Annotated in this window: 47 protein-coding genes (1 of these 47 running past the window's edge); 32 read left to right on the forward strand and 15 right to left on the reverse strand. The window is 52.3% G+C overall.

All coding sequences use genetic code 11. The features are described 5' to 3' along the window. On the reverse strand, positions 1-158 hold the 5' end (the start) of the coding sequence (locus FHS90_RS08115) for a hypothetical protein (protein ID WP_182512657.1). It extends 1240 nt beyond the left edge of the window; 158 of the gene's 1398 nt are visible here — the first part of the coding sequence; its start codon is at positions 156-158; the stop codon falls past the left edge of the window. A 521-nt stretch (positions 159-679) separates the two neighbouring features. Here FHS90_RS08115 and FHS90_RS08120 point away from each other — a divergent pair. From FHS90_RS08120 to FHS90_RS08135, 4 genes are all read left to right on the forward strand, one after another. Further along, positions 680-2413, forward strand: coding sequence for a CotH kinase family protein (locus FHS90_RS08120; protein WP_182512658.1), 1734 nt, complete (start codon positions 680-682; stop codon positions 2411-2413). A 230-nt stretch (positions 2414-2643) separates the two neighbouring features. Next, on the forward strand, positions 2644-3306 hold the full coding sequence (locus FHS90_RS08125) for a DUF4956 domain-containing protein (protein ID WP_220483018.1): 663 nt from the start codon (positions 2644-2646) through the stop codon (positions 3304-3306). Between the two features lie 10 nt (positions 3307-3316). Next, positions 3317-4018, forward strand: a complete 702-nt coding sequence (locus tag FHS90_RS08130; RefSeq protein WP_182512660.1) for a polyphosphate polymerase domain-containing protein — start codon at positions 3317-3319, stop codon at positions 4016-4018. Positions 4019-4125: 107 nt separating this feature from the next. Beyond that, on the forward strand, positions 4126-5211 hold the full coding sequence (locus FHS90_RS08135) for a glycosyltransferase (protein ID WP_182512661.1): 1086 nt from the start codon (positions 4126-4128) through the stop codon (positions 5209-5211). Between the two features lie 98 nt (positions 5212-5309). On the opposite strand, the gene FHS90_RS08140 is transcribed toward FHS90_RS08135, so the two are convergent. The 3 genes from FHS90_RS08140 to FHS90_RS08150 are packed head-to-tail and all read right to left on the reverse strand — an operon-like array spanning position 5310 to position 8471. Continuing rightward, a complete protein-coding gene (locus tag FHS90_RS08140) occupies positions 5310-6230 on the reverse strand; it encodes a hypothetical protein (RefSeq protein ID WP_182512662.1) in 921 nt (306 codons plus the stop codon). Next, a complete protein-coding gene (locus FHS90_RS08145; RefSeq protein WP_182512663.1) occupies positions 6230-7132 on the reverse strand; it encodes a GNAT family N-acetyltransferase in 903 nt (300 codons plus the stop codon). The genes FHS90_RS08140 and FHS90_RS08145 overlap by 1 nt, the downstream gene beginning before the upstream one ends. A 55-nt stretch (positions 7133-7187) precedes the next feature. Then, positions 7188-8471, reverse strand: a complete 1284-nt coding sequence (locus tag FHS90_RS08150; RefSeq protein ID WP_182512664.1) for a tetratricopeptide repeat protein — start codon at positions 8469-8471, stop codon at positions 7188-7190. 212 nt (positions 8472-8683) lie between these two features. Here FHS90_RS08150 and FHS90_RS08155 point away from each other — a divergent pair, with 212 nt between their 5' ends. The 10 genes from FHS90_RS08155 (at position 8684) to FHS90_RS08200 (ending at position 22071) form a co-directional block, all read left to right on the forward strand. Then, positions 8684-9598, forward strand: coding sequence for a M20/M25/M40 family metallo-hydrolase (locus tag FHS90_RS08155; RefSeq protein ID WP_182512665.1), 915 nt, complete (start codon positions 8684-8686; stop codon positions 9596-9598). A 322-nt stretch (positions 9599-9920) separates the two neighbouring features. Then, on the forward strand, positions 9921-12164 hold the full coding sequence (locus FHS90_RS08160) for a sodium-translocating pyrophosphatase (RefSeq protein ID WP_182512666.1): 2244 nt from the start codon (positions 9921-9923) through the stop codon (positions 12162-12164). Between the two features lie 457 nt (positions 12165-12621). After that, positions 12622-13161: a hypoxanthine phosphoribosyltransferase gene (hpt, locus tag FHS90_RS08165; protein ID WP_066834374.1), complete on the forward strand. Its 540-nt coding sequence runs from the start codon at positions 12622-12624 to the stop codon at positions 13159-13161. A gap of 129 nt (positions 13162-13290) precedes the next feature. Beyond that, on the forward strand, positions 13291-13872 hold the full coding sequence (locus tag FHS90_RS08170) for an adenylate kinase (protein WP_066834376.1): 582 nt from the start codon (positions 13291-13293) through the stop codon (positions 13870-13872). Between the two features lie 597 nt (positions 13873-14469). Then, positions 14470-15465 carry a GTPase ObgE gene (obgE, locus tag FHS90_RS08175; RefSeq protein WP_182512667.1) on the forward strand — a complete coding sequence of 332 codons (996 nt, stop codon included), beginning with the start codon at positions 14470-14472 and terminating at the stop codon, positions 15463-15465. A gap of 812 nt (positions 15466-16277) precedes the next feature. Further along, positions 16278-16868: a nucleotide exchange factor GrpE gene (locus FHS90_RS08180; protein ID WP_066834380.1), complete on the forward strand. Its 591-nt coding sequence runs from the start codon at positions 16278-16280 to the stop codon at positions 16866-16868. Between the two features lie 4 nt (positions 16869-16872). Then, the gene (dnaJ, locus tag FHS90_RS08185; RefSeq protein WP_182512668.1) at positions 16873-18027 is read left to right on the forward strand and encodes a molecular chaperone DnaJ; all 1155 of its coding nucleotides are present in this window, start codon (positions 16873-16875) and stop codon (positions 18025-18027) included. 632 nt (positions 18028-18659) lie between these two features. After that, a complete protein-coding gene (locus tag FHS90_RS08190; RefSeq protein ID WP_182512669.1) occupies positions 18660-19574 on the forward strand; it encodes an ABC transporter ATP-binding protein in 915 nt (304 codons plus the stop codon). Then, positions 19567-20877 carry an ABC transporter permease gene (locus tag FHS90_RS08195; RefSeq protein ID WP_182512670.1) on the forward strand — a complete coding sequence of 437 codons (1311 nt, stop codon included), beginning with the start codon at positions 19567-19569 and terminating at the stop codon, positions 20875-20877. The genes FHS90_RS08190 and FHS90_RS08195 overlap by 8 nt, the downstream gene beginning before the upstream one ends. A 315-nt stretch (positions 20878-21192) precedes the next feature. Next, positions 21193-22071, forward strand: coding sequence for a ChaN family lipoprotein (locus FHS90_RS08200; protein WP_182512671.1), 879 nt, complete (start codon positions 21193-21195; stop codon positions 22069-22071). A 984-nt stretch (positions 22072-23055) separates the two neighbouring features. On the opposite strand, the gene FHS90_RS08205 is transcribed toward FHS90_RS08200, so the two are convergent. Next, on the reverse strand, positions 23056-23406 hold the full coding sequence (locus FHS90_RS08205; RefSeq protein ID WP_182512672.1) for a HesB/IscA family protein: 351 nt from the start codon (positions 23404-23406) through the stop codon (positions 23056-23058). A gap of 190 nt (positions 23407-23596) precedes the next feature. On the opposite strand from FHS90_RS08205, the gene FHS90_RS08210 reads away from it, so the two are divergent. Continuing rightward, positions 23597-24139, forward strand: coding sequence for a DUF7935 family protein (locus tag FHS90_RS08210; protein ID WP_246386764.1), 543 nt, complete (start codon positions 23597-23599; stop codon positions 24137-24139). Positions 24140-24214: 75 nt separating this feature from the next. On the opposite strand, the gene FHS90_RS08215 is transcribed toward FHS90_RS08210, so the two are convergent. Together FHS90_RS08215 and dinB are read right to left on the reverse strand one after the other, a co-directional pair. Continuing rightward, a complete protein-coding gene (locus FHS90_RS08215; RefSeq protein WP_066834398.1) occupies positions 24215-24523 on the reverse strand; it encodes a hypothetical protein in 309 nt (102 codons plus the stop codon). Positions 24524-24568: 45 nt separating this feature from the next. Beyond that, the gene (dinB, locus tag FHS90_RS08220; protein WP_182512673.1) at positions 24569-25630 is read right to left on the reverse strand and encodes a DNA polymerase IV; all 1062 of its coding nucleotides are present in this window, start codon (positions 25628-25630) and stop codon (positions 24569-24571) included. Between the two features lie 229 nt (positions 25631-25859). On the opposite strand from dinB, the gene FHS90_RS08225 reads away from it, so the two are divergent. After that, complete coding sequence (locus FHS90_RS08225; RefSeq protein WP_182512674.1) at positions 25860-26426, forward strand: hypothetical protein; 567 nt, start codon at positions 25860-25862, stop codon at positions 26424-26426. Between the two features lie 98 nt (positions 26427-26524). Here FHS90_RS08225 and FHS90_RS08230 read toward each other — a convergent pair whose 3' ends face one another. Continuing rightward, positions 26525-26710, reverse strand: a complete 186-nt coding sequence (locus FHS90_RS08230) for a hypothetical protein (RefSeq protein ID WP_066834408.1) — start codon at positions 26708-26710, stop codon at positions 26525-26527. Positions 26711-27206: 496 nt separating this feature from the next. Next, complete coding sequence (locus FHS90_RS08235) at positions 27207-27602, reverse strand: DUF4890 domain-containing protein (RefSeq protein ID WP_182512675.1); 396 nt, start codon at positions 27600-27602, stop codon at positions 27207-27209. A 249-nt stretch (positions 27603-27851) separates the two neighbouring features. Between FHS90_RS08235 and FHS90_RS08240 the strand changes: the two genes are divergently transcribed. The 15 genes from FHS90_RS08240 to FHS90_RS08310 all read left to right on the forward strand — a co-directional run bounded on the left by FHS90_RS08240 (position 27852) and on the right by FHS90_RS08310 (position 42429). Continuing rightward, positions 27852-30116 (forward strand): Tex family protein, encoded by a 2265-nt coding sequence (locus FHS90_RS08240; RefSeq protein WP_182512676.1) that lies wholly within the window; start codon positions 27852-27854, stop codon positions 30114-30116. A 425-nt stretch (positions 30117-30541) separates the two neighbouring features. Then, complete coding sequence (locus FHS90_RS08245; protein WP_066834417.1) at positions 30542-32104, forward strand: hypothetical protein; 1563 nt, start codon at positions 30542-30544, stop codon at positions 32102-32104. A gap of 520 nt (positions 32105-32624) precedes the next feature. Further along, positions 32625-33044 (forward strand): hypothetical protein, encoded by a 420-nt coding sequence (locus tag FHS90_RS08250; protein WP_182512677.1) that lies wholly within the window; start codon positions 32625-32627, stop codon positions 33042-33044. A gap of 27 nt (positions 33045-33071) precedes the next feature. After that, positions 33072-33263, forward strand: a complete 192-nt coding sequence (locus tag FHS90_RS08255; RefSeq protein WP_066834423.1) for a hypothetical protein — start codon at positions 33072-33074, stop codon at positions 33261-33263. A gap of 15 nt (positions 33264-33278) precedes the next feature. Next, the gene (locus FHS90_RS08260) at positions 33279-33539 is read left to right on the forward strand and encodes a hypothetical protein (RefSeq protein ID WP_066834425.1); all 261 of its coding nucleotides are present in this window, start codon (positions 33279-33281) and stop codon (positions 33537-33539) included. A 244-nt stretch (positions 33540-33783) separates the two neighbouring features. After that, positions 33784-34461 (forward strand): response regulator transcription factor, encoded by a 678-nt coding sequence (locus tag FHS90_RS08265; RefSeq protein ID WP_066834427.1) that lies wholly within the window; start codon positions 33784-33786, stop codon positions 34459-34461. Next, complete coding sequence (locus FHS90_RS08270; RefSeq protein WP_182512678.1) at positions 34458-35717, forward strand: sensor histidine kinase; 1260 nt, start codon at positions 34458-34460, stop codon at positions 35715-35717. Before FHS90_RS08265 ends, FHS90_RS08270 begins: the two co-directional genes overlap by 4 nt. A gap of 318 nt (positions 35718-36035) precedes the next feature. Further along, the gene (locus FHS90_RS08275; protein ID WP_066834432.1) at positions 36036-36476 is read left to right on the forward strand and encodes a PepSY-like domain-containing protein; all 441 of its coding nucleotides are present in this window, start codon (positions 36036-36038) and stop codon (positions 36474-36476) included. A gap of 144 nt (positions 36477-36620) precedes the next feature. Then, on the forward strand, positions 36621-37532 hold the full coding sequence (locus FHS90_RS08280; protein WP_182512679.1) for an SdiA-regulated domain-containing protein: 912 nt from the start codon (positions 36621-36623) through the stop codon (positions 37530-37532). A 195-nt stretch (positions 37533-37727) separates the two neighbouring features. Next, a complete protein-coding gene (locus FHS90_RS08285; protein WP_182512680.1) occupies positions 37728-38579 on the forward strand; it encodes an SPFH domain-containing protein in 852 nt (283 codons plus the stop codon). A 3-nt stretch (positions 38580-38582) separates the two neighbouring features. Then, entirely contained in the window at positions 38583-38768 is a 186-nt protein-coding gene (locus FHS90_RS08290) for a type II toxin-antitoxin system antitoxin (RefSeq protein WP_066834442.1), read from the forward strand. A 654-nt stretch (positions 38769-39422) separates the two neighbouring features. Continuing rightward, the gene (locus FHS90_RS08295; RefSeq protein ID WP_182512681.1) at positions 39423-40748 is read left to right on the forward strand and encodes an inositol-3-phosphate synthase; all 1326 of its coding nucleotides are present in this window, start codon (positions 39423-39425) and stop codon (positions 40746-40748) included. 26 nt (positions 40749-40774) lie between these two features. Then, a complete protein-coding gene (locus FHS90_RS08300; RefSeq protein WP_182512682.1) occupies positions 40775-41233 on the forward strand; it encodes a phosphatidylglycerophosphatase A family protein in 459 nt (152 codons plus the stop codon). Further along, entirely contained in the window at positions 41234-41665 is a 432-nt protein-coding gene (locus tag FHS90_RS08305; RefSeq protein ID WP_066839504.1) for a GtrA family protein, read from the forward strand. Next, complete coding sequence (locus FHS90_RS08310; RefSeq protein WP_182512683.1) at positions 41644-42429, forward strand: CDP-alcohol phosphatidyltransferase family protein; 786 nt, start codon at positions 41644-41646, stop codon at positions 42427-42429. Before FHS90_RS08305 ends, FHS90_RS08310 begins: the two co-directional genes overlap by 22 nt. Positions 42430-42925: 496 nt before the next feature. On the opposite strand, the gene FHS90_RS08315 is transcribed toward FHS90_RS08310, so the two are convergent. The 6 genes from FHS90_RS08315 to FHS90_RS08340 all read right to left on the reverse strand — a co-directional run bounded on the left by FHS90_RS08315 (position 42926) and on the right by FHS90_RS08340 (position 50530). After that, entirely contained in the window at positions 42926-43888 is a 963-nt protein-coding gene (locus tag FHS90_RS08315; RefSeq protein WP_182512684.1) for a sulfatase-like hydrolase/transferase, read from the reverse strand. A gap of 27 nt (positions 43889-43915) precedes the next feature. Next, positions 43916-45232: an exo-beta-N-acetylmuramidase NamZ family protein gene (locus FHS90_RS08320; RefSeq protein WP_066839506.1), complete on the reverse strand. Its 1317-nt coding sequence runs from the start codon at positions 45230-45232 to the stop codon at positions 43916-43918. Between the two features lie 259 nt (positions 45233-45491). After that, on the reverse strand, positions 45492-47303 hold the full coding sequence (locus tag FHS90_RS08325) for a glycoside hydrolase family 3 protein (protein WP_182512685.1): 1812 nt from the start codon (positions 47301-47303) through the stop codon (positions 45492-45494). A gap of 345 nt (positions 47304-47648) precedes the next feature. Continuing rightward, positions 47649-48455: a dienelactone hydrolase family protein gene (locus FHS90_RS08330; RefSeq protein ID WP_182512686.1), complete on the reverse strand. Its 807-nt coding sequence runs from the start codon at positions 48453-48455 to the stop codon at positions 47649-47651. Between the two features lie 556 nt (positions 48456-49011). Further along, the gene (locus FHS90_RS08335; RefSeq protein ID WP_182512687.1) at positions 49012-49848 is read right to left on the reverse strand and encodes a phosphatase PAP2 family protein; all 837 of its coding nucleotides are present in this window, start codon (positions 49846-49848) and stop codon (positions 49012-49014) included. Between the two features lie 217 nt (positions 49849-50065). Further along, positions 50066-50530: a DUF2059 domain-containing protein gene (locus tag FHS90_RS08340; protein ID WP_182512688.1), complete on the reverse strand. Its 465-nt coding sequence runs from the start codon at positions 50528-50530 to the stop codon at positions 50066-50068. 160 nt (positions 50531-50690) lie between these two features. On the opposite strand from FHS90_RS08340, the gene FHS90_RS08345 reads away from it, so the two are divergent. Next, on the forward strand, positions 50691-51224 hold the full coding sequence (locus FHS90_RS08345; protein WP_182512689.1) for an NUDIX domain-containing protein: 534 nt from the start codon (positions 50691-50693) through the stop codon (positions 51222-51224). Positions 51225-51722 lie beyond the last annotated feature (498 nt).

Consider the following 51722-nt stretch of genomic DNA (forward strand, 5'->3'; position numbering starts at 1 on the left):
ATCAAACCCATTCCAATTGCTCCTATGATCTTCAGCGTGAGGGCAGGAATAAAGTATTTCTTTGTCTGTTTATCCTTGAGTCGGCCTTTTATCTGAAAAGCAATAGAATAAATGATGATCAAGAAAATGGGGGTGATAAAAAGATCTTTTGCTTCCATATCTTATTTAGCCTGATGCTCAAGGTTCTTGTTCCCTGGCCCGAAACATGGGAACCTTGACACAGCTGAACCTCCTTTAGTAGGTGTATGCCAAAATTACTGAATTGAACAGAGATTATAAGAAGCTGATTGAAGCTCTATCCCTATAGGAAGGCAATATTACTGGTAAAGGGAGAGTATTTCGTGTTTTTTCACTGAACAACAGTAAACAGAGAAGAAAAAGTTCTTATATGCGCCGCATTAAACAGTAAAGTGAGCTTCTGCAAAGAAATCAGCGCACCCATCACTCAATTAATTTATGGCTGTGGCTGCAAGTGTTTTCTGGTTTTCGCTTCATTTAGAAAAAATAAGCCAAAAACGGGGACCAGGGAGAATCGCATTGATTGTTATTTTATTCTTTTGAGGCTTCTTGCCTTAAAATCGTAACTTTGTGGTTGGCCGTTTTCTGGTCTGTATAATTGTCTTGATATATGAAGCCTATTGCGGAGAGGAGAAAGAAACACTCAAATCTTTTTGTCTTAGTGCCTGCTCTTTTAATTATTGTGGCAACCGTAGTGCTGGCGCTGGTGGGGATGAGCTATAAACCTGAGAAGGTGATTCTAGTGAAAACTAATGATAAGGTACCGGCACCAAACTTCTCCCAAGCGTCAGGATTTTATGAGAAGGAATTTAAGCTTACTCTTACAACCACCCTCCCAAACGCCAGGGTTTTCTATACTACTGATGGTTCTAGGCCAACTTTTGATTCTGAAGTATATACTGGCCCCATTCTAATTCAGGATAAGACAGAGGAACCCAACAAGCTATCTGAGATCAAAACCGCGCCAGTGTTCAACTACCCTTTGTATAACGTCTTTAAGGGAACCATTGTAAGAGCCGTCACTGCCGTTAATGACTCTGTTATAAGTGAAGAGGCCAGAGCCTCGTTCTTTGTACACCCAAAGGGGAGAGGGCGTTACACTTTGCCTGTAGTTTCGCTGGTCACAGATGCAGACAGCCTCTTTGGCTATAAGGCAGGAATATATGTGAGTGGCGCCACGGCAGATGACAAAGATTTTTATATTAGGAACTCCATCAAGATTGATGATACCCGCAGAGGGTTTCCGGCCAACTACAAGAGAAGAGGGCAGCAGTGGTACCGGCCTGTGACATTAAGCTTTTTTGACGAAGGGAGCAATAACGGCTTTACTGTGAAAGCTAAAGTAGGCATACACGGGAATGCTTCCAGAGAGCAGCAGCATAAGTCTCTTAAGGTGATACTAGAGAGCAACGGGCAACTCAAAGATTTGATATACCCAGTGTTCTCCTCTATAAAGCCAGACACCTTGTCCAGTTTTGTGCTGAGAAGCAGTAGCCAAGACCGCCACTCTACCATGTTCAGAGATGCCTTGCTGCAGAGCCTTGTCAAAGGGTTTGCCCCACTGGATATTCAAGAGTACCGTCCTTCCATCATGTTCATCAACGGCGAGTATTGGGGCATCAATAACATCAGGAACAGGTATGATGAATTTTACTTCCAACATAAATATAAAATACCGCAGGATAGTATTGCCATTGTGGGGGTGAAAAGCAACTTGGGGGGGACTGAGCTTACCGTTGATCAGCGGTTGGGTAGAGTCATCTTGGGGGTAGAGGGAGATCAAAAGCCGTATCATGCGCTTTTGGCCTATATCAAGAGCCATGATCTTTCTAACCCCGTCTATTACCAATACGTCACCAGGCAGATAGACGTGGATAATTTCATTGATTACCTCCTGGCAGAGCTGTACTATGCCAATCAAGACTGGCCCAACAGTAATTTACAGATGTGGCGGTACAAAGTGCCAGCGGGCACCTCAGAAAAAGTATTTCACAAAGATGGCCGCTGGCGGTGGATGCTCATGGACATAGACAATGGTTTTCTGAAAGGGAAGCATTCATACAACATGATGAACCGGGTCTTGAAGAGTGAGCAACTGGGGCCGCTTTTCTCTGCGCTTCTAAAGAGCCCAGCCTTTAGAAAGAGGTTTTTTGAAAAAGCTGACTACCACCTTACCCTTACCTTTGAAGCCAATAGAGTCATTGCTGAGATCAATAAGAAACAGCAGCGTATTTCACCAGAGATAAAGGAACACCTGGAAAGATGGAGAACGCCCGCCTCTGTTAAGGCCTGGGAAGGAGAGGTGGAATCTTTAAGGGAGTTTGCCCGTAAGCGTCCCGAATACTTGAGAAAAGAGCTGGAAAAGCTTCGGCAGCAGTATGGTTCAGGAAGCTGAATACGCCGTGATATAGGTAAGAATGCTCTGTTTTTGGCCTCTTTTATGAAAACTAGACTGAAAACGGCTTAGGTGCTCTAACACAGTAACCGTAACTTGTACATATGCCAGGCCTTGAAATGGTTTTGCCGGATGGTGGAATTGAATAAGAGGGGCTTTTACTTTAACTTTGTAATTATTCGTTCTATAATATTTTCTAAATGGATATTGCTCAACTTCTACGTGGGTTTGTGATTGATAACTTGGCAGGGTTCTCCTACAGAAACCTGCCCAACTTCATCTTCAGTTTTTTAGTTTGCGCCTCTCTGGCCTATATCCTGGGCAAGCTCTATGAAAAGTTTGGGCACTCCCTTTCTAACAGAAAAGTATTCGCCAGGAATTTTGTGGTATTAGCCTTGACCACCATGTTCATCATCTCTGTGGTGAAAAGTTCATTGGCGCTTTCCCTTGGTCTGGTAGGGGCACTTTCTATTGTACGTTTTAGATCTGCCATCAAAGAGCCAGAGGAACTGACGTACATCTTCTTAACCATTGCAATTGGCTTGGGTTGTGGTGCGGGATTAAGCATTTTAACAGTGATTGCCTTTATAGGCTTTACCATTGTGATCTGGTTTAAGAACCGTGCCCAAAAGCCGCTAGATTACCAGAACCTTTACCTCACCATTTCTAATAATGATGATCAGGTGCCAGACCTGAACCAAGTGGTGCAAATATTAAGATCCAGCCTGTCTGGCGTGAAGCTAAAACGCACAGATGAAACCAGTACTTCTTTGGAAGCCTCCTTTGTGGTGGAGGTTGATGATTATGACCAACTGGAGAAGATGCGCAATACATTGAAGGGCACGTATCCTAACCTGAACGTAACCTTCATGGACACTAGTAGGGACTTTTAAAGAAGTTGTTTTGGCAAAAAAGGTTGACAAGAACGCGTACAGGTTTGAGCGCAAGTACCTGATCAGGAATGTTTCCTTGAATGAGGTGAAACAGGCCGCTCTGTTTCACCCCAAGGGGTTTGTCCCTATTTTCCATCCCAGAACCATCAATAACATCTATTTTGATACACTAGGTCTGAGAGATTACTTTGATAATGTGGAGGGAGACCAACACAGGGCTAAAGTGCGTATTAGATGGTATGGGGAGCTGTATGGATTTAAGAAGAAGCCTGTGCTGGAGTTCAAGGTGAAGAATGGGCTCATGGGGTACAAAGATTCCTACAGATTAGCTCCATTTACGTTAGATGAAAACTTCAGCAAAGAGATTTTTCTGGAAGTGCTCAGAAACTCAAACTTGCCTCAATATGTCTTAGATGCTGTATCTTGCCTGCACCCCATGCTGCTGAACCGTTATGACAGAATTTATTATCTTTCTTTAGATAAGAAGTTCAGGATTACCATAGACAGCAATTTGACATTTCATAAGATCAGTTTTCTGCGTCCAATCTCTTTGGAGAAAAACCTGGAAAGAGACTCTGTGATCATGGAGATGAAATACAACAGAGAAGAGGATGTAGAGGCAAGAAATATTTCCACCCATTTCCCTTTTCTGTTGACCAAGAGCTCAAAATATGTGAGAGGGGTAGATAGCCTCTATTTCAGAACCGATTGAGAAAAAGAGGAACACCTCAGAAATAGGATTCTAGCTCCACCTCTTGCTTGCCCATCCTGGTATGAATCAAAGCCATAACCGTAGTGGTTCCAGATGAGTCTTTAACTATGCCCAAGAAGAAAAAAGTACTTTTTTGGATTCCTTATCCGCCAGGTGAAGCACCGTCACAGCGGTTCAGGTTTGAGCAATATTTTCTTGCCTTAGACCAACACCATATTGATTATAAACTCGCACCTTTTCTAGACGACCACACATGGCGTATCCTTTATCACCCAGGTAAAGTGGTTGCAAAAGCATGGGGGATCTTGAAAGGGTTTTTGAAGCGCCTGTGGCAGGTTTTGGCGGTGGTGCCCCAGTACGATTTCGTATTTGTTCACCGGGAAGCCGCTCCCTTGGGGCCTCCTGTTTTTGAATGGATGGCTGCCAAAATTTGGCGTAAGAAGCTAATCTATGATTTTGATGACGCCATCTGGCTGGCCAATACCTCTGAGCAGAATAAGATAGCGGCAGGGCTTAAGTGGCATCAAAAAGTGGGCAGCATTTGTCAATGGGCCTGGAAAGTAAGTTGTGGGAACCGGTATCTATGCCAGTATGCCGCACAGTTTAACAAACAGGTGGTGCATAATCCTACCACCATTGATACCGTACACTTGCACAACCCTTATTTATATCCCCAGCAACAGAAGCAGAAGATAGTCATAGGGTGGACTGGTACACATTCTACTATGCCTTACCTACTGCCGCTTGTACCTGTCTTACAACGGTTGGAGGAGCAGTTTGACTTTGAGTTCTGTGTGATATCCAATCAAAATCCAGAGTTGCCCCTGAAATCCTTTTCTTTCAGGAAATGGTCTAAGGAAACGGAGATTGCCGATTTGAGGTATTTTGACATAGGGGTAATGCCCCTCACTGATGATAAGTGGGCCAAAGGGAAATGCGGGTTCAAAGCGCTTCAATACATGTCTCTGGAGGTGCCTACTCTGGTATCTCCTGTGGGAGTGAACACAGAAATAATTGAACATGGCGTAAATGGCTATATCTGCTCCAGCCAAGAGGAGTGGGAAACCTATTTAAGGCAATTGTTAGAAGGAAGTACTAATTCTAAGACTTTAGGGATGGTGGCCCGTGAAACTGTGGAGGCAAGGTATTCTGTGAATTCCAATACCAGAACGTTTTTGTCTCTCTTTGACTAAGGCCGCGTAAATATATTTTAAACCAAGAATCCCGTTTTGGGGCTGTTTTCACGAAAATAGCCCCAAAACGGGATACTTGGTTTAAAGGTAAAATGTAGTTATGTTAGAGAAGGGCCTTCAAATAGGGTAGAGGAGAGGGAGACAGGTTTATAACTCAGGTTAAGGCGCTTGTCAAGTAATTGGTTTGCGTCAAAGAAAGAGACATTAGATAGCTTCTCCAGATTCCTGAATAACAGTAATGTGTTCTTCAGGTCAAGGTCATAATCATGGGAGTTGATTACGCCTGTTACTCTAGGCTGGCTAGGGTCTAAAATATGAAGTAGGTTTCTGGTGAAGTCCTGAAAATGAGGGGTAGAGGGGGAGCCAGTCAAATTCTGAATCTCTTTGATACTGCCTTGCCCGGGAATGGTTATTTCAAATGGCTCCCCGGCTCTTAGTTCATTTTCCAGCATGAGCTTGTGAGAGAATTGGTTTCTGAAGTGGATATGCTTAGAAAAGCTGAAATCATAGGCAAACCCCGCCTCAATGAGCATGGCCAGCAGGTGCTGGTTCATAAACCACCAACCTGCCGCATATAAACCGTTATGGGGTAGGTTGTGGGAGGAGAACCATTCCAAGTCACGGGTGAATTGTTCCTTCAGGTTCTGTTTGGAGAAATTGTTGCTTCTAATCTCGGCTTCCTTGCGTTTGAATAGTGCAGGGTTAAGGTAAAAATGGCCGTGGTAACCTAAAGTGGCAAAACCGCCTAATTCATGATATCTGTCTGCCAACTTTTTGTCCTCACATTTGTGTTGGCGCATACCGTCAGCCACTTTAGGGCTTACACCAGACATAACAGTGCAAATAGGCTGTGTTCCGGTAATGGCTTTGAATTCACTGCAGAAATGGAGCAGGTCTTTGAACATCTTGTCATTGAACACCATCTCTGTATGAAAAATATACCCCAGCTGTAGATTGTAGGAAGAGGGAATAGGGTAAGACTTAAACTGGTAAAGAGCCTTTTTTAGTAATGTCTTCATTAAAAGTTGTTTTTGATGCCCGGCATGAAGTTGAAAGAGGCTTTTTCAGGTAATTTTGCCTTTAGGTCATACACTACAAAAGGTTCAACAAATGCGGCATCAACAGGCTTGTTGAAGAGGTTTTTGAAAATTGAAGTATTGTGAAAAATAAACTGCACAAACTGTACAGAGTGCTTCTTGAAAAGCTTTTTCACCGTCTGTTTAAAAAAGTGTGGTTTGTTGACTATCATTCCGCCCACGCTGAAATAGGAAACCCTCACAGGGCCCATTTTCTTATGCAGAACCTTGCCCCAAAGCACGTTTCCAAAATCTTCTACCACAATAATGGCATCTCCTTCTTCTTTCCTTTTTGAATCAATAAGTTGAAAATCATTCTGGAAATAAGAATCAGACGAGTAAAGTATATCATTTTCGGTCCATGGTTTAAACGCCGATTCAAAAAGAAAAGGAATATTAAACACATTTACCTTCTGGAATGGACCAAAGAACTTGTAATTCAGTTTTTTGAACACAGGGCCTGAGTTATGGTTCGGGATACCGTAGACAAATCCGCCACCTAAACGTAAAATCTCGGCTTTACCAAACTCTAATATTTTAGGAAATATTCCCTTGCCTCTGTATTCATTGGATGTACAGACTACGCAATGGTGAAAACAATTAACTACTTCTCCATTATATAGAAAATCATGCGACTTATAAGCAGTAAAACCTATAAGCTTATCTCTGTCAAAGGCCCCAACATAAAAGCTAGGGGGCGATCCTGCAATGGAGTTATCATAATAGGTATTCAGCTTGATCTCCTGCCAGGTTAGGTTATGGTTGAAGGTGGTATTGATCAATGAGGCAACTTGATCTCCTACTCCAGGAGCCTCTAAGTCAATGATTTTTACTTCATAATCCATAGCGGGTTATCTGAATTTTTGTGATTCTATATCTATTTTCAGGAAGCAAAGTTATTTACTTCACTTTCCTATTCTTCCTCAAATACGCCCTCGCCTCTTTCTCTGAAGCAGACTTACTATCAGACAACTTGACCACGGTCTCATAGTACTGTTTCGCCTGCTTCACATTCTTCTCCTTGTCACTGATCCGGGCCAGGTTCACAAAGGAGGAGATGTAATACCCAGATTCTTTCTCCCCACTCTGCTCAGCAAAGCTAATACATTGTTGGTAATAAGCCTTGGCTTTAGCTAAATCCCGGGTGCGGTGCTGGTGGATATAGCCTAAAAAGAAGCTGGCGTAGCGGCCACTGATGGCTTCGTACCCAAATACCTTCTGGTTGATCTTCTCCAGAATTTGCAAGGATAGCTGCTCTGCCACCCCAAAGTTGCCTTCAGAAAACGCCATGCGGGCGTAAAACCGCTGAAAGTAGGGGTTATCTGGGTAGGTGCTGGCCAGGTATTGGGACAAGGCCATGGCCGCCGACCCGTTTCTGGAGTCATTGGCGTAAATCTTCATCAGGAAAAACTTGGCCTCTGTGCCGGTGTAAAACCCGTTAAAGGCCACTTGCTGCAGCTGCTGCAGGCCTAATTTCTTATTGCCTTTGGGGAAGAAGAAGAGAACCGGCCGCAGCAGCGGATAATGCTCATGAATCCAGACGGCGTAGTAGTTGAAAAGTGCCTCGCCAAAAAGAAACTCATCACTCAGGCCGTTGGCTTTGCGGCTTTTCTGCAGGTATTCCAGGGCTTCTTTGCTCATGATGGCGGCCTTGCGCCAGTTCTTGCGCTCAGAGTGCAGGCGGGCGCCAAAGCCGTTGGCCGCCGACAAAAAGAAAGCGGCCTCTAAATTCTTGTTGTCTTTGTCATAAAGGTCTTCGGCCAGGGTAATGGTGGTGTCCATGTACGCCAGAAAGACCTCGTCAAAGCGGGTGTCATTGATGTTAGAGGGCACCATTTTCCACCAGTTGCTCAGCCCCAGCAGAAAGTACGGCATGGGGTGGCTGGGGTAGCGTCTGCGCAATGATTTGAACTGCCGCTCCGCCTTCTCAAACTTGAAGTTGTACATGTTGTCCACCGCGCCGCTCAGCTCATCCATGATGGTTTCATTGAGCAGAAGCCAGCCTTTTATGTTCAGCGCCTGCGGAACAATCTCAACCGAGTCCAGCAGAATACTGGCCTGCAAAGAGTCCAGAAGTTTCTGGTCAATCTGTTTGGTAGAATCCTGTCTGGTGGAGTCAGGCACCTGGGCTTTCGCATGAAAGAAACCTAAGAGCAGGAGGAGCAGGAAAAGGGTCTTTTTCATTAACTTCATTAAAACTGCCTGAGCCGCGTTATCTGGTTGTAAGTATGGGTGAACGCGCGGCCGGTGGTCGCCCACACAACAAGCGTTGCCCAAAGTAGGTTTCAATTTACGTACTAATACGTATGCCGTTTTCGGCCTGTTTTTACAAAAGTAGCCCCAAAACGCACAGTTCTTCCCAAAAGAAATCCCTTACTTTGAAAAAACGAACAACTATGGAATTATTGCACCAGCTCTGCCAGATACATGCGCCGTCAGGCAATGAGGTGAAGATGAAAGAGTTTCTGCTCCACCATGTGCAGGAGCAGCAGGCGCGCTGGAAAGCCCGGCCCCAAATCCTTCACGGCAAAGGGTTTCAGGACTGTCTGCTCCTGGTCTTCGGGGAGCCCCGCACGGTCATCTTTGCCCACATGGACTCCATTGGCTTTATGGTACGGTACGGCAAACAACTGATAAAGATTGGCGGCCCCGTGGCCGAAGCCGGGTATACGCTGGTGGGCGAAGACAGCCAGGGCAAGATTGAGTGCACACTGGAGGTAGACGAAGAAGAGCACGAGCTGCGCTACCACTTTGAGCGGGAGATTGAGCGGGGCACCGAGCTGGTTTTTAAATGTGATTTCCGGGAGACTGAAGACACCGTACAAAGCTGTTACCTGGACAACCGCTTGGGCGTCTGGAGCGCCCTGCAGGTGGCCCAGACACTGGAAAACGGCATTATCGCCTTCGGGTGCTGGGAAGAGACGGGCGGCGGCTCAGTGGGCTATCTGGCCAAATACATTTATGAGACGTACGGCGTCACACAGGCGCTCGTCTCTGATATCACGTGGGTGACCGAAGGGGTGCGTGCCGGCGAAGGCGTGGCCATCTCGCTGCGCGATTCTTTGATTCCGCGCCGGAGTTTTGTACAGAAGATCATCCAATTGGCCAGAGAGGCGAACATCCCGCACCAGATAGAGGTGGAGAGTTCTGGCGGGTCAGACGGCAAGGAGCTGCACTACGGCCCAATTCCCTGGGACTGGTGCTTTATTGGCGCGCCCGAAGACCATGTGCATTCCCCAGACGAGCTGGTGCACAAAAAAGACATATACGCCATGGTAGACCTCTATAAACACCTGATGCAGAAACTGTAGAAGAAGCCGTATAGAATATAAAACCTATTTGTTTTTTAGCGGAGAAACCTTAGCTTGCACAACAGACCTAGGTAAGGTCTAAGAGTTAAATTCAGTTTTATTCCTGCTAATGATTTGATTTTTATTTTGATCTAAGGCAGCCTTAAGGCCACCCGTTTTTGGCCTGTTTTCTGAAAAACAGGCCAAAAACACACAGCAGAGATTATACATCTGTGTAACGGCAACCGGGCGAAAGAGAAGTAGAGGGTTAGGCCATTGGCAGGGCAGAAGTAGCTTACGAGTACGCTTACAACCGTTCAACTAACAAACAAACCGTTACTCTATGCAGACAATTCTCTACGCCATTCCCGCTTTTGGACTGGTAGCCTTGTTGTACACCGCCATCAAATCAGCGTGGGTCACCAAACAAGATGCCGGTGATGAAAAAATGAGCACCATTGCCCGGTACATTGCGGAGGGGGCCATGGCCTTCCTGAAGGCAGAATACAAGGTGCTCACCTACTTTGCCATCATCGCCTCCATTTTCCTTTTCTATTTAGGGTACGTAGGGGAGAAGTCCTCACCTATAATTGTCGGCGCTTTCCTGATTGGTTGTATCTTTTCGGCCCTGGCCGGGTTCATAGGCATGCGCATTGCCACCAAAGCCAACGTGCGCACCGCCCAAGCCGCTAAAACCAGCTTGTCCAGAGCCTTGAATGTGTCGTTTACCGGCGGCGCGGTCATGGGCATGGGCGTGGCGGGTTTGGCCGTGCTGGGCCTTGGCTCCCTGTTCATTGCCTTCTACTACTGGTTTGTGCAGCGCTCAGGCGCCAGCGCCAGCAGTGAAGAGATGGAAATTGCGCTGGAAGTGCTCACCGGTTTCTCGCTGGGCGCGGAAAGCATTGCCCTCTTCGCCCGGGTGGGCGGCGGGATCTACACCAAAGCCGCCGACGTGGGCGCTGACCTGGTGGGGAAAGTAGAAGCCGGTATCCCCGAAGACGATCCCCGCAACCCCGCCACCATCGCTGACAACGTAGGTGACAACGTGGGCGACGTGGCCGGGATGGGCGCTGACTTGTTCGGCTCGTACGTGGCTACCATCTTAGCCACCATGGTGCTGGGCCGTGAAATCACCGTGACAGACAACTTTGGCGGCTTGTCGCCCATCATTTTGCCCATGCTCATTGCGGGTCTAGGCATTATCTTCTCCATGATAGGCACGCTGTTCGTGCGCGTGAGCGAAGGCGGAAACGTGCAGGCGGCCCTGAACATGGGCAACTGGTCTTCAGTGGCTTTGACGGCCATTGCCTCTTACTTTGTGATTGACTGGCTCATGCCCGAGACCCTGAACCTGCGCGGCTATGAATTCACGTCTATGGGCATTTTCTGGGCGGTCATTATTGGTCTCATTGTAGGTACGCTCATCTCCATCATCACTGAGTACTACACCGCCATGGGCAAGAAGCCAGTGATGTCCATTGTGCAGCAATCCTCTACGGGGGCGGCTACCAACATCATCTCTGGCTTAAGCGTGGGCATGATGAGCACGGCCCTACCCATTATTGTTTTGGCGGCCGGAATTGTGTTCTCGTATTCGGTGGCGGGGCTTTACGGGGTGGCCATTGCCGCCGCCGGTATGATGGCTACCACCGCCATGCAGCTGGCCATTGACGCCTTTGGGCCCATAGCCGACAACGCCGGGGGTATCGCTGAAATGAGCGAACTGCCCAAAGAAGTACGCGAGCGCACTGACATTCTGGATGCCGTAGGCAACACCACCGCCGCAACGGGCAAAGGCTTTGCCATCGCCTCGGCGGCCTTGACGTCGCTGGCCTTGTTTGCTGCGTTTGTGGGTATCTCGGGCATTAGTACCATTGACCTGTACAAAGCGCCCGTGTTGGCAGGTTTGTTCATTGGCGGCATGATTCCGTTCGTGTTTTCGGCCTTGGCCATTAGTGCGGTGGGCCGGGCGGCCATGGCCATGGTGCAAGAAGTACGCCGACAGTTCAGGGAGATTCCGGGCATCATGGAAGGTACGGGCAAGCCCGAATATGACAAATGCGTGGCCATCTCTACCAAAGCCGCCATCAGGGAAATGATGCTGCCGGGCGCGATTGCGTTAATTGTACCGTTGTTGGTGGGCTTCGGGCTGAAAGGTGTGTTTGAGGAGGTGTCCAGCGCCGAGATTTTGGGCGGTGTATTGGCCGGGGTAACGGTGGCCGGGGTGCTCATGGCCATTTTCCAGTCAAACGCCGGCGGGGCCTGGGACAACGCCAAGAAGTCTTTTGAGAAAGGCGTGATGATCAACGGCGTGATGGAGTACAAAGGCTCAGAGCCGCATAAAGCTTCGGTAACCGGAGACACCGTGGGTGACCCCTTCAAAGATACCTCCGGCCCGTCTATGAACATCTTGATTAAACTGATGTCTATTGTGTCACTGGTGATTGCCCCGCACATTGCGGTACGCGAAACGCCGCCACCGGCCCCTGAAACCCGTCCTGATTTGGAAGGTGCTATTCAGCGGGTGGAGAAAGCTGCGCCAGCGGCCACTGCCCAGTACCCGGTCCCTGCTAAGCAGGTGAATTAGTAGCTTTTACCAGCAGCACGTTCCGTTTTCGGCCTGTTTTTCCAAAAACAGACTGAAAACGGAACGTGCTTTTTTGTACAAATCAATTTAAGCAATCTCTTTCATGGCGCAAGCGTCCGCTTGTGCCCGTACGCATTGCCTTAACTCAAACCTGTAAGACTTCCAAAACCTCACAGGTTTTCCGTTTCTGGGCTATTTTTCCCAAAACAGGCTGAAAACAGATTTCCGGAAAATTAGGAGTTATTCCAATAAGTAAATCTTGATGAAGTTAATAAAGAAATGCGTGGACACAAGCGGACGCTTGCGCCATGAATCTGAGAAAAGAAAATAGTTAAGCTTATGGCAAAAAGCCAGCCAAACCGCCGGCCTTTTTGGACCTGCCACGGCAGAAAAGGCCTTTTTACTTTTATTTTCCCCCTCTATTCCCCAAATTTGATGCTCCCTACTTAAACAACCCATGCACCACCCACCGGTAACCATTCACGACAAGCAGTTCAGTATCTATCTTCCAGAGCGTAAAATCCTGCACAGCGTAGAGATTGTGGCCGCCCGCCTCAGCCATGACTACCGCGGCAAGCGGCCGTTGTTCCTGGCGGTGCTGAACGGCTCGTTCATGTTTGCCGCAGACTTGATGAAAGAGATGAGCACGCCCTGTGAGATTTCGTTCATCAGGCTGGCCTCTTACACAGACATGCAGAGCACCGGCAGCGTGAAAGAAATCATGGGCCTGAACGAAGACATCAAAGACCGGCACGTGGTGGTGTTGGAAGACATTGTAGACACCGGCCATACCGTGGCGGCGCTGCTGCCGCAGCTGCGCCAGCAAGGTCCGGCCTCGCTGGAGGTGGCCACCCTGCTGATCAAACCAGAGAGCCTGCAGCACAACCTCGTGATCAAGTACCCGGCCATGTCTATTGCCAATGACTTTGTGGTGGGGTACGGTCTGGACTACAACGGCCTGGGCCGAAACCTGCGGGATATCTACAAGGTGATGTAGTTTCTGTTTTGGAGCTGTTTTCTGGAAACCAGCCCCAAAACAGGAGTAGACGGCCCAACCTTGTGCCCTGAAAAACTGGGGTTTCCAAGATTTTCTTCTTACTTTTGTCATCTCACAATTCAAATACCCATGCTGAATATCGTACTCTTCGGTCCTCCGGGCGCAGGCAAAGGCACGCAAAGCCAGAAACTGATACAGAAATACGGACTCATTCACCTCTCTACCGGTGATTTGTTACGCTCTGAGATTGCCCAGGGAACCGAGTTAGGACTCAAGGCGAAAGGTCTTATGGATGCTGGTTTGCTGGTACCCGATGAGGTGGTGATTGGCATGATTGAGTCTAAGCTGGCCCAGAACCCCAACGCCGCCGGTTTCATTTTTGACGGCTTCCCGCGCACCGTGCCCCAGGCCGAGGCGCTGGACCAACTGCTCCAAAAGTACGACCAGGGCATTAGCTGCATGGTAGCCCTTGAGGTGCCAGAAGAAGAATTGGTGAAACGCCTCTTGCTGCGCGGCCAGACCTCCGGTAGACCAGATGACGCCGATGAGGTTTTGATTCAGAAGCGCGTGGTGGAGTATAATACCAAAACCGCCCCCGTGGCCAACTACTACGCCCAGCAGAACAAATTCTACGCCATCAACGGCATTGGCGAGATTGATGAAATCTTCAACAAAAGCTGCGAAGTGATTGAAGCCTGCCAGGCGGTTTAAGCAGCCTGGCACCATATAAAACCACAGAAACCATCTGATAAGAAATTGTCAGATGGTTTTTAGTTCCTGAGCGAATCTTCCTGCCCCGCAGGGTGTTATGGGCTTCTGTAGGAGAAACGCATAAACCTAAAATGACCTCCGCAAAGCGGAAATCTGGTTCTGGAAGGATTGGGCTGGGTTTTACTGATGTGTTTTCAGCAATCTGCTGTTCGGGACTTGCAATCCCGAACTAAGTACCTGCGGAGTTGTAATCCGCGGCGCGTGCTGATTAAAATTGCAGTAACGGGAATTGCAACGCCCCAGAATATTGACTTCCGGATTACAAATCCGGAAGAGCAGAGAGAACAGAGGCAGACGGAAACACAGAGCAGTGAGAAAAAGTAATTTCCGTCAGTGGCGGAGCAACATCATCCGCAATGCGGAAGGAAAATTCCCCTCCTTGGAGGGGTAGGTTCACGTTTCATGAGCTAATTCCTTGATAGGAACAAACCCGTTTTTGGCCTCTTTTTCAGAAAACAGGTCAAAAACAGAACGTTAAAAGAAGGGCCTTCGGCGTGCGCCGAAGCCAGTCACACACAAGAATTTAAGAGACCAGCTGTGTCAACATCAAACTTTATAGATTACGTTAAAATCTGCTGCCGCTCCGGCCACGGCGGGGGCGGCTCTGCCCACCTGCACCGCGACAAGAAAACGGCCAAAGGCGGCCCAGACGGCGGTGACGGCGGCCGCGGCGGCCACATCATCCTGAAAGGCAACGCCCAGCTCTGGACGCTCCTGCACCTGCAGTACCAGAAGCACGTGATTGCCGAGAACGGCGGCAACGGCGGTCCCAGCCACTCCAGCGGCGCCTTCGGGAAGGACATCATTCTGGAGGTTCCCATCGGCACCATCGCCCGTGACGCCGAGACCGGTGAAATCAAAGCCGAAATCACGGAAGACGGTCAAACGGAAATCATTACTCCTGGCGGGCGTGGCGGCTTGGGCAACGCCCATTTCAAGTCGCCCACGAACCAGACGCCCATGTACGCCCAACCCGGCGAGCCCGGCCTGGAGGAATGGACTGTTCTGGAGCTGAAACTGCTGGCAGATGTGGGTCTGGTAGGGTTCCCTAACGCCGGTAAATCTACGCTGCTGTCGGTGGTTTCGGCCGCGCGGCCGAAGATTGCCAATTACCCGTTCACCACGCTGGTGCCCAACCTGGGCGTAGTGGCCTACCGTGACTACAAGTCGTTTGTGATGGCAGACATTCCCGGTATTATTGAGGGTGCGTCTGAAGGCAAAGGGTTGGGCATCAGGTTCCTGAAGCACATTGAACGCAACTCCATTCTGCTGTTCATGATTTCGGTGGAGAGCCCAGACATTGCCGCCGAGTACGAGATTCTGGTGAACGAACTGCGCACCTACAACCCCGAACTGCTGCACAAACAGCGCCTGCTGGCCATCACCAAAACAGATTTGATTGATGACGAGCTGGAGGCCGAAATGCGGGAGACGTTGCCAAAGGATTTGCCCACGGTGTTCATCTCCAGCATGACCAACAAGAACATCACTCAGCTCAAAGACATGATCTGGAAAGCGCTGAACACCGCGTAAAGACCTCACCCCCGGCCCCTCTCCCGTGGAGAGGGGAGGTTTCTGTTTTGGGGCTGTTTTTCTAAAATCAGCCCGAAAACAGAAAAGCCCTCCTTCAAGTTTGAGCGCAGCGGTAACTTGGAGGAAAAAATGACTGCCAGTTTTCAACTGGCGGAAGTAGGGATTGGGGAATGTAAGTCGCCAGTTGAAAACTGGAATCACCCTTAGCCACAAGTTACGCTGTCGCTAAACTTGCGGCAGCAAAATTACCCTAGGAGAAACGCGGTAAATTAGTTTTGGGCCTGTTTTCACCAAAACAGGCCCAAAACAGGAAAGCGGCATTCCCTCTCCCTGGAGGGTGAGGGGGCAGCGGTAGTTCTTGGGTAAAAAAGAAACGAGAACTGAAGCCCTTGTCTCTGCTTTGCTTGTGCATTTGCAACTTGAACTTGATTACCCTCATCCTAACCTTCTCCCAAAGAGAGAAGGAACTCCGCAGTAGACGGTTGGCAAGTACTTCTTTCAGGTTTAAGCACATGGGTAACTTGAGGGGGAAATGATTGGCAGTTTTAACTGGCGTAACTCGCGGCAGCGGAAAAAGGAAGTTCCTATTTGCGTTTTGGGGCTATTTTCAGGAAAACAGCCCGAAAAACGCAAAACTCCCCTCTCCGTGGGAGAGGGGCCGGGGATGAGGTCTCTGTCAGTCCTGTCATTCGCCGGGGGCGGAGAATTTGCCTGAAAATGCCACTTTGGCATAAAAGCCGGTTTGGCAAAATTGTTGCCAAGAATGAGGCACGAGTTAGAAGCATCAACATCTGAAAAGAGTAAAAAGATATATGAGTACCACAGCTGAACAAAATACTCCGGAACAAGAGAATTTACAGCCTGAGAACCAGGAGGCAACCGAGCAAACCGCCTCTGAGCAACCGGCTGCCGGGCAGGCAGAAGGACAGGGCGAGGAAACAGAAGGCGAAACCAAAACTTCTGAAAACGGCTCTGCCGAACTGGACGAGTTGCGGGACAAATACCTTCGGCTGCAGGCCGAGTTTGACAACTTCAGACGCCGCACCTCTAAAGAGCGCCTGGAGCTGTTCAAAACCGCCAATCAGGAGCTGATGGTGGCCCTGATTCCGGTGCTGGACGATTTGGAGCGGGCGCAGGCGGCCATGAAAGACGCGCAAGACGTGAACGCGGTGCGTGAAGGCGTGGAGCTGATTTTCAACAAGTTCCAGAGCCTGTTGCAGCACAAGGGGCTGAAGGCCATGGAGGCTGTGGGCCAACCGTTTGACGCCGATGTGCACGAGGCCATCACGCAGATTCCGGCTCCAAGTGAAGACATGAAGGGAAAAGTGATTGACCAAGTAGAGAAAGGATATTACCTCAATGACAAAGTGGTTCGCTTTGCCAAGGTGGTGATTGGAGCATAAGACCATGGCAACCAAAAGAGACTATTACGAAATACTGGGCGTAGCCAAAGGGGCCTCGCAGGACGAGATAAAGAAGGCGTACCGCAAAATCGCCATCAAATACCACCCTGACAAGAACCCGGACGACCCTACCGCCGAGGACAAGTTCAAGGAAGCCGCAGAGGCCTACGAGGTTCTGAGCGACGAGCAGAAGCGCCAGCGCTATGACCAGTTCGGGCACCAGGGCGTGAACGGCGGCGGCTTCGGTGGCGGCGGTGGCATGAACATGGAAGACATCTTCTCCCAGTTCGGTGACATCTTCGGCGGCGGAGGCGGCGGTTTTGAGAGCTTCTTCGGGGGCGGCGGCCAGCGCGGCGGCAAACGCATGCGCAAAGGCAGCAACCTTCGCATCAAGCTCAAACTCAACCTGGAGGAAGTCGCCAAAGGCGTTGAGAAGAAAATCAAAGTAAAACGCTACGAATCCTGCCAGGTCTGCGACGGAAACGGCTCTAAGAACGGGTCTTCTTTGCAAACTTGCGGTACCTGTCAGGGCCAGGGCCAGGTTAAACGCGTGGTGAACACCATGCTGGGCCAGATGGTCTCTAGCAGCACGTGCCCCACCTGCCACGGCGAAGGCAAAATGGTGACCCAAAAATGTGACGCCTGCCACGGCGAAGGCCGTCAGCTGCGCGAAGAGGTCATCTCTATCAACGTACCCGCCGGCGTGGCCGATGGCATGCAGCTTTCCATGAGCGGCAAAGGCAACGTACCGGAGCGCGGCGGAATTCCCGGTGATTTGCTCATCCAGATTGAAGAGGAACACCACCCAACCCTTCGGCGCGACGGCAACAACGTCATGTTTGAGCAGTACGTGAGCTTTGTGGACGCTACGTTAGGAGCTTCTGTGGAGGTGCCAACCATTGAAGGCAAGGTGAAAATCAAGATTGACCCCGGCACGCAGTCCGGCAAAATCCTGCGCCTGCGCGGAAAGGGAATTCCAGACATCAACGGCTACGGCCGCGGTGACCAACTCATTCACATCAACGTCTGGACACCCAAGAACGTGAACGCTGAGGAACGCCAAATCCTGGAAAGACTACGCGATTCCCAGAATTTCACGCCCAACCCCGGCAAGAACGAGAAAGGCTTCTTCGAGAAAATGAAGGAGTACTTTCAATAAGGAGTTCTGAATCTTGAGTTTAGATAAAACAGAAATGCCTGATTTCCGTGAAGGAAGTCAGGCATTTCTGTTTTAGTTTAATCAACATGTAGCGTCGTTACCCTGTAACGACGTGGCTCTATGAAACACTATCTTCTCCGTTTGCCCTGATTGTGCCACACAGCTGGTCCTACTTTTGCAGGTCAGGTTCACAAGAATGGGCACTTTTACTGCTGCGAGGAACTGCGTCGTTACAGGGTAACGACGCTACATGCCTGTTTATAAACAAGCCGAAACACAAAACCGTCCACTCCAAAGACCTCGTAGCGTCCGGAGGACCTGCGAGCGTCTGAGCCAACTGCCGCTGCTAAGCCAGCCAATTTCCCTGCCGCAAGTTTAGCGCTAGCGTAACTTGTGGCTTATGATACGGCCAGTTTTCAACTGGCAATTTGCATTCAAAGGAATCCAATTCCGCCAATTACAAACTGGCAGCATACACTCCTCCAAGTTACCGCTGCGCTCAAACTTGAAGGAGCCAGGCCTTGCGTTTTCGGCCTGTTTTCCCAAAAACAGGCCGAAAACGCAACAACACCAGTTTGCACGGGCAAAGTCTTTCGCGTAGCTTTATCCAACGCAAACTAACCGTGAAACCCTTGCCACCATTTCTGCAAATACAAGGCGTGAGCAAACGCTATGAGGCGCACCAGGCCCTGAACCAAGTCTCGTTTGACGTGCCCAAAGGCAGCATCTTCGGGCTGCTGGGACCCAACGGCGCGGGCAAGACCTCGCTCATCAGAATCATCACCCAAATCACCGGTCCGGACGAGGGGCAGGTGCTGTTTGAGGGACAGCCGCTGCAACCGGACCACGTGAAACAGATTGGCTATTTGCCTGAGGAGCGCGGCCTGTACAAGAAGATGAAAGTAGGCGAGCAGCTCCTGTATCTGGCCCGCCTGCGCGGATTGACCAAGGAGGAGGCCACCGTGAAAATAAAGGCCTGGGCCGACCGGCTGGATTTGAAAACCTGGCTCAACAAGAACGTGGAAGACCTGTCAAAAGGCATGCAGCAGAAGGTGCAGTTTATTTCCTGCGTGCTGCATGAGCCCAAACTGCTGATTCTGGACGAACCTTTTTCGGGGTTTGACCCGGTGAATGCCAACATCATCAAAGATGAAATCCTGAAACTGCGGGAGCAGGGCTGCACCATTATTTTCTCCACGCACAGAATGGAATCTGTGGAGCAGCTGTGTGATGACATTGTGCTGATTAACCGGTCGCAGATTGTGCTGTCAGGGAGCGTGAAAGAGGTGCGGGCACGGTTTCGGGCGCAGACCTACCATGTAGAAGGGCTGGGGAAACTGCTCATCACCTCGCCAGATTTCAAGGTGCTGCAGCAAACCCAGCAGGGCAACGAGTTTAAAGCTGAAATCCAATTGGAGAACAACACCGGCCCCAATGATTTGCTGCGCTATCTGATTGAGCGCGTAGAGGTGCACCTGCTGCAGGAGAAAGTGCCCAGCATTCATGACATTTTTGTACAGACCGTAACCCAACCCACCCATGGATAAGATTTGGCTAGTGTTTCAGCGCGAGTACCTGGTGCGCGTGCGCAAGAAAAGCTTCATTGTCATGACCATTCTGGGGCCGCTGCTCATGGCGTTGGTCATGGTGGTGCCCATTGGCATTATGATGATGTCTGATGACACCAAAACCATTCAGGTGCTGGATGAGAGCGGTTTTCTGGCCGGTAAATTCACGTCTACAGACGAATTCAAATATGTAACCGTGGGCGGCCCCCTGGAAAAGGCCAAGGCCGACTATCTTAAAACCGAAGACGCGGCGCTGCTCTATATTCCCAAGCTGGACTTAGATAAACCCGAAGGCATTCAGCTCTTCTCCCAGAAAAGCGCGAGCATCACGGTTATCTCCTCTCTGGAGAAACAGGTAAAGCAGGAGATTGAGGCCATCAAATTCAATAAATCTGGCATCAACCAGCAGGTACTGGACCAAATCAAAACCAAGGTCAACATCAGAACCGTGAACCTGAGCGCCGAAGGTGAGAGGAGCAGCAACGCGGGCGTGACCTCCATTGCCGGTTTTATAGGGGCGTTCCTGATTTACCTCTTCATCTTCCTGTACGGTGCCCAAATCATGCGCGGGGTCATTGAAGAGAAAACCAGCCGAATTCTGGAGGTGATGGTGTCTTCAGTGAAACCGTTCCAGCTCATGGCGGGCAAAATCATGGGCATTGCGGCAGTGGGTCTCACGCAGTTCCTGCTCTGGATTGTGCTTACCTCGGCTATTTATGTGGGCGTGTCTTCTGCGTTTGACCTGGAGCGCTTTTCCCAAGACCGCTTCTCGCAAACCATGCAGACCATGCAAAACCCGCAAGATATGTCGCAGGCGCAGGAGGTACATGACATCATGAGCGGGTTAGAGAGCCTGAACGTGCCTTTGCTGGTGGGCGGCTTCCTGTTCTATTTCCTGGGCGGTTACTTGCTGTACGGTGCGTTGTTCGGGGCCGTGGGCGCGGCCGTTGACTCTGAAACCGACAGCCAGCAGTTCATGCTGCCCATCACCATTCCGCTCATTCTGTCGTTTGTGGTGGCGCAGACCATCATCATGAAAGACCCCAACGGCGCGGTAGCCTTCTGGATGTCCATGATTCCGTTCACCTCGCCGGTGGTCATGATGCTGCGGCTTCCGTTTGGCGTGCCGGCCTGGGAACTGGCGTTGTCTATGTTTCTGCTGGTAGCAGGTTTTATTGGTACCATCTGGGTGGCGGCCCGCATCTACCGCGTGGGTATTCTCATGTACGGCAAGAAGATTACCTATAAGGAGCTTTCTAAGTGGTTGTTCTATAAAGGCTAATGCAGTGATTCTATGGCAGGGTTCTTAAAAACGAAGTGGTGCAAATATCTCCTTGTGCTCCTGCTCTTAGCATCATGTATTGAAGCCTTTGCTTATGTGAATGTACTGGTTAGCCTCAAATATGAAACGGATGCCCCCGCAGCATGTATATCCAACGTGACGGGTCAGGATTTATGCAGACAATTGAATAGAAGTAAAGCTGTTGCTCTCTCTGCGTTTGCCTCTGCCGTTATCCTGCTGTTTCTCAGATTTAGAAGCTTCTAAGCCTACATACTTTCTGTTTTTCGCCTCTTTTCCGGAAAACTGCTCCAAAACATGAAGAAGATATTTTCGGCCTTGGCCGCGTTCATCCTTTTAAGCTCTTTTACCATGGACAAACCTGCTTACCGCCTTTTCACCGGCTCTGGCAAAGTGATAGACTACGGGAAGATGCTCAAAGAACTGGCTGCCGCCGATGTGGTGTTTTTTGGGGAACAGCACAACGACCCCATTGCCCATTGGCTTCAGCTGGAGCTGGCCAAAGACCTCTACCAGCAGCACGGCCGGCAGCTCGTGCTAGGTACTGAAATGTGGGAAGCCGACACCCAGGCTGCGGTTGATTCCTTTCTGCTGGGCCTGGTTGATGAGCCTTCCTTCACCCAAACCAGCCGCGCCTGGCCCAATTTTGCCACTGATTACAAACCGGTGCTGCTTTTCGCCAAAGAGAAAGGGCTACAAGTAATTGCTACCAACGCGCCCCGCCGTACTGCCCGCATAGTGGCCAAAGAAAGCCTGCAGGGCTTAGACGCGCTGCCGCCCTCTGAAAAACAATGGCTGCCTTTGCTCCCCATTACGGTTGACCTGGAACTGCCGGCCTACAAGCGCATGCTCAGCATGTTTGGCAGTGACACCCACGGCGCCTCGGCGGCGGGCTCAACTAAAATAGTGGAAGCCCAGGCCCTGAAAGATGCCACCATGGCCCATTTTATCAGCAAGAACCTGAAAACAGGGCAGCACCTGCTCCACCTCAACGGCGCCTACCACTCAGACCACCACGAAGGCATTCTCTGGTATCTGAAGCGCCTTCGGCCCGAATTGAAAATCAAGACCGTCACCACCGTTCTGCAGCCGCAACTGGAGAAGCTGGAAAAAGAGCACCTGCAGCGGGCAGATGTGGTGTTAGCCGTGCTTGAAACCATGACAAGGACGTATTAGTTTTCCTTTAGAGCCAACTGCCCAGGTTCTGTTTCCGGGCAATTTTGGGAAAAACAGCCCGGAAACAGAAGTTGGTAGAGACGCTCGCAGGTCCTCCGGACGCTACGAGGTCTTTTGAGCGGCAGTATTGCAGTGGCAGGCGTATGTAACCCACCCCTACCCCTCCCGGGAGGGGAGTATCAGACCTGCGTGGAGCAAGTGGCGGGTTAAAGTCCCTCTGGCATGCGTGGACCGGCAGGTGTCAACATCCTCCTTCGCCCCCTTCAAAGGGGGAGTAGCAAAGTTAGTCCTGAGTTATGAGTCTTGAGTTCTGAGTCTCTTCTTTTCCCCTTAAGGATTCAATACGCACGAAGCAGCAATGCCTGGTTTCGCCGCCGCGCCGCGAGAGCAGCCAGAGACCGCCCTCATCTATAGGTACGCGTCTGGAGACTCGCGCCAGCGCGTGATGTGGGAAACCATTCGCAACAGGCAAGCAACAATGAACCATGAACCATCAACACTTCTGCCCCTGGCTGATGTGCGCAGCACGGGCTCGCCTCAGGCTAGCGGATCAGCAGTAGTTACCTACTGAAACAGAGAGAGCAAATAAGGCTGATCAGGAGGGGAACCGAAACCAGTCCTGGGGGTGAGCGCCTCTGTTAATACGGTGCCGCTCCAGCGGCAAGGCCGGAGGGCCTAGTTTTAACAGCAGTGCGAGCCGGCAGGACGGGGCCCCGCGGCCGTGAGCGCTTACCGGAAAAGATGAAACAGCAATGGGATTTCGCACCGGAGCAAACCCTAGAGCCAAGGGAACAGCAGACTACGCATTGCCACTGCCACTGCAGCAAAACAGCAGGGGAGCAGCAGCCCACGCATTGCAGCAGCAGCAGCAGCAGCAATCCCCAAAGCAGACTTCAAAAGAAGACCATTATCAAACGCTCAACACAAAAAACAAAAGGCCTGCTTTCAAAGCAGGCCTTTTGCAGGTATAAAAGAAAGGAAGTGTTACGCTGAAAAAGAGCTTCCGCAGCCGCAGGTGCTCTTCGCCTGAGGGTTGTTGAAGATGAAGCCACGGGCATTGAGGCCATCCTGGAAATCAACTTCCATCCCTAAGACATACATGGCGTGCTTCTTGTCCATGATGAGCTGGACACCCTCCAGTTCAAAAATCTCATCGGCGTCTTTGGCCTTGTCAAAGCCCAGCAGGTACGACATGCCAGAGCAGCCGCCACCTTGTACACCAATGCGTAACCCGTATTCGGCGGGTACATTTTTATCGTTCATGATTGCCTTCACCTCGTGCAGCGCACGCTCAGTGAGGGAGATCGGGGCTTTTTTTACGGTTGTGCTTTCCATAGTAGTGGGGTTTGCGCTACAAAGTTACTAAAAACTAGACTGTTTCTAAAGATTGGCGCTATACTATTAGTAACCGAAAAACTGTAGAAATGATTCAGCCAGGGCCACATGATTTTTTTACCGATATTTACCAAACCAAGCAGACGCCACCGCCGTCTGCTTTAACGTATTGCTGAGCTTACCTCTTTGAATGATGACTACACCTGATACTGCGACCCTGGTTCTGTGGGTATTGATAAGCACCCTGCCGGCTTTACTGGTAGGCGCGGGCATGTATGTGCTCACGCAAAAATACCTGGAGCGCGATTACCGCAAACGGCTGCTGGAGGTACGGCTCAAGAACAGCGAGGTTATACTGCCCATCAGGCTGCAGGCGTACGAGCGCATTATTCTTTTTCTGGAGCGCATCACCCCCAGCAACCTCCTGATCAGGGTAAGTCCGTCTGGGCTGTCTGCGGTTGAGTACCAGGCGCAGCTTCTGCAGGAGATCAGGGCAGAGTACACGCACAACCTGTCGCAGCAGCTGTACATGAGCGAGGTGGCGTGGCAGCAGGTGAAAAAAGCCAAGGAAGACGTGGTCACCATGATCAACCAGTGTTTTCAGCGGCTGGCGCCTGAGGCAAGGGGAACAGAATTGGCCAAACGCGTGCTGGAGAAGGTGCTGCACAATGAGATGGACCCAACTGCGCAGTCGCTCCAGTTCCTGAAGCAGGAACTGCATGAGATTTTTTAGCGGTAGAACGTTGATACTTGCTTTCTCAGACTGAGCCGTTTTGGGGCTGGTTTTCTGAAAACAGGCCCAAAACAGTTAAGCCGATATCAGGTCAAGATAAGTGGTAAGCATATACCAGAGCAGATGCACAGCGATAAACGCCTTGAGGGCAAAGACCAAAGACCAGAACATCTGTTTTGCATAAGCTTTTCTTCTGGCGGCCAGGCAAAAGAGAAACCCCAAGCCTAGAAAGGTCAGAAGAACGAGAAGCAGGAGATAGCCCAGGTAAAAATACCCAATGCTATTGGCTTCTCTGGCGGTATAGGCAAAGAGGTTCAGCACGAAAGTAAGGGCTGCAACACTAAGACCGCTAACTGCCGGAAGCTTCTTCCCAAAGGTTCCCATTTCCTTCTCTTTCCTCTCTTTCCTGCTGTTCATAAGACGGCAAACCTAAAACGGAAAAGACAGCTGCCCGCTTTGCTGCTTCCCGTAGTTCAGGTTGGAGACGGTGATGCCCAGCAGGCGTACCGGCTTGGTGGGCAGGAACGGGGTGTGCAGCAGTTCGGTGGCAATGTCTAGCAAGACTTCTTCGGCGCGTACGCCGGAATAAAAGGTTTTGCTGCGGGTGTTGAGGGTGAAGTCATGGTACTTGAGCTTGAGGGTAATGGTCTTGCCGCTGGCCTCCAGCCGGTGCAGGTCGTAGGCCACCTCCTCGGCCAGGCGTTGCAGTTGGGGCAGCATCTCCTCCTCGGTCTCCAGGTCTTCGCCGAAGGTGCGCTCTGAGCCAATGCTTTTTCTGATGCGGTTAGGCTCTACGGGCCGCTCATCCAGCGCCCGCGCAATCTGGTAAAAATAAGAGCCCGACTTGCCGAAATGCCGGCGCAAATCCATCTCTGACCGGTTCTTGAGGTCTGCGCCGCTGTGAATGCCCAGCTGCTTCATCTTGGCCGCCGTTACGTCTCCAATGCCGTAGAACTTCTCTATGGGCAGGGCCTCTACAAAGGCTTCGGCCTCTTCTGGCAGCACCACGGTGAGGCCGTTGGGTTTGTTCTTGCCAGAGGCCACCTTGGCCAGAAACTTATTGAAAGAGACGCCCGCTGAGGCGGTAAGCCGGGTTTCGTGCAGAATTTCATCTTTAATGCGCTGCGCAATAAACATGGCAGATTTGAGCCCTTTCTTGTTTACGGTCACATCCAGGTACGCCTCATCCAGTGACAGCGGCTCCACCAGGTCTGTATAGCTCAGGAAGATTTCCCGTATCTGCCTTGACACCTGCTGGTACACCTCAAAGCGCGTGGGCACCATGATGAGGTGCGGGCATTTGCGCAGCGCCACCTGGGTTGGCATAGCCGAGAAAACCCCATACTGACGGGCCTCATAGCTGGCGGCGGCCACCACGCCCCGGGCTTTGGTGCCGCCCACGGCCACCGGTTTTCCGCGGAGCGCCTGGTTGTCCCGCTGCTCCACAGAGGCAAAAAAGGCGTCCATGTCAATATGTATGATTTTGCGCACCGGGTAGGGGAGAGCGGCCTGCTCCTGGTCTTATGGCGGTACAGGAAGAAGAAAGGGAGGGGGAACACCTTGGTGGCGTACCATAATTATCTTGTTTCTTTACCAGAAACCCAACCCAGACTGCCTTCCTGCGTACTGCGAATTTAAATCAAAACCCCCATTTGGCCTGCACTTGCAGCAGAATATTCTACTTTTGTTCTCAAACCAAATTCTCTAATACCTCTTAACTATGAAAATCAAATCGTTACTCTCTCTGTTGGCATGCGGCGTAGTGAGTCAGTTTATGGTAGGCTGTTCTTCAGGCCAGTATTTTGATTTTAGCGTGCCGGCCACCTCTTACCGCAAAGTAGCCCCTGCCGCAGAGGCGCAGCAAGTGGCCGTGGTGCAGCCAGAAGCCCCCGTTGCGCCTTCGGCCGAGGCACCCGCTGCCCCAGCCCTGGAAGCCAGTGTGGCCAAAACTGCGGTTGTCACTAAATGGGGGAAGAAAGCGCCATTGACCTCGGCGGCTGTAGCCAAAGCCTTAGAGGCCAATCCGGCAGAAGCCAACGCAATGGCGGGTGAGATGGCTGCCATCAAAAGCAAGAAAGACATGATAACCATGGTGAAGCAGCTGAAAAAAGATGTGAAGGAGGCCAAACAGGCAAAAGCCAGCGGGCTCAATTACTACATCAAGATTGGTTTGGTGCTTCTGCTGGCCGGGTTGTTGTTGGCCGCCGTAGGTTTAGGGTTGGCGGGGCAGATCCTGGCCATTGTGGGGGTGGTCTTCCTGATCCTGGGTCTGTTGGAAGTGATTTAACGCAGCCGTCATTCCCTTGAAAAAACAGAAAGGCACCGCTCTGAGCGGTGCCTTTCTGTTTTTGGCCTGTTTTAGCAAAAACGGCCCCAAAACAGACATCAATCCTGGTGGCGGTTTACGTAGTAGAGTACAAGGCCCAGCAGCGTTACCGTGCCTTTGATAACCCACCCCACGGCACTGCCCCAGTTGTCTGCCCAGAGCAGGAGCCCGTGCTGAATTCCCAGCGGAGCCAGCAGCAGGGAAACCATCCCTGCCAGAAAAAGTAAGATGCCAATGAATTTCATAGCAGCTGCATTAAGTGATCTGATAAAATATAAAGCTATCTGTTTTGAAAAGGGGCGCTTCTGGAAGCGCAATGCGTGTTTTTTTTGAAGATGCAGAAAGACCTGCCATTTCATACCGCCTGCCCAACTTTTTTTTCTACCTGGTAAGAGCCGGGTAACGTTTGGCTATTGCCGTGCAACTCAGCCGCGCAGGAACCGGCCTTTCCCCTTGCCATAGCGCGGGTATGCTGCTCAGGAAGAGCGGCGCCCGAACCTTGCGCTGCAGCTTTTTACCTGCCATGCCCAAAGGTAAGCCATATAGAAACCATCTCCTGTTTTCGGCCTTGGCCGAAGGAAGGCTTGCATAGGCAAAAGAAAAGTCTGCGCCAGGGCCGCCCATGACAGACCAACTCCCAACACAGACTCTGGTTGATTCAAACTGGTGGTGCTGTATTTTCTGTTTTTGGCCTGTTTTCTGAAAAACATGCCAAAAACAGAAAATACAGCAGTGGCCGGATTAGTTGCTGTATTCTTCAGCGGCGCGGCCCCCGCCCAGCGGACCGCCTTCCTGCGGAACGCCTAACTTCTTCTCCCGCTGCTTCTGGTACTGGGCAAACTGTACAGGGGTCAGGACGGCTTTGAGAGATTCCAGGCGGGTGGCACCAATCAGGTCAATGGTGGCCTTCAGCTGCCGGGGGTTGGCCTTGTGGTCTACCTTCGCCTTCTCCAGTTGCTGAATGCTGGCGAGGTTGATCTCCCGCACCTTGGCCGCCTGGGCACCGCTTAGCCTAAGGTGTTGGGTCATGGTGGTGGTCATGGCTTGCGCGCGGGCCTCAGGGGTGGTAGGGGTGTTTTGCGCCTGGCTGGTGTAGGTGGCCAAGGCAAGGGCAAACAGTAGAACAAGTTGTTTCATACGGGTGAATGTTAATTCTGGCACTGTAAAGGTGGTTACAACCAAGAGTGATTTCCCGGGCAAATGGTTCCTTTCAGGCTTTTACAAAGATACAAAAACCAAGCCAGCCTTTGCCGCCGCCCACAAGATTTGACCTGCCAGCGGTGTGTGCGGTAAACTAAAATAGCCTTATCTTTGAAGACAGTTTTCTGCCCGCAGAAGAGGTAGGAAACAGCATACACGTCTTTTAAAGATTGACTTTAGATTAGCATGCCAGAAAACCATTTCAAGAAAATTGCGGGTGAGCTGCAGGTAAGTGAGCGTCAGGTAGAAGCCACGGTGCAATTGCTGGATGAGGGCGCCACCGTTCCCTTTATTGCCCGTTACCGCAAAGAAGTTACCGGCACTCTGGATGAGGTAGCCATTGCTGCCATCAGAGACCGTATTGAACAGCTCCGTGACCTGGACAAGCGCCGCGAGAGCATCCTGAAATCTTTGAAAGACCAGGAGAAACTCACCCCGGAGCTGGAAGCCCAGGTTTTAGCCGCCCAAACCATGGCCGTGCTGGAAGATATTTACCTTCCGTTCAAACCCAAGCGCCGTACCCGCGCCACCATTGCCCGTGAGAAAGGGCTGGAGCCGCTGGCGCAGACGCTGTTTGAGCAGGCCAACATTGACCTCCACACGGAGGCCGCCGCGTTTGTGTGCGAGGAGAAAGAAGTAAAAGACACTGAGGAGGCCTTGGCCGGCGCCCGTGACATCATTGCCGAATGGGTGAATGAAAACCCGGAAGCCCGGGCCAGCATCCGGAACCTGTTTGAAAAGCAGGGCGTGTTCAAGGCGCGCGTGGTGCCGGGTAAGGAAGAGGACGGCCAGAAGTACAAAGACTATTTTGAGTGGGACGAACCCATTGAGAAAGCCCCGTCGCACAGAATCCTGGCCATGCGCCGCGGCGAAAAAGAGAATGTTCTCATGCTAGACGCCCAGCCAGACGAAGACCTGGCCATTGAAGCCCTGGAACGCCAGTTTGTGAAAGGAAGCAACGCCGCTGCCCAGCAGGTGAAACTGGCCGTGAAAGATGCCTACAAGCGTCTGCTGCGCCTGAGCATGGAAACCGAGGTGCGCCTCTCGTCCAAAAAACGCGCTGATGAGGAAGCCATCAGGGTGTTTGCTGATAACCTGAGGCCTATGTTGCTGGCGGCTCCGCTGGGGCAGAAACGCGTACTGGCCATTGACCCCGGCTTTAGGACCGGCTGTAAAGTGGTAGCCCTTGATGAGCAAGGCAAGCTGCTGCACTATGAGGCTATTTTCCCGCACAACGGGGCCAATCAGGCTACCTTAGCCGGTCAGCAGGTGCTGGTAATGTGCCACAAATACAACATTGAAGCCATTGCCATTGGCAACGGTACCGCCAGCCGCGAGACTGAAACCTTTGTGCGGGGCCTGGGCCTGCCCAACACCATTGCCATCATCATGGTAAATGAAAGCGGCGCCTCTATTTATTCTGCCTCAGACGTGGCCCGGGAGGAGTTCCCAGACCAGGACATCACCGTACGGGGAGCCGTGTCTATTGGCCGCCGCCTGATGGACCCGTTGGCCGAGCTGGTGAAGATTGACCCCAAGTCTATTGGCGTAGGCCAGTACCAGCATGACGTGGACCAGAACGCCCTCAAGCACAGCCTGGATGATGTGGTCATGAGCTGCGTGAATGCCGTGGGCGTAGAGGTGAATACAGCCAGCAAACAGCTGTTGACCTACGTGTCTGGCCTGGGGCCGCAACTGGCGCAGAACATTGTAGAGTACCGCAACCAGAACGGGCCTTTCAAAACCCGCAATGAACTGCGCAAAGTAGCCCGTCTGGGTGATAAAGCCTTTGAGCAGGCGGCCGGTTTCCTGCGCATAAGAGGGGGGAAGCACCCGCTTGACTCCAGTGCGGTACACCCTGAGCGGTACGGGTTGGTAGAGCAGATGGCCAAAGACCTGGGAGCCACCGTAGAAGACCTGCTCCAGAACGCCGAGTTGCGCAAGCAGATTGATCTGAAAAAATACGTGTCAGACACCGTAGGTTTGCCCACCTTGCAAGACATCCTGAGCGAGCTTTCCAAACCAGGCCGTGATCCACGTCAGTCGTTTGAGGCGTTCAGCTTCACTGAGGGTGTTAATGAAATCAAAGACCTGCGTACCGGCATGAAATTACCCGGCATTGTCACCAACATTACGGCCTTTGGGGCATTCGTTGACATTGGGGTGCACCAGGACGGTCTGGTACACGTGAGCCATTTGTCTGACCGCTTTGTGAGCAATCCGCATGACGTGGTGAAGGTGGGGCAGAAGGTTGAGGTAACCGTGCTGGAGGTAGAGGTGGGGCGCAAGCGCATTGCCCTCTCTATGAAAGGCGATCCCGCCGCCGCCGGAACCAGGCCTAGCCGGGGCAATGACCGCAAGGCAGGCGGCCAGAACAGCCGCCGGGAAGCTCCCGTGGAGGAAGAAGACATGGCGACCAAACTGAACAAGCTGAAGAGCATGTTCCGGTAACCAAGCCTGTTCAAGATCAGCAAAAGGCCAGAGAATTTCTCTGGCCTTTTTTGGGTTTGCTTCAAATGTTTGCGCCGGTACGTCTCACCTTTGCCTGTTGAAGTAAGGTGCCCACATCTGGTACATTGGTGTTAGCCATGGAAGGAGTGCAAGAAAACTTTTTAACCAGGAGATACTTTAAAACCTATATGCGCTTTTGTGCATCATCTGCTTAATTGTATCTTTATAACAACATTTTATTTAAGTACTTAGAGCTTGTTTCAATTTTGATTTTGCAGGCGGTAAGCGGGCATAAGGTTCTTCTATAGCATTTTCAGAGCAGCATAGCAGCGCTATGGTGTGAAGAAAAAGGCAAAGTCAGGTTCTTTAGATGCCCGTTTGCAGCGCAAGACAAATGTAAGCATGCTCTTCTATCCATTATTTATATGCAGAAATTTTTACCCTTTTTCTTACTGGTTCTCTTTACCTTCTCAGCACAGGCTCAAAAAGACACCCTGCGCATCAGAAATATCTCTTATGCCTCTGCCTTTGAAGAGAAATACCTGAAAGCCCTGGACGCAGGCGATCAGAATCAACTGGCTTTGCTGTTAGCGGTGAACCCGTCTGTGACAGAAACTGAGCTTGGGGTGGCAAAACAGGCAATGCAACAGCTGTACACCGCCTTAGATCTGAGCAAAATTCAGGAAAAGCCGCTAGCCAAGCAGGTAAAGCTTATTTTTGAAACCGCCCACAGGCGTTTCCTGAAGAAATATGAAGAAATCGCCTCTTTTGATCAGGTGATGAAAACCGGGACTTATAACTGTGTGAGCGCCACCGCCCTCTACGCAGTCATTCTGGAGCATTACAACATTGCGTATGAGATTAAACAACTCCCTACCCATGTGTACCTGGTGGCTGATCCCAAAGGCAGCAACATTATGATGGAGTCTACCAACCCCGCAGGCGGCTATTTTGTACCAGATCCCAAGTTTAAAAAGAACTATGTGGAGTATTTGCAGAAAGGGAAGCTGGTCAGTGAGGAAGAAGTCAGAACCAAAGGGGTGGAAGGCGTCTTCAGCGAGCATTTTAAGGCTGATAAATCCATCTCCTTTAAGCAGCTGGTTGCGTTGCAGTATTACAATGAAGGGGTGAAGAAATATGAGGAGCAGGCGTATGAGAACGCCAGTAAAGCGTTTCAGAAGGCGTATTACCTGTACCCATCCAATGAGACGCGCTATCTGCTCACGTCTGCACTGGCTCAGCAGATGAATGGGATCAACTATGACAAAATGGAGCAGGTGGAGCTCCTGACCAGTTTCTACGCCATGCAGCCAGGTGACGCTTACCGTGATGAGTTTACCAATGACTTCAAGGTCATGACGCAGAAACACCTGTTAGACAAGCCAGATACCGCTTTCTACAACAAGATTTACACGGCCTTCCTGAACACGGCACGGGACAGCGTCTCTTATAAAGACATAGCGTATGTGTACCATTTCCATCAGGGAAGAGTCAGGGCCCTGAACAATCAGTATGCCCCGGCGCTGGAATTCTTTACCAAAGCCTATTCCTTCAACCCGGCCAGCACCGAGTTGACCGGAATGATCAAATCTGTAGTGTATGAGTTGCTGAACCGCAACCGTTTTCAAGGAGATTTAGGGAAGTCAGTTGAGCAGTACCAGAAACGCTTCAGCTTTTTCAATAATGATCCCACTTTCCATAATGTCTGCCTCCTGGCCTTTGCAAGGGCAACCCAAAATGCTTTTGATGCTGACAACAGGGCAGAGGGAAAGAAGATGTTGGCCTCACTTGAAAGTCTGTACAAGCAAGACAAAGGAGATTTCACGGCCCGAATGATGGGAGATCTGCATTTGATCGCCTGCCAGTCTTATATGAGAGCTAAAAGTGCCGCCGGAATGAAAGAGTATGCGAAAAAGGGACTGGCGTATGATCCTAATAACGAGCGTCTGCGGTTAGTGACCACCATGCCGGCAAATGCCAGGTTTTAAAAGACCAGCTTCTACCACGGTACATGCAAAAGGCCAGAGAGTTTCTCTGGCCTTTTGCATGGGTTGGGCCGTAGGCCGTTGCGGGCAAACAGCCCCCATTTCTGTTTTGGGGCTTTTTTCTGAAAAACAGCCCCAAAACAGAAATGGGGGCTGGGGAAAATGCTTTGTATTCCGCCGTGGCGGGAAATACTTTATTAAAATTACTTTAGCCCAACCGGGAGAATACCCTTCAGAGCTGCTGTAGGCCATGGGGGTGTTGAAGTTTGGGTGGCTTGTCTTAGGAGGTCTGCCTTTGAGGGATTATTTTTGGGGTGACGGCAAGGGGGAACCACCACGCCAGCTAAGGTAACTGTAGGCCAGAAGTAGCTGAATAAATTTTACCTAACTGGATTAGTACTATTCATTTGTTGGTTTACTCCTAAACCTGAACCCGGTAAATCTAGTTATTAACATGATAAATAAGGCAAAAGATCTTTCGCCTTTACACCATGGCATTAAGCTGCTAATTAAAAAAGTATAAATGGATAAGAAGTACCTTCATCTGGAGCTGGACCGGTTGCACCACCTTTTGGTGCTGCACTGGCAGGACTTTGTTCCAAGTGAAGCGTACCGTGAAGGCCTGTTAGAGGGGCTGCAGGTGTCCAGGCGGGAGAACGTGGTCAACTGGGTCATGGATACCAAGCACATGAAGGTAATCAGGCAGGCAGACCAGGATTGGACCGTCACCACCTGGTTTCCGCAGTTCCAACTCCTGGGGGTGAAGCGGCTGGGGATTGTGGTGTCTAATGATATCTTCAACCAGATGGCCATCAGTAGCATGGTGGCGGCCCTCAGGTCTAAAATGTCTAGTGAGGTAGAGTACTTTCAGGAATTGGAGGCGGCGCTCCGGTGGGCGCAGGAGGGGGAGAGCGGCATTTCTACCTTGTTTACCGTACAATAAGCCTATAAAACGTCTCTGGTTACCTGTATGCAGATTAAAAAGAAAGTAAAAGCCATTCTTCCGTTAGAAGGCGGCCGTTTTGTGGCCCTGGGGGTGTTTGTAAAAGCCGCTGAGCAAGCCAATTGGTCAGACCAGGAGATACAGTCAGTGATAGATGAGGTGGTGGAGGCTGAAGAGCCTGAAGCGCTGGCTTTGCTGCAATCGTACACAGTGCAGTAATTATTACCGCCGCCTATGCCGTTAAGTCCTAAACTGGAGGCCAAGCTGGCCAAACCATATGCCCCCTCTTCCCGCATTGATGATGTTTTTGCCGGGAACGACCTCACCTTTATCACAGATGAGAACGGCCGCGCGGTCACCTTGTTCATTGGCAGGCGCCGGCCAGACGGCAGCATTAGCGGCGAGCGGTACGTGCGCCGGTTCAAATATGAGGCAGACGGCACTACCGTCAAGTCCAGCCACTGGGAAGGCAAAGGCAAAGTCACCCGTTCCTGACGTTTCTGTTTTTGGCCTGTTTTCAGAAAATCAGGCCAAAAACAGAAACTTTATTGCAGCCGGTGTCCCTTTCGGCAAATGCCGAAAACAGCATTGAAAAAAGTTTCCCCTTAAAAAAGGCGGTATTGATTTCTTGAGGAGAGGCGGCCTGGTCATTTCACCTGATGATAAAATGGCCCTAAGGCATCTCTGTTCCCAACTCTTTCCAGAATTGCCCCCGTATTTAGGGCAAAAACCCGGTGGTATGAAAATATTGGTCATTGAAGATGAACCCGCCATGCTGGAGAACATGGTCAGTTCCCTTAAACAGGAGCAGTACATGGTAGAGTCTGCCTCTACCTTTGATCTGGCCCTGGAGAAGGTTTCCCTGTATGACTATGACTGTATTCTGCTGGACATCACCCTGCCAGACGGCAACGGCCTGGAACTGCTGGAGGAACTGAAGAAACAGCAGAAAACGGACGGGGTGATCATTGTCTCCGCCAAAGACAGCCTGGATGATAAGATTGCCGGTCTGGAGATGGGCGCAGATGATTACCTGCCCAAGCCGTTCCACATGGCAGAACTGCACGCCCGGGTAAAGTCTGTGCTGCGGCGCAGAAAGTTTGAGGGCAACAACCTGCTCCAGCTCCAGAACCTCCAGATTGACTTAGACAAGCATGAAGTACAGGTGGCCGGCCAGGAACTCACCCTCAACCGGAAAGAGTATGACATCCTGCTGTACCTGGCTACCAACAAAGACCGGCTGGTGAGCAAAACCGCCTTGGCCGAGCACGTGTGGGGCGATTACATTGACCAGGCAGACAACTATGAGTTCATCTACTCGCAGATCAAGAACCTCCGGAAAAAGCTCAAAGACCATTGCGCCGAAATAGAAATCCAGGCCATTTACGGCATTGGCTATAAACTGGTCATAGTATGAAACTGCTCAACCGCGCCACCGCCTACTTTGCCGTGCTGCTCCTGGTGGTGCTTTCTGCGTGGGCGGCTCTTTTTTACTACAACATGCTGGATGAAATCTATGACAGCATAGATGATGGCCTGGAGAACCAGAAAATACTGGTGATGCAAAAAGCCCTGCAAGATAGTACCGTGCTGGCGCAGCGGGAGTTTGAGGCCGGGTATTACCAGGTCAAGGAGCTCCCCTTTAACCTGGCGGCCAACCGCAAAGACCAGTACCGGGACACGCTCATGTACATGTTGAATGAGAAGGATTATGAGCCGGTCAGATTGCTGGTGACGGTTTTTCAGCAGGGCGGGCGGTATTATGAGCTACGGGTGATCACCTCTATGGTAGAGGAAGATGACCTCATTGAAGACCTGCTGTACTCCCTGCTGTGGCTGTACCTGGGGCTGCTGGTAAGCCTTTTAACCCTGAACAACCTGGTGCTCAAGAGTATCTGGCAACCCTTTTACCAGATACTGCACCGGCTGCAGCGGTTCAGGCTGGAGAAAGGGGAGGCCCTGCCCCCGGTCAAGACCAACATTGAAGAGTTCAGGCTGCTGCATGAGACGGTAGACAAGCTGCTGCAAAGCAACATTGACACCTATAACAGCCAGAAAGCCTTTATTGAAAACGCGTCACATGAGTTGCAAACACCGTTGGCCATCAGCCTGAACAAGCTGGAGCTGCTGGTAGAGAAAGAAGGGCTCACAGAAGAGCAGATGCTGCAGCTGGGTGCGGTGATGCAGCACCTGGGGCGGCTTTCGCGGCTGAACAAGTCCCTGTTGCTCCTGTCTAAGATTGAGAACCGCCAATTTCAGGAGATGGGGCCGGTGAACCTGCAGGAGATTGTACGGCAGGCACTGGCAGACCTGGGAGATCAGATAGAATACAAAGAGCTGCAGGTCTCTGTGCAGGAGGAGCCGTGTCTGGTGCAGGTAAACCCAGATCTGGCCACGGTGCTGGTGTACAACCTGCTCAAGAATGCCGTGGTACACAATGTGCAGGGCGGCTTTCTCAACCTTCACCTCACTGCCCAGGCGCTGGTGCTGGAGAACTCCGGCAAAGACCAGGCGCTAGACACCCAGAAACTGTTCTCCCGGTTCTACAAAGAGGCTTCAGCGTCTGGCTCAACGGGGCTGGGGCTGGCCATTGCCAAAGCCATATGTGACCTGTACGGGTTCAGCATCAGGTACCGCTACCAGCAGGCGCACCTTCTGGAAGTAACGTTCTAAGGCTGTTTCTGGGCTGTTTTCTGAAAAACAGCCCAGAAACAGGAAACTTTATTCTGCGCCAGAGCCTGGTTCAATTTGCCTTTCACGCCGCAGAGTGCCAGGCAAAATGCCGTCGCTCACCCTTTTCTTGCCCCGTGGCGCTGCTGCGCAACTCAACTACTGCTGTTGTAGATCCTCTCTCTGGCACTCTTCGCCCGTAAATAAAAAATCAGATATGCTCTGAAAAAAAAATCAGCAATGCAGGCCTATTCCCAATTGTTTCCGGTTTTGAGTCTGACCTTTGGACTGTAAATTATAATTAACCTGAAGGAAAAAGATATGAAAGCCAGTATGATAGCCTTGATAACAGCCGGAACCGTGTTCATGGGCTGTAGCCAGAAAATCACCCCGGAGAACCTCCCCTCAGTGGTGAAAAATGCCGTGCATTCTAAATTCCCCGCCGCCCAGGTGGTGGAGTGGGAGAAGGAGGGGAGCCTCTTTGAGGCCGAGTTCGCCATAGGCCAGACTGAATACACCGCCCTGGTAGACGGCACCGGCAATATTGTGAAAAGCAAGCAGGAGCTCACCGCTGCTGACCTGCCGGCAGAAATAGCCATGACCCTGAAGAAAGACTTCCAGGCCTACCTGGTGGAAGACGTGGAGCGGGTAGAGCAGCAAGGGCAGGTGTACTTTCAAGTGGAGTTGGAGAACAACAATGAAGAGCTGAAACAAGTGTACACCGCTGCCGGCACCGCCGCTTCAGTGCCCTTCTGGGACTAAGCCTGCCTGCGGGCAGGAAAGGTTGAAAAAAGCTGTTTTCGGCCTGTTTTCCAGAAAACAGGCCGAAAACAGAAACAAACAGTATACAGCGTATGGCCAGACGGTTTTGCCAGGCCCGCGCTTCACCAGAAAATAAAGAAAACTATGAAACGGTTGCAAGTCATTATTGGAGGGCTTCTCCTGTCAGTGTCCCTGATTGCGTGTGAGGCCAGTCAGGCAGATGCCAAGGGCACTGAGGGGGCCCGTAAGGAAAAGAAAGCGAAGAAAGAGAAGGTGGCGCCAGAGCCGGCCTCTGCCGCCGTCACAGTGACCCGGAAATGGGAGGTGCCTGAGATTCTGCGTGAAGTCTCTGGCATTGTCTATATGGGGAACGGCCAGTTTGCCTGCATTCAGGATGAGGCCGGGGTGATCTTCATTTACAACACCCAATCTGGGTTGATTGAGCGCCAGATTACCTTCGGCGCAGCCGGTGACTATGAGGGTATTGCCCTGAACGGGACCACGGCCTACGTGGTGCGCAGTGACGGGAGGGTTTTTGAGGTGACCAACATTGACACGCCCAAGAACAAGGTGAGCGAGTTTACCACCCACCTCACCGCCAACCACAACGTAGAGGGGCTGGCGTTTGACCAGAAGAACAACCGCCTGCTGCTGGCCATCAAGGGCGAGGAGGCCGGCGCCCCAGACTTCAAAGGGATTTATGCCTTTGACCTGGCCGCTAAGAAACTGGCCGAGCAGCCCATTATGAAACTGAGCCTGCGGGACCCGCAGCTGTCTAAGCTGGCGAAGGCCAAGCGCAAGAGCCTGAGCAAAATCTGGCAGCCGTCTGAGATTGCCGTGCACCCGGTATCAGGGGAGATTTACCTTACGGAGGCCTCTAACCCGCAGATCTTCATCCTGAATGAAAACGGAAGCATCAAGAAGCGGTACCCGTTGAGCAAGTCCCAGTTCTATAAACCAGAGGGGATTGCCTTCAGCCCGGCTGGGGAGCTCTTCATTTCAAACGAGGGCAAAAAAGAAAAAGGGAATATTATGGCCGTACAGATCAAGTCATAACCAGTGCGTTTTAGCGCTGGTTTGACAAAAACAGGCCAGAAACAGAAAAGCCGCCCCGGTTACCGGGGCGGCTTTTCTGTTGAGAGCGCATGCGCGGGGCTTTCTCTGGGGTGGGCATATCAAAAAGTTCTTGCAAATGCTGTAACGGTTAGCTACTTTTATTGATATTAATATGATATCAAAATAACTAAAGCTATGAATGCAGAAAAACCCCATCACCCCGCTTCCGGCTACGCCATTCTGGTGTTGCTTTTGCTCCTGATCATGGCAGGCGGTACCTGTGTGTATTACATAAGCCCAGAAGTCATGGTGCCCTTTGCGCTGGTGTTCATCTTTCTGTGCAAGGGTTTCAAAATTGTAAACCCCAATGAATCAAGGGTGCTCACCCTGTTTGGCGAGTACAAAGGCACCATTAAGCAGAACGGCTTTTTCTGGGTAAACCCGTTCTTCGCGTCTAAAGACATCTCCCTGCGCGCCCGTAATCTGGACACCAACCCCATTAAGGTGAATGACAAGTTGGGCAACCCCATCATGATTGGCGTGGTGCTGGTATGGCGGGTAGAGGAGACCTTTAAGGCTGCGTTTGAGGTTGACAATTTTGAGCTTTTTGTGAAAGTGCAGAGCGAGTCTGCCATGCGCAAGTTGGCCGGTGCCTACCCGTATGACAACTTTGAAGACGAAAGCGAGATTTCGCTGCGCGGCAGCAGCCAGGAAGTGAATGATGAGCTGGAGCGGGAACTCATGGAGCGCCTGGCCATAGCCGGAATCCATGTGCTGGAGGCCCGCATCAGCTATCTGGCCTACGCCCAGGAGATTGCCAGTGCCATGCTGCAGCGCCAGCAGGCAACCGCCATTGTGGCCGCCCGCGCCAAAATAGTAGAGGGGGCTGTGGGCATGGTAGACATGGCCCTGGCGCAACTGAATGACAAACGCCTGGTCACCTTTGATGAAGAACGCAAAGCCGCCATGGTCAGCAACCTCATGGTGGTGCTTTGCTCAGACCGGGCGGTGTCGCCGGTGGTCAACACAGGAACCTTACACCCCTAGCCTATGGCCGAAAAAAAATCGTTTGCCCTGCGCATGAATGCAGAGATGATGAAGGCGGTAGAAAAATGGGCAGCAGATGAGTTCAGGAGTACCAACGGCCAGATTGAATGGATTATTCAGGAAGCCCTGAAAAAGGCGGGCCGCATGCCCAAGCCCAAACCAGATAGACCTGAAGAAGCGGCTCCCTAATGTCTGCTCTATCCCTCAGATCTGGGCATCCCCTTCCGCCCGGGGCGGAAAAAAGGGTGAATTATCAGTTGAACAGCTTGCTCCCAAGTCTGGAAAGGCCACGTTGACACCTATACCTTCAGCTGGAGGTGCCCGTGAGATGTAGGCGGTTCCCTTGCGGGAGATCAAATTTCTGCTGAATGGAACTGGCGGAAGGGCGGGAAACCCATAGCCGCCCCGCCTCTGTCAGATAAGAAGCATAGAAGCAAGCCTGCTGGAGGCAGGCTTGCTTCTATACAGGGCGCATCAATGAAGCCTGGCAGAATAAAACCCTCCCATTCCTGAACCGCTAAAGTAGAATTGCGTTTTGGGCCTGTTTTTCCAAAACAGGCCCAAAACAGGTTCAGCGGAGACCGCCTCAAATTCCCACCTTCCCTGCCGGGTAGAGGCTGTTTCCTTTCACCTGACAGAGATCCCCCTCTCAGGAGAATTACTTTCTGAAAATATAGTGGTTTGTTTTTGTGTTGATTCTCATGGAGTTTAGCCATAAATGGGTAGAAATACTGATGGAAATTGAAATGTAATCAAATTGTTATTGAAGATAAATTAGATAACTTAAGCCTGATTTTATTGAACTCATTTTCCCCAAAACTCTACCTATAAAATCAAACCTATATGGAATACCAATTAAAAGAAGCCAGCGGCAAGCTGGGTATCCTGCTGCCGGGCCTAGGCGCGGTGGCGACCACCCTCATTGCCGGGGTGGAATCGATCAAGAAGGGCTTCTCTCAGCCGGTGGGCTCCCTGTCCCAGATGGGCCGCATCCGGCTGGGCAAGCGCACCGAGAACCGCCACCCGCTGATCAAGGATTTTGTGCCGCTGGCCGATTTGAACAACATCGCTTTCGGGGGCTGGGACGTCTATGCAGACAACGTGTTCGAGGCGGCCGTCAAGGCCAGGGTGCTGGAGCCCATGCTGCTGCACGCCATCAAACCCGAGCTGGAGGCGCTCAAGCCCATGAAGGCGGTCTTCGACAAGGCCTACGCCCGCAACCTGGACGGCGAGCACGTGAAGCAGGGCGCCGACAAGATGGAGCTGGCCCAGGCGCTGATGGAGGACATCCGCTCCTTCAAGCAGGAGAACGGCTGCGACCGCCTGGTGATGGTGTGGTGCGGCTCCACCGAGATCTACATCGAGGAGTCGGAGGTGCACCGGAGCGTCGCCGCCTTCGAGCAGGGCCTGCTGGACAACGACCCGGCCATCGCCCCGAGCATGATCTACGCCTACGCGGCCATCAAAATGGGCGTGCCCTTCGCCAACGGCGCGCCGAACCTGACCGTGGACATCCCCGCCCTGGTGGAATTAGCCAGGGAGCACGGCGTGGCCGTCTCGGGCAAGGACTTCAAGACCGGGCAGACGCTGATGAAGACCATCCTGGCGCCGGGGCTGCACGCCAGGGCGCTGGGCGTGAGGGGCTGGTTCTCCTCCAACATCCTGGGCAACCGCGACGGCTACGTGCTGGACCACCCCGAGAACTTCAAGACCAAGGAGGTGAGTAAGCTGAGCGTGCTGGACGAGATCTTCCGCCCCGGGTCCAACCCCGAGCTCTACGGCGACATGTACCACAAGGTCAGGATCAACTACTACCCGCCCCACGGCGACAACAAGGAGAGCTGGGACAACATCGACATCTTCGGCTGGCTGGGCTACCAGATGCAGATCAAGATCAACTTCCTGTGCCGCGACTCCATCCTGGCCGCCCCGCTGGTGCTGGACCTGGCCCTGTTCACCGACCTTGCCCAGCGCGCGGGCATGTCGGGCATCCAGGAGTGGCTGAGCTTCTACTACAAGTCCCCGCAGACGGCCGAGGGCCTGGCCCCGGAGCACGACATCTTCAAGCAGCTCATGAAGCTGCAGAACACCCTGCGCCACATGATGGGCGAGGACCTGATCACCCACCTGGGCCTGGACTACTACCAGGAGCTGGTGGACACCCTGTAGGGGACTGAGGGTTTAGAAAGTTCTATATGGTTCAGCTGCACAAACTCATCTCCACCGGCCTGGGCATCGGGTACGTGGGCAAAGGCGGGGGCACGGTGGCCGCGGCGGCCACCTGCCTTTGCTGGTATTTCTTGCCGGGCGGCGGGGGTGGGCTTGTCCTCTGGCAAGTAGGCGTCACGTTGCTGATTACCACACTGGGCGTCTGGTCGGCCAATGAGGTGGAACCTTGCTGGGGCAAAGACGACAAAAAGGTGGTGGTAGACGAGGCGGCGGGAATGTGCACCAGCCTGCTGTTCATCCCGGTGACGGTCCCTTACCTGCTGGCCGCGCTGGTGCTGTTCCGCTTCTTTGACATTGTGAAGCCCCTCGGCATCAGGAGAACCGAGAGGCTGCCCGGCGGATGGGGCGTGATGATGGATGACGCGCTCTCCGGAATCTACGCCAATGTGGTTCTGCAACTACTCATTTACGTAAAGCTATTTTAGATGCTTACCTTCTTAAAAGCACAGACAGCCTCTATGGCGGCCACCGTGGTAGACTTTCTGGTCACGGTAGTGGCTGTGGAGTTGTTTGGGAGCTGGTACGTGCTGGCTACGGTGGCGGGCACGGTGTCAGGCGGAATCACCCATTTCTCGCTGGGCCGCAATTGGGTTTTCCATTCGGCTGACCCAGATGTGGCCGCGCAGGCCGTACGCTACTTTGTGATCTGGACCGGCAGTTTGCTCCTCAACGCTACGGGGGTGTACGTGATTACCCACTACACCGGCGTCAGTTACATCATCTCAAAGGTGGTCACGTCTTTGGTGGTGGGAATGGGGTATAATTACCTGATGCAGAAGAAATATGTGTTTAAACAAAAACAAGAAGAGCCGTCAGCAATAGAGGATTTTGGTCTATGGAAACAAGTGAAAAACTAGAGTTGGGGACTTCTGATTTCGAGGTGAAGCAGGCCCCCAAAGAGAAAGCCTGGAAGGTGTTCCTGCAACAGGGCATCTATAAAATTGTCAACCCGTTTGTACGGCTCCTGATCAGGCTGGGCTTTACCCCAAATGCCGTTACCACCACCGGTTTTATTCTGAACATTGGGGTAGCGGTGATCTTTGTGGTAGGCGGTGAAAGTGAGAACCGCCATGACATGGCCTATGTGGGCTGGGCGGGGTTTCTGATCATGATGGCGGGTTTGTTTGACATGCTGGACGGGCAGGTGGCCCGTATGGGCAACATGGGCTCTACCTTTGGGGCGCTGTTTGACTCCGTGCTGGACCGTTACAGTGAAATGGTGATGTTTCTGGGTATTTGCTACTACCTCATTGCCCACCACTATTTTCTGAGCTCATTGGTAGCGTTTGTGGCCATGATTGGATCTATGATGGTGAGCTACACCCGCGCCCGCGCGGAAGGGTTGGGGGTTGACTGCAAAGGCGGTTTTTTCCAGCGGCCGGAGCGGGTGGTGCTGATTGCGCTGGCGGGTATGTTCTGCGGCCTGGGTTCTGCCCTTCTGGGCGGAGACTTTAAACTCATGGTTCCAGGTATTCCGTTCCCGGTATTTGAGACCATCTCTATCTTCACCATTCCGTTGGCCATTCTGGCGGTCTTTACCAATGTAACCGCTTTCACCCGCCTGCGTGAAGCCAAAGAAGCAATTGAGTTGAAGGAAAGAAGGGAAGCCGGATTACGGTAGTTTTTGTTTATGGAATGCCTTCCTCTGTTTTGGGGCTGTTTTCAGAAAAACAGCCCCAAAACGCAAAGCAGCCACTGCTATTTTACTATTGCCCTCTAATACCTTCTCATACTTACTAAGCCACGGAAGTAACTTCCGTGGCTATTGATATTCCCCCTTTTAAGAAGGAGAAGGGGGGATTCCCCCCTTTAGGATTGCCCAAACAAGAGTTTGAAGTAGCGAGCGAAGCTCATGAAGAGGGGTGTACCTGCCGGTCCAGGTTTACCAGAGGTACGGGCACAGGGTACTTGCCCCCACGCATCCCAGATGACTCCCCTCCTGGGAGGGGAAGGGGGTGGGTTCCACACGCCAGCCTCTGCAGTACCGCCTGCTCACCAGACCTGGTAGTGCACACAGCTGCTTTGAAAGTCTGTGCCTTTTCTCCTCTAGGGGTGCGTGCTCAACTTTCTGTTTTCGGCCTGTTTTTCTAAAAACGGCTCCAAAACAGCCCAGACCTTTATTCAGGGCGGAACAGCTCCAGCATGGGTACGCCGTCACGCTTTGGAACCGGTATGCCCAATAACTCTGCCATGGTGGCGGCCACATCTACCTGTGACCTGGTCTGGGTGGCTATGTGCCCTGGCTTCACATCTGGCCCAAGAACCAGCAAACTGATGTGGCGGCAGCCTTCACAGCTGTCTCCGTGTTCTTTGAAGCGGCTACCCAGATGGCGGCCGTGGTCATTGGTGACCAGTAAAGTGGTGGTGTTCTGATAGGTGGGGTGCGCCTGAAGCCATTGCCACAGGTCAAACACCAGCTGATCACTCTGCCTAATGGCCTGCAGATAGCCGTGCCAGTTTCCGGCGTGCGCCTCTGAGTCTGGGCCCCTAAGGTTAATCAATACCAGTTGGGGGGTGTGCTGCGCCAAAAGGCCCTTTGCCACCCGCAGGGTAGTGGTGTCATGCCTGTAGCCGGTGCCAATCCCGCTGTTTCCCGCGTTGACCGCCGGGGCAAACGCCGCCGCCTGGTCTGGGCTTTCAGTTCTGGCCAGGATTTCTAATTTGTCTTTGCTGGCAATGATCCAGGCTTTAGAGGCCGGGGCTTTGGTCTGCTCCCTGAAATAGTGAAAAACAGAAGGGTATTTTGGCTCTTCGCTGCCGTTGTTGCGGAGGCGTTGGTAATGCCCGGTAGTCAGGGCCACGTGGCCGGGGTTGGTATACGTGACGCCCTGGTTGAAAAAACGGGGGAGAAAAACACCCTGCGGGGCCAGCTGGTGCGCCATGAACGGAATATTCTGAAAGCTGGAATCGCCCCAGGAGTCAGAATACCGCACCCCGTCAATGACCACCAGCACCACCTGTTTGGTGCGGTAAGCGCGGGTGGGGGTGAGAAGGGTGGTGGGAGATGAGGTTTGGCAGGCTTCCAGCAGCAGCACGCCAGCCAGAAAAATGAAGAGATAAGTAGAAACGAATCGGGGCATAGAGGGACAGAGATGGATCTGCCCTTTCTACGGATAAAGGAGGTATTTAGCCCGTACTTGCTTGAAATAGGCGAGTTCTTCTGGCCAGCTGGCAATAATGGCTGCCGGTGATTCACCGGCCTGCAGCCGTTTCCGGATGGTATCAGTTTTCCAGAGGCCGTCCATGCGGCTGTCTTTGTACTCCAGCTGCCCCGGGTAAAGTTTCTGCAGGGCGTGAATGATATACACACTGGCTTCTGCTGATTTGAAACGGTTGGGGTCAGTGACTACCATTTGGGCGCCCTGGCAGGTCTGGCCCACAAACTTGGGTGGGTAAATCCGGATGCCGTCTACCACGCTGTCTGGCTTGAACTGCACCGGCCTGAACGTCACGCCTGCCAGTTGGTAACTGTTCAGTTGTCTGGCCAGCTGCTCCCCGTTGATCCAGGGGGCGCCAATAAACTCAAACGGCTGCAGGGTGCCCCGGCCTTCAGACACATTGGTGCCTTCCAGGAGGCAGGTGGCAGGGTACACAGTGGCCGTGGTCAGGTTGAGCATGTTGGGCGAAGGCTTCACCCAGGGCAGACCCGTCTGGTCAAACCACAGCGAACGGGCGTAGCGGCGCATGGGCACCACAATTAATTCCGCTTGCGGGAGTTTTCTGGCGGCGCGTTCCCCGTTGAACATACGGGCCAGTTCGCCCACGGTCATGCCGTGGGTGATGGGGAGGTGGTTAGGGCCAATAACCGGCTGTTTGGCTTCTTTGCCCACGGCCCCGTCTACATAAAGGCCGGTAATGGGGTTGGGCCTGTCCAGCACCATCATCTGCTTCCCGTTTTCGGCGGCAGCCTCCAGAACAGCGTTCATGGTGGCAATGTAGGTATAGAAGCGGGCGCCCACGTCCTGGATATCAAAGAGAATGAGGTCTACATCCTGCAGCATCTCAGGGGTGGGCTTGCGCACTTTGCCGTAGAGGGAGATGACCTTGAGGCCGGTGCGTTGGTCTGTGTCATCAGATACATGGGTGTCTGCTTCGCCCCTGATGCCGTGCTCCGGGCTGAACAGTTTGACCAGCTTTACGTCAGGGCGCGCGTGCAGAACATCTACAATATGGCTTTTGTCTGGCATGACACCGGTATGGTTGGTGAGTACGGCCACCCGGCGGTTCTGGATAAACGGAAGAAACTCTGGCGTAAGCAGGCGCTCTATGCCAATGGTTACCCGCTCTGCCTGCTTTGCCTGCACGTTTCCGGCACTAGCTTTCGCCTCAGAGGGGACGGTAGCGGACGGGGAGCAACTGCTGAAAAGGGAGGCCGAAAGAATCCCGGCAAGGAAAAGGGGGCGGACGAAGCGGGCAGGTTTCATGCTGCCAATATAGAAAATAAAAAATACCAGGAGGCGTGGCGGCACGGCGCATGTTTTAAATTTCTCTTTCCAGCGGAAAAAGGACCAGGGTAGGACCTCCCTTCTCGCTTTTCCTGCCTTGGGAGCGCGGCTCAGGAGCGCCACCACCGTAAGGGAAGCCCTTTACGCGGCACCTCTTCTCCTGCTAGCTCAAAAGCTGAACGTGCTCTTTGCGTTTCTGGCCTGTTTTTAGAAAAACAGGCCAGAAACGCAAAGCGGGTTACAGGCCGTCTCCGTACTGAAAGTGCTGGTTGACCGTGACAGGGAGCTTTCCCTTGGGCTCCAGCTGGCCCAGCACCAGTTTGGCCGCGGCCGCCTGCACGTCTGGCAGCTGCTGATACCCCACCAGCAGCGCCTTGGCCTGGTGTATGTCCTGGAATCTGCTCAGGGTGTAGGCATTGTCAAACAGCACCACCACGCTCTTTTTCTCGCGCACCAGCTCATTGACCAGCCCCCGCTCCTCTGGGGTGAAGCCCAAGTTGTTGCTGGGCCTGATGCTGGGGCCGTAAATGCTGATGAGCAGCAGGTCATACTTGAGGAGTTCCTTGCGCAACCTGGCCAGGGTTTTCTTGTCTGTGCGGCGGGGAAGGAAGAATTCTTTGGCAGGCAGCTGGTTCTGGAGGCGCTGCTGAAAGGTAGTGGTGCGGGTGGCGCCCACGGCCAGGGAGGCAATCTTCCGGCGCTTCTTGTGCGCCAGCGGAAGCAGGGACTTGTTGTTCTGGAGGAGCGTAAGTGACCCTTCTGCCAGCCTTCTCAGGGTTTCATTGGCACGCGGCCGGTGCAGGTCCTGGTAAAGGCTGTCTATCATGATGGGCTGATACTGGTGCAACCCCACCCAATGCTTGGCGGCCAGTACCTTACGGCAGCGGCGGTCAATCTCTTTCTGGCTCAGCCTCCCAGACTTGATGGCCGCTTTAATGGCCGCCAGGGCTTTGGGTACGCTTACCAGACGCTCCAGCACGTCATTCCCGGCTTCCAGGGCCATGACTTCGGCCTCGCCGGGGGCAAAGTACTTGGTCACGCCCTTCATTACCATGGCGTCTGTGAAGATAAGGCCGGCAAATCTAAGTTCCTCCCGCAGCAAGCCGGTGACAATGGGCTTGGAGAGGGACGCCGGCAGATTGGCCGTGGAGTCCAGTTTGGGCATGTGAATGTGGCCCACCATCATGCCGCCCACCCCGCTCTGGATCAGGTGCCGGAACGGGTGCAGCTCCAGGGAGTCTAGCCGCTCACGGCCGTACGGGATCACGGGCAGGTCATAGTGGGAGTCTACATCTGTGTCACCGTGGCCGGGAAAATGTTTGGCGGTGGCAATGATGCCGTTGTCCTGCATGCCCAGCATCTGGGCCAGGCTTTTAGAACTCACGTCTTCCTTGTTTTCGCCAAAGGCGCGGTAGCTGATGATGGGGTTGTTGGGGTTGTTGTTCACGTCTACCACCGGCGCAAAGTTCAGGTGCATGCCCAGGCGTCTGAACTCATGGGCCATCTCGGCGCCCATGCGGTAGATTAGGCTGTCATTGTTGATGGCGCCCAGCAGCATGGGGAGCGGGTACTGCATGGCGCTGTCCATGCGCATGCCCACCCCGTTTTCAGCGTCCATGCCAATGAGCAGCGGCACTTTGGAGGCAGCCTGCAGCCGGTTGGTCATGCTGGCCTGCCGAATGGGCCCCCCCTGAAAAAAGATCAGCCCGCCAACTTTGTACTGTTTCACCAGAAGCAGCACGTCTTTCTCATGCTGCGGGCCCTGGTTAGAGAACACCTCAATCATCATGAGCTGGGTGATGCGCTCATCTGGGGTTAAGGTTTTAAATACAGAGTCTACCCACTTGTCCTGGCGGTTCAGTGCGGTGATGAGGGCGTTGGGGTAGTTGATGGTGTCTTGCGGGGCAATGGGTTTGGGTTTGAACACCACCGTCTCATGCGGGTCCTCCTTTTTCTTGCAGGAAGAAAAAAACAAGCCCGCCGCCAGCAGCAGTAGGCTCAGGCGGTAGAAAATGGGAATGCTGTATGTGCGGTTGATGGGTGGAAACATGGATAAGGAAATGAACACTGCCAACCAAGGCGGTTCACGCAGAGAGTACTGGCTTTTATCCCGTTGGGTTGCGCCGTCATGGTGGTTTGCACCGGTGGTGCAGGAAAAGAGGAACGCAGCGCAGTGGCCGCGCCGCCTGGTGCCGGGCAACGCAAGGGGAGCTCTTTTATAATTCGGTTTTTTCCGCCGTCAGGCGAAAGAGGAAGTGTGCCCTCTGTTTTCGGCCTGTTTTCTGAAAAACAGGCCGAAAACAGAAAAGCTTCCCGTTGAAAGAAAAGGGTGGCCGGAGCGCCTCTCTTTATGGCAAAGGCGTAAGGGAGAAAACGCTGTATATCAAGGAAGCGGCTACTTGTTCCCGGCCGCAGTCTCTTTCTGGAAGATCTCGTCAAAGAACACTTTCATGGCCTGCCAGGAGCGGCGGTCAGCGGTGGCGTTGTAGGCGGCACCTTTGCTGTTGTCTGTCCCGGCCTGGGGGTTGGTGAAGGAGTGCACCGCGTTGCTGTAAGCGTTGAACTGGTACGGCACGTGGGCATCATTCATGGCTTTCAAGAAGGTGTCTACCTCTTCTTTGGGAACAAAGGGGTCAATGGCTCCATGGCAAACCAGCACCTGGGTTTTGATGTTGGCGGCGTCTGAAGGGGAAGGCGTGCCCAACCCGCCATGAAAACTGACCACCCCTGCCACGTCAGCCCCGCTGCGCGCCAGTTCCAGCACGGTGGTGCCACCAAAGCAGTAACCAATAGCGGCTACTTTTGAACCGTCTACCGTAGGCATTTTCTTTGCCTGGTTCAAAGCCGCATTGATGCGGGCGCGCAGCAACGGGACATTGTTCTTGTACTTGCCGGCCTCAGCGCCCGCCGCCTGCGCAGAGGCGGGCCTAATGCCTTTGCCATAGATATCAGCGGCAAAGGCCACATAGCCCATTCTGGCCAACTGTTCACACCGTTTTTTAGTGTAGTCATTGATGCCCGTCCATTCATGTACTACCAGCACGGCCGGGCGTTTCCCTTTGGCAGCGGGGTCAAAGGCCAGGTAGCCTTCTAAGGTGGTGGTGCCTTCTTTGTATTCTACCAGTTGGGTTTTGATCTGCTGGGCTTGGGTGGTGGTCATGGTCAGGAGGGTCAGAAAAAGAAGGAGCAGTGTTTGTTTCATAAATGTGGTTCTGAATTGTGCAGCGAATGTAATGTAAAAAGAGATGTAAGGCAGTTTCAACCAGTAAACCACCGGCTAAGCGCCTGTTGTCGCCTAGAGTCTGTAACGGAAAACGGCTAAGTAATATAGTGGTTTTGAGCTTCAAGCCTGCTACCAACCTGAAACCTTAAAGTGGCAGGTTCGCTCCCTGACCGTTTGCCGCGCAAAGACTGAAAGTAAACATGCGCCAAGGCCGAAGCTCAGAAGGTATAACAAGAAAAGCCGCTTTAGGTTGAAGCTGTTTAGCGTTTGTTTCAGGTGCAGGCTCAAGCGGCGCCTTGTGCCTGCAGGAGAAGTAAGTTTCTGTTTCCGGGCTGTTTTTGGGAAAGTAGCCCCAAAACGCAGACACAGGTTCATACTTGCGCCATGCACGGGCCAGGCACGGCCATACAATAGAAAAGGAAAAAACTCTGAACAGCTTCATTCTTTGTACGGGTACGTTAAAAGAAAGACCCCTGTTTTTAGCCTGTTTTCTGAAAAACAGGCTAAAAACAGGGAGTTGTTCAAAGGACTTCGGTTAAAACTGCACCGAGGCTGAGAGGGTGGGGGTGCCGTTGTACCAGCCGGGCATCAAGCGCCATTGGTGCCGCTTGATCAGGTTTCTGGCCTGGTGATACCCTATGAAAGAAGCTTTGGCCGAAAGATACCCAATGGCGGCACCGGCTACCACATCAGAGGCCCAGTGGGCGTTGTCATGAATGCGGGAGAGGCCAACCAGGGTGGCCACGCCGTAGGCTACGGGCGGCACCCAGCGGGTGTCACGGTACACCGTGGCAATAGCCGTGGCGGCGGCAAAGGCATTGGAGGTGTGGGAAGAAGGGAGGGAGCCGTTTTTTCCGCTTCCTTCAGGGCCTTCAAACTGGTTATTGTGCAGAGAGCTGCTGGGCCGGTACCGTTGAAAGGTATGCTTGAGTTGTTGGGTGACCAACGCATTAAGGTAAAAGCCTCCCAGTGACACGGCCGCCGCCTCCCGGAGCCGGGGGCGCTTGAGCAGAACCCCGGCGCTGAGCAGAACTGCAAAGGTACCGTGTAAAGGAACCGCCCTGCCAAACGGCTCCACCGCATGGGCAATCCCCTTGGTGAACGCCGTCCGTTTAGACTGGGTGAAATCTTTTACAGGCTCATCAAACCATTCATACGCGGCAACACCGGCACCGGCGGTCACCAAGGCGCCCGCCGTACCCAGCAGCAAGGTGCGGTGGCGTTTTGCCCATCCGGGTTGTGCCGGGGCAGGGAGTGTTTCTGCGGTCAAGGCCTGAGCGGTGTCCACTAACTGAACAGAGTCTGCCGGGAAGGTTTGGGCAGTCGCCTCCCCGCCAAGCAGGAGAGCCGGTAGAAAGAACAGGTAACGCATAATGAGTTTATTAACAGTCAGATAGGGGTGGTCTGGTTAGTATAATTAACTCAGAAAAGTTTCCTGAAGTATGTGGTGTGGCCACGTTTTTTTAACACTTCTTGTTTTCGCAGAAAGCTGGCCTGGGTAAGTTCCAGTGGCGGGGTAGGGGAAAGCAAAAAGGGCTGGCTTCTACCTGTAGAAGCCAGCCCTTTGGGGTGTTTTTGAAAGCAGAAGGTTAATTGCCGCCCTGCATCTTTGCCTGAATGATCTGCTGCAGCTCCATCATGTGCGGCGTGATTTTTTCCTGGCCAATCTTGGTGCTTTTAATGGCAATGGTTCCTTGTTTGGCGGCCAGTTTCTTACCGGTAGGGGTGTTGTAGAAAGACGTCATGTCTTTCAGTTCCTTCTCAGTGAACTCATTCATGTACAGCTTTACCATGTCGTCTTTGATGGCGTCCCAGCTCATGTACTTAGAGAAGAAAGCCCGTACCTCCAGCTCAGCGGCTTTCATGGCCGGCACCTGCTCCATCTGCAGGGTGAGCATTTCCTGCACGTTGTCATTTGTGGCCTTAGGGGTGCCCATGGCTACCAAAAGGGTTTCAGCGGCTTTGTAATGGCTGCTTTGGGGTTGGGTCTGTGCCATGGCACTGCCTACTGCTACACACAGCATGACCACCCAGAGGGAAAGTGATTTTTTCATAAAAGGGTAAATGGTTGAAAATTATACGCAGTTAACCGGGCAATGGACAAAATCCGCTGAATCTACTTCTTTTGCAGTTTGGTAGAACCACCCAAAGAAGCCTGCGTAGGAGCGGGAAGGAGCACAAAGCTTGTAAACCGTACCAATTTATCAATTCCCCATGGAAATTACAAAGAGAGACACCGTGTACCAGGGCCATTACCGTTTGCAGGTGTACACCGTGAAAGACGGCGACCAGGAGTTTAAGCGGGAAGTGTACCAGACCGGCCAGGCCGCCGCTGCGCTGGTGTATGACACCCAAAAGCAGAAGTTCATCCTGGCCAAGCAGTACCGGCCGGCCGTTGAGCGCGAACTGCTGGAAGCCGTAGCCGGCATGCTGGACAGTGAAGGGGAAAAGCCTGAAGATGCCATTACCCGGGAGATAGAAGAGGAAATTGGCTATGCGGTAGACAAGCTGGAGCTGATCTCTGAATTCTACCCTTCGCCGGGCGCGTTCTCTGAGAAGATTTACCTGTTCTATGCTGAGGTTAGCCGGCAAACCAGTGCGGGCGGTGGCAAAGACGAAGAGAATGAAAGCATCAAGGCCGTGGAGATGAGCACCCAGGAGCTGTTGGCCCATCGCTTTACAGATGGCAAAACCATTATGGCGGTGCAGTGGCTGAAATTGGCGGGGCTGCCTGCACCAACGAAGTAGCAAATCTCTGCCAGCCATCTCAAAAATACCTCAGGGGGCAAGGGGTGGTTTCTGTTTTGGGCCTGTTTTTCTGAAAACAGGCCCAAAACAGAAACCAAAAGAGCAGCAGATAAAGCAGGTAGGCTGAGGCGGCTTTTAAGCGCATGGTTCCTGTTTCTCTTTGCCGTACAACGCAAGAGAAAGCGCCTTCGCTCACACTTTTCCCCGCCCCGTAGGGCTGCTGCGCGGCACGAAAACTGCATTTGCAGAACTTTTCCGGGGCTCTTCTTCGCCAGTAAAATCATTAGGCAAAACATGCTCTCACCAGGCGGTAGGTGTAAGAGAGGCTTTCTTCACCGAGGCTCTCAGTAAACTTCTCCCCCCTTCTGCTGCAGGAGCCGTTGGGGTTTTTTGGGGTTTTTTGGGCAAAAACCCACCAAAAAAAAACCGGACGGTTTTTTAAATAATATTTTGCACCCAAAGTGTCACCCCCAAAGGGAAGTAGAAAAACCCCCCCAC

The organism is Rufibacter ruber, from assembly GCF_014138425.1.
In the GTDB taxonomy this organism is placed as follows: Bacteria; Bacteroidota; Bacteroidia; order Cytophagales; family Hymenobacteraceae; genus Nibribacter; species Nibribacter ruber_C.

Bases quoted from the DNA above. Each gene is read 5' to 3' on its own strand.
- FHS90_RS08135 (WP_182512661.1), top strand. From the start codon at position 4,126: ATGCCCAAGAAGAAAAAAGTACTTTTTTGGATTCCTTATCCGCCAGGT.
- FHS90_RS08140 (WP_182512662.1), bottom strand. From the start codon at position 6,230: ATGAAGACATTACTAAAAAAGGCTCTTTACCAGTTTAAGTCTTACCCT.
- FHS90_RS08145 (WP_182512663.1), bottom strand. From the start codon at position 7,132: ATGGATTATGAAGTAAAAATCATTGACTTAGAGGCTCCTGGAGTAGGA.
- FHS90_RS08150 (WP_182512664.1), bottom strand. From the start codon at position 8,471: ATGAAAAAGACCCTTTTCCTGCTCCTCCTGCTCTTAGGTTTCTTTCAT.
- FHS90_RS08155 (WP_182512665.1), top strand. From the start codon at position 8,684: ATGGAATTATTGCACCAGCTCTGCCAGATACATGCGCCGTCAGGCAAT.
- FHS90_RS08160 (WP_182512666.1), top strand. From the start codon at position 9,921: ATGCAGACAATTCTCTACGCCATTCCCGCTTTTGGACTGGTAGCCTTG.
- hpt (WP_066834374.1), top strand. From the start codon at position 12,622: ATGCACCACCCACCGGTAACCATTCACGACAAGCAGTTCAGTATCTAT.
- FHS90_RS08170 (WP_066834376.1), top strand. From the start codon at position 13,291: ATGCTGAATATCGTACTCTTCGGTCCTCCGGGCGCAGGCAAAGGCACG.
- FHS90_RS08180 (WP_066834380.1), top strand. From the start codon at position 16,278: ATGAGTACCACAGCTGAACAAAATACTCCGGAACAAGAGAATTTACAG.
- dnaJ (WP_182512668.1), top strand. From the start codon at position 16,873: ATGGCAACCAAAAGAGACTATTACGAAATACTGGGCGTAGCCAAAGGG.
- FHS90_RS08195 (WP_182512670.1), top strand. From the start codon at position 19,567: ATGGATAAGATTTGGCTAGTGTTTCAGCGCGAGTACCTGGTGCGCGTG.
- FHS90_RS08200 (WP_182512671.1), top strand. From the start codon at position 21,193: ATGAAGAAGATATTTTCGGCCTTGGCCGCGTTCATCCTTTTAAGCTCT.
- FHS90_RS08205 (WP_182512672.1), bottom strand. From the start codon at position 23,406: ATGGAAAGCACAACCGTAAAAAAAGCCCCGATCTCCCTCACTGAGCGT.
- FHS90_RS08210 (WP_246386764.1), top strand. From the start codon at position 23,597: ATGATGACTACACCTGATACTGCGACCCTGGTTCTGTGGGTATTGATA.
- FHS90_RS08215 (WP_066834398.1), bottom strand. From the start codon at position 24,523: ATGGGAACCTTTGGGAAGAAGCTTCCGGCAGTTAGCGGTCTTAGTGTT.
- FHS90_RS08225 (WP_182512674.1), top strand. From the start codon at position 25,860: ATGAAAATCAAATCGTTACTCTCTCTGTTGGCATGCGGCGTAGTGAGT.
- FHS90_RS08230 (WP_066834408.1), bottom strand. From the start codon at position 26,710: ATGAAATTCATTGGCATCTTACTTTTTCTGGCAGGGATGGTTTCCCTG.
- FHS90_RS08235 (WP_182512675.1), bottom strand. From the start codon at position 27,602: ATGAAACAACTTGTTCTACTGTTTGCCCTTGCCTTGGCCACCTACACC.
- FHS90_RS08240 (WP_182512676.1), top strand. From the start codon at position 27,852: ATGCCAGAAAACCATTTCAAGAAAATTGCGGGTGAGCTGCAGGTAAGT.
- FHS90_RS08245 (WP_066834417.1), top strand. From the start codon at position 30,542: ATGCAGAAATTTTTACCCTTTTTCTTACTGGTTCTCTTTACCTTCTCA.
- FHS90_RS08250 (WP_182512677.1), top strand. From the start codon at position 32,625: ATGGATAAGAAGTACCTTCATCTGGAGCTGGACCGGTTGCACCACCTT.
- FHS90_RS08255 (WP_066834423.1), top strand. From the start codon at position 33,072: ATGCAGATTAAAAAGAAAGTAAAAGCCATTCTTCCGTTAGAAGGCGGC.
- FHS90_RS08260 (WP_066834425.1), top strand. From the start codon at position 33,279: ATGCCGTTAAGTCCTAAACTGGAGGCCAAGCTGGCCAAACCATATGCC.
- FHS90_RS08265 (WP_066834427.1), top strand. From the start codon at position 33,784: ATGAAAATATTGGTCATTGAAGATGAACCCGCCATGCTGGAGAACATG.
- FHS90_RS08270 (WP_182512678.1), top strand. From the start codon at position 34,458: ATGAAACTGCTCAACCGCGCCACCGCCTACTTTGCCGTGCTGCTCCTG.
- FHS90_RS08275 (WP_066834432.1), top strand. From the start codon at position 36,036: ATGAAAGCCAGTATGATAGCCTTGATAACAGCCGGAACCGTGTTCATG.
- FHS90_RS08280 (WP_182512679.1), top strand. From the start codon at position 36,621: ATGAAACGGTTGCAAGTCATTATTGGAGGGCTTCTCCTGTCAGTGTCC.
- FHS90_RS08285 (WP_182512680.1), top strand. From the start codon at position 37,728: ATGAATGCAGAAAAACCCCATCACCCCGCTTCCGGCTACGCCATTCTG.
- FHS90_RS08290 (WP_066834442.1), top strand. From the start codon at position 38,583: ATGGCCGAAAAAAAATCGTTTGCCCTGCGCATGAATGCAGAGATGATG.
- FHS90_RS08295 (WP_182512681.1), top strand. From the start codon at position 39,423: ATGGAATACCAATTAAAAGAAGCCAGCGGCAAGCTGGGTATCCTGCTG.
- FHS90_RS08300 (WP_182512682.1), top strand. From the start codon at position 40,775: ATGGTTCAGCTGCACAAACTCATCTCCACCGGCCTGGGCATCGGGTAC.
- FHS90_RS08305 (WP_066839504.1), top strand. From the start codon at position 41,234: ATGCTTACCTTCTTAAAAGCACAGACAGCCTCTATGGCGGCCACCGTG.
- FHS90_RS08310 (WP_182512683.1), top strand. From the start codon at position 41,644: ATGGAAACAAGTGAAAAACTAGAGTTGGGGACTTCTGATTTCGAGGTG.
- FHS90_RS08315 (WP_182512684.1), bottom strand. From the start codon at position 43,888: ATGCCCCGATTCGTTTCTACTTATCTCTTCATTTTTCTGGCTGGCGTG.
- FHS90_RS08320 (WP_066839506.1), bottom strand. From the start codon at position 45,232: ATGAAACCTGCCCGCTTCGTCCGCCCCCTTTTCCTTGCCGGGATTCTT.
- FHS90_RS08325 (WP_182512685.1), bottom strand. From the start codon at position 47,303: ATGTTTCCACCCATCAACCGCACATACAGCATTCCCATTTTCTACCGC.
- FHS90_RS08330 (WP_182512686.1), bottom strand. From the start codon at position 48,455: ATGAAACAAACACTGCTCCTTCTTTTTCTGACCCTCCTGACCATGACC.
- FHS90_RS08335 (WP_182512687.1), bottom strand. From the start codon at position 49,848: ATGCGTTACCTGTTCTTTCTACCGGCTCTCCTGCTTGGCGGGGAGGCG.
- FHS90_RS08340 (WP_182512688.1), bottom strand. From the start codon at position 50,530: ATGAAAAAATCACTTTCCCTCTGGGTGGTCATGCTGTGTGTAGCAGTA.
- FHS90_RS08345 (WP_182512689.1), top strand. From the start codon at position 50,691: ATGGAAATTACAAAGAGAGACACCGTGTACCAGGGCCATTACCGTTTG.